This is a genomic window from Streptomyces sp. NPDC001204 (genome assembly GCF_053598035.1).
Window position 1 is genome coordinate 57,672 of sequence record NZ_JBSFJL010000004.1, and the last position, 56,563, is coordinate 114,234.

The 56,563-nt window shown below is 73.0% G+C and carries 49 protein-coding genes and 2 tRNA genes (1 of these 51 running past the window's edge); 28 read left to right on the plus strand and 23 right to left on the minus strand.

The window, feature by feature from the left end; genetic code table 11:
- Window positions 1-1,170: the 3' portion of an MFS transporter gene (locus ACWC91_RS07510; protein ID WP_225079847.1), read on the plus strand. 270 nt of this gene lie to the left of the window's left edge; the window shows 1,170 of its 1,440 coding nt (coding positions 271-1,440); its start codon lies off the left edge, out of view; its stop codon occupies window positions 1,168-1,170.
- 73 nt (window positions 1,171-1,243) lie between these two features.
- Here ACWC91_RS07510 and ACWC91_RS07515 read toward each other — a convergent pair whose 3' ends face one another.
- Window positions 1,244-2,206: a transketolase family protein gene (locus ACWC91_RS07515; RefSeq protein WP_450643744.1), complete on the minus strand. Its 963-nt coding sequence runs from the start codon at window positions 2,204-2,206 to the stop codon at window positions 1,244-1,246.
- Between the two features lie 94 nt (window positions 2,207-2,300).
- Complete coding sequence (locus tag ACWC91_RS07520) at window positions 2,301-3,008, minus strand: thiamine pyrophosphate-dependent enzyme (protein WP_225079849.1); 708 nt, start codon at window positions 3,006-3,008, stop codon at window positions 2,301-2,303.
- A 150-nt stretch (window positions 3,009-3,158) separates the two neighbouring features.
- Between ACWC91_RS07520 and ACWC91_RS07525 the strand changes: the two genes are divergently transcribed.
- Both ACWC91_RS07525 and ACWC91_RS07530 read left to right on the plus strand, forming a co-directional pair.
- Window positions 3,159-3,232 (plus strand) — tRNA-Pro (locus ACWC91_RS07525).
- 162 nt (window positions 3,233-3,394) lie between these two features.
- Window positions 3,395-5,311, plus strand: coding sequence for a pentapeptide repeat-containing protein (locus ACWC91_RS07530; RefSeq protein ID WP_450725836.1), 1,917 nt, complete (start codon window positions 3,395-3,397; stop codon window positions 5,309-5,311).
- Window positions 5,312-5,798: 487 nt separating this feature from the next.
- On the opposite strand, the gene ACWC91_RS07535 is transcribed toward ACWC91_RS07530, so the two are convergent.
- The 4 genes from ACWC91_RS07535 to ACWC91_RS07550 form a co-directional block, all read right to left on the minus strand.
- Entirely contained in the window at window positions 5,799-6,770 is a 972-nt protein-coding gene (locus ACWC91_RS07535) for an oligopeptide/dipeptide ABC transporter ATP-binding protein (protein WP_376504545.1), read from the minus strand.
- Entirely contained in the window at window positions 6,767-8,857 is a 2,091-nt protein-coding gene (locus ACWC91_RS07540) for a dipeptide/oligopeptide/nickel ABC transporter permease/ATP-binding protein (RefSeq protein ID WP_450643741.1), read from the minus strand. The genes ACWC91_RS07535 and ACWC91_RS07540 overlap by 4 nt, the downstream gene beginning before the upstream one ends.
- 1 nt (window position 8,858) lies before the next feature.
- Window positions 8,859-9,809 (minus strand): ABC transporter permease, encoded by a 951-nt coding sequence (locus ACWC91_RS07545; RefSeq protein WP_225079852.1) that lies wholly within the window; start codon window positions 9,807-9,809, stop codon window positions 8,859-8,861.
- Window positions 9,810-9,901: 92 nt separating this feature from the next.
- Window positions 9,902-11,476 (minus strand): ABC transporter substrate-binding protein, encoded by a 1,575-nt coding sequence (locus ACWC91_RS07550; RefSeq protein WP_450644947.1) that lies wholly within the window; start codon window positions 11,474-11,476, stop codon window positions 9,902-9,904.
- Between the two features lie 152 nt (window positions 11,477-11,628).
- Between ACWC91_RS07550 and ACWC91_RS07555 the strand changes: the two genes are divergently transcribed.
- The 5 genes from ACWC91_RS07555 to ACWC91_RS07575 all read left to right on the plus strand — a co-directional run bounded on the left by ACWC91_RS07555 (window position 11,629) and on the right by ACWC91_RS07575 (window position 16,731).
- Window positions 11,629-12,402 carry a FadR/GntR family transcriptional regulator gene (locus ACWC91_RS07555; protein WP_281157012.1) on the plus strand — a complete coding sequence of 258 codons (774 nt, stop codon included), beginning with the start codon at window positions 11,629-11,631 and terminating at the stop codon, window positions 12,400-12,402.
- Window positions 12,403-12,623: 221 nt separating this feature from the next.
- The gene (locus ACWC91_RS07560; protein ID WP_141356161.1) at window positions 12,624-13,583 is read left to right on the plus strand and encodes a dihydrodipicolinate synthase family protein; all 960 of its coding nucleotides are present in this window, start codon (window positions 12,624-12,626) and stop codon (window positions 13,581-13,583) included.
- The gene (locus ACWC91_RS07565; protein WP_450725838.1) at window positions 13,580-14,524 is read left to right on the plus strand and encodes an ROK family protein; all 945 of its coding nucleotides are present in this window, start codon (window positions 13,580-13,582) and stop codon (window positions 14,522-14,524) included. Before ACWC91_RS07560 ends, ACWC91_RS07565 begins: the two co-directional genes overlap by 4 nt.
- Window positions 14,521-15,204 carry an N-acetylmannosamine-6-phosphate 2-epimerase gene (locus ACWC91_RS07570; protein ID WP_225079856.1) on the plus strand — a complete coding sequence of 228 codons (684 nt, stop codon included), beginning with the start codon at window positions 14,521-14,523 and terminating at the stop codon, window positions 15,202-15,204. The genes ACWC91_RS07565 and ACWC91_RS07570 overlap by 4 nt, the downstream gene beginning before the upstream one ends.
- A 60-nt stretch (window positions 15,205-15,264) precedes the next feature.
- Window positions 15,265-16,731, plus strand: a complete 1,467-nt coding sequence (locus ACWC91_RS07575) for a sialate:H+ symport family MFS transporter (protein ID WP_376499959.1) — start codon at window positions 15,265-15,267, stop codon at window positions 16,729-16,731.
- Between the two features lie 58 nt (window positions 16,732-16,789).
- On the opposite strand, the gene ACWC91_RS07580 is transcribed toward ACWC91_RS07575, so the two are convergent.
- The 4 genes from ACWC91_RS07580 to ACWC91_RS07595 are packed head-to-tail and all read right to left on the minus strand — an operon-like array spanning window position 16,790 to window position 20,836.
- A complete protein-coding gene (locus tag ACWC91_RS07580; protein WP_172633172.1) occupies window positions 16,790-17,317 on the minus strand; it encodes an NUDIX hydrolase family protein in 528 nt (175 codons plus the stop codon).
- Between the two features lie 34 nt (window positions 17,318-17,351).
- The gene (locus ACWC91_RS07585; protein WP_450643945.1) at window positions 17,352-18,566 is read right to left on the minus strand and encodes an amidohydrolase family protein; all 1,215 of its coding nucleotides are present in this window, start codon (window positions 18,564-18,566) and stop codon (window positions 17,352-17,354) included.
- Window positions 18,566-19,969 carry a glutamine synthetase gene (locus ACWC91_RS07590; RefSeq protein ID WP_450643944.1) on the minus strand — a complete coding sequence of 468 codons (1,404 nt, stop codon included), beginning with the start codon at window positions 19,967-19,969 and terminating at the stop codon, window positions 18,566-18,568. Before ACWC91_RS07590 ends, ACWC91_RS07585 begins: the two co-directional genes overlap by 1 nt.
- 54 nt (window positions 19,970-20,023) lie before the next feature.
- Entirely contained in the window at window positions 20,024-20,836 is an 813-nt protein-coding gene (locus ACWC91_RS07595; protein ID WP_450643943.1) for an SAM-dependent methyltransferase, read from the minus strand.
- Between the two features lie 368 nt (window positions 20,837-21,204).
- Between ACWC91_RS07595 and ACWC91_RS07600 the strand changes: the two genes are divergently transcribed.
- Window positions 21,205-22,089 carry a Cof-type HAD-IIB family hydrolase gene (locus ACWC91_RS07600; RefSeq protein WP_281156960.1) on the plus strand — a complete coding sequence of 295 codons (885 nt, stop codon included), beginning with the start codon at window positions 21,205-21,207 and terminating at the stop codon, window positions 22,087-22,089.
- Between the two features lie 57 nt (window positions 22,090-22,146).
- Here ACWC91_RS07600 and ACWC91_RS07605 read toward each other — a convergent pair whose 3' ends face one another.
- The 4 genes from ACWC91_RS07605 to ACWC91_RS07620 all read right to left on the minus strand — a co-directional run bounded on the left by ACWC91_RS07605 (window position 22,147) and on the right by ACWC91_RS07620 (window position 25,201).
- Complete coding sequence (locus ACWC91_RS07605; protein ID WP_450643942.1) at window positions 22,147-22,908, minus strand: DUF3566 domain-containing protein; 762 nt, start codon at window positions 22,906-22,908, stop codon at window positions 22,147-22,149.
- A gap of 78 nt (window positions 22,909-22,986) precedes the next feature.
- Window positions 22,987-23,529, minus strand: coding sequence for a hypothetical protein (locus ACWC91_RS07610; RefSeq protein WP_281156958.1), 543 nt, complete (start codon window positions 23,527-23,529; stop codon window positions 22,987-22,989).
- 190 nt (window positions 23,530-23,719) lie between these two features.
- Entirely contained in the window at window positions 23,720-24,202 is a 483-nt protein-coding gene (locus tag ACWC91_RS07615; RefSeq protein WP_225080201.1) for a Dps family protein, read from the minus strand.
- Between the two features lie 192 nt (window positions 24,203-24,394).
- A complete protein-coding gene (locus ACWC91_RS07620) occupies window positions 24,395-25,201 on the minus strand; it encodes an alpha/beta hydrolase (RefSeq protein ID WP_450643941.1) in 807 nt (268 codons plus the stop codon).
- Between the two features lie 62 nt (window positions 25,202-25,263).
- Here ACWC91_RS07620 and ACWC91_RS07625 point away from each other — a divergent pair, with 62 nt between their 5' ends.
- Complete coding sequence (locus ACWC91_RS07625; RefSeq protein ID WP_450643940.1) at window positions 25,264-26,037, plus strand: sulfite exporter TauE/SafE family protein; 774 nt, start codon at window positions 25,264-25,266, stop codon at window positions 26,035-26,037.
- Window positions 26,038-26,097: 60 nt separating this feature from the next.
- On the opposite strand, the gene ACWC91_RS07630 is transcribed toward ACWC91_RS07625, so the two are convergent.
- Complete coding sequence (locus tag ACWC91_RS07630; RefSeq protein ID WP_225080204.1) at window positions 26,098-26,253, minus strand: hypothetical protein; 156 nt, start codon at window positions 26,251-26,253, stop codon at window positions 26,098-26,100.
- Between the two features lie 291 nt (window positions 26,254-26,544).
- Between ACWC91_RS07630 and ACWC91_RS07635 the strand changes: the two genes are divergently transcribed.
- Window positions 26,545-27,681: a serine/threonine-protein kinase gene (locus ACWC91_RS07635; RefSeq protein ID WP_225080205.1), complete on the plus strand. Its 1,137-nt coding sequence runs from the start codon at window positions 26,545-26,547 to the stop codon at window positions 27,679-27,681.
- Between the two features lie 97 nt (window positions 27,682-27,778).
- Complete coding sequence (locus ACWC91_RS07640) at window positions 27,779-28,249, plus strand: RpiB/LacA/LacB family sugar-phosphate isomerase (RefSeq protein ID WP_225080206.1); 471 nt, start codon at window positions 27,779-27,781, stop codon at window positions 28,247-28,249.
- A gap of 21 nt (window positions 28,250-28,270) precedes the next feature.
- Here ACWC91_RS07640 and ACWC91_RS07645 read toward each other — a convergent pair whose 3' ends face one another.
- Window positions 28,271-29,467 carry an MGDG synthase family glycosyltransferase gene (locus ACWC91_RS07645; RefSeq protein ID WP_450643939.1) on the minus strand — a complete coding sequence of 399 codons (1,197 nt, stop codon included), beginning with the start codon at window positions 29,465-29,467 and terminating at the stop codon, window positions 28,271-28,273.
- 170 nt (window positions 29,468-29,637) lie between these two features.
- Between ACWC91_RS07645 and ACWC91_RS07650 the strand changes: the two genes are divergently transcribed.
- From ACWC91_RS07650 to ACWC91_RS07665, 4 genes are all read left to right on the plus strand, one after another.
- A complete protein-coding gene (locus ACWC91_RS07650) occupies window positions 29,638-30,486 on the plus strand; it encodes an SDR family NAD(P)-dependent oxidoreductase (RefSeq protein WP_225080207.1) in 849 nt (282 codons plus the stop codon).
- Between the two features lie 8 nt (window positions 30,487-30,494).
- Complete coding sequence (locus ACWC91_RS07655; RefSeq protein ID WP_225080208.1) at window positions 30,495-31,514, plus strand: DMT family transporter; 1,020 nt, start codon at window positions 30,495-30,497, stop codon at window positions 31,512-31,514.
- A 46-nt stretch (window positions 31,515-31,560) separates the two neighbouring features.
- Complete coding sequence (locus ACWC91_RS07660) at window positions 31,561-32,334, plus strand: polysaccharide deacetylase family protein (protein ID WP_374114090.1); 774 nt, start codon at window positions 31,561-31,563, stop codon at window positions 32,332-32,334.
- 417 nt (window positions 32,335-32,751) lie between these two features.
- Entirely contained in the window at window positions 32,752-33,555 is an 804-nt protein-coding gene (locus ACWC91_RS07665; RefSeq protein WP_281156952.1) for a cobalt-precorrin-6A reductase, read from the plus strand.
- Here the strand turns inward: ACWC91_RS07665 and cobF are convergent.
- Both cobF and ACWC91_RS07675 read right to left on the minus strand, forming a co-directional pair.
- Window positions 33,497-34,285, minus strand: a complete 789-nt coding sequence (cobF, locus tag ACWC91_RS07670; protein ID WP_450644610.1) for a precorrin-6A synthase (deacetylating) — start codon at window positions 34,283-34,285, stop codon at window positions 33,497-33,499. The genes ACWC91_RS07665 and cobF overlap by 59 nt on opposite strands.
- Window positions 34,286-34,369: 84 nt before the next feature.
- Window positions 34,370-34,897, minus strand: coding sequence for a DUF309 domain-containing protein (locus tag ACWC91_RS07675; RefSeq protein WP_450644608.1), 528 nt, complete (start codon window positions 34,895-34,897; stop codon window positions 34,370-34,372).
- A 101-nt stretch (window positions 34,898-34,998) separates the two neighbouring features.
- Between ACWC91_RS07675 and ACWC91_RS07680 the strand changes: the two genes are divergently transcribed.
- The 6 genes from ACWC91_RS07680 to ACWC91_RS07705 all read left to right on the plus strand — a co-directional run bounded on the left by ACWC91_RS07680 (window position 34,999) and on the right by ACWC91_RS07705 (window position 44,394).
- Window positions 34,999-35,072: transfer RNA gene (locus tag ACWC91_RS07680), tRNA-Pro, on the plus strand.
- A gap of 405 nt (window positions 35,073-35,477) precedes the next feature.
- The gene (locus ACWC91_RS07685; RefSeq protein WP_450725841.1) at window positions 35,478-38,555 is read left to right on the plus strand and encodes an FAD-binding and (Fe-S)-binding domain-containing protein; all 3,078 of its coding nucleotides are present in this window, start codon (window positions 35,478-35,480) and stop codon (window positions 38,553-38,555) included.
- Between the two features lie 44 nt (window positions 38,556-38,599).
- On the plus strand, window positions 38,600-40,423 hold the full coding sequence (locus tag ACWC91_RS07690; RefSeq protein ID WP_450642318.1) for a thiamine pyrophosphate-requiring protein: 1,824 nt from the start codon (window positions 38,600-38,602) through the stop codon (window positions 40,421-40,423).
- Window positions 40,420-41,529, plus strand: coding sequence for an enolase C-terminal domain-like protein (locus tag ACWC91_RS07695; protein WP_450642317.1), 1,110 nt, complete (start codon window positions 40,420-40,422; stop codon window positions 41,527-41,529). Before ACWC91_RS07690 ends, ACWC91_RS07695 begins: the two co-directional genes overlap by 4 nt.
- Before the next feature lie 39 nt (window positions 41,530-41,568).
- Window positions 41,569-43,350: a glycoside hydrolase family 15 protein gene (locus ACWC91_RS07700; RefSeq protein WP_450642315.1), complete on the plus strand. Its 1,782-nt coding sequence runs from the start codon at window positions 41,569-41,571 to the stop codon at window positions 43,348-43,350.
- 3 nt (window positions 43,351-43,353) lie between these two features.
- The gene (locus ACWC91_RS07705) at window positions 43,354-44,394 is read left to right on the plus strand and encodes an SDR family oxidoreductase (protein ID WP_376499971.1); all 1,041 of its coding nucleotides are present in this window, start codon (window positions 43,354-43,356) and stop codon (window positions 44,392-44,394) included.
- 113 nt (window positions 44,395-44,507) lie between these two features.
- Here the strand turns inward: ACWC91_RS07705 and ACWC91_RS07710 are convergent, their stop codons facing one another.
- The 5 genes from ACWC91_RS07710 to iolC form a co-directional block, all read right to left on the minus strand.
- Complete coding sequence (locus ACWC91_RS07710; protein WP_450642313.1) at window positions 44,508-45,293, minus strand: GntR family transcriptional regulator; 786 nt, start codon at window positions 45,291-45,293, stop codon at window positions 44,508-44,510.
- A gap of 65 nt (window positions 45,294-45,358) precedes the next feature.
- Window positions 45,359-47,242, minus strand: a complete 1,884-nt coding sequence (iolD, locus tag ACWC91_RS07715) for a 3D-(3,5/4)-trihydroxycyclohexane-1,2-dione acylhydrolase (decyclizing) (RefSeq protein ID WP_450642311.1) — start codon at window positions 47,240-47,242, stop codon at window positions 45,359-45,361.
- Between the two features lie 7 nt (window positions 47,243-47,249).
- The gene (gene iolB / locus ACWC91_RS07720) at window positions 47,250-48,167 is read right to left on the minus strand and encodes a 5-deoxy-glucuronate isomerase (RefSeq protein ID WP_281156126.1); all 918 of its coding nucleotides are present in this window, start codon (window positions 48,165-48,167) and stop codon (window positions 47,250-47,252) included.
- 389 nt (window positions 48,168-48,556) lie between these two features.
- Window positions 48,557-49,435 carry a Cgl0159 family (beta/alpha)8-fold protein gene (locus ACWC91_RS07725; RefSeq protein ID WP_225080221.1) on the minus strand — a complete coding sequence of 293 codons (879 nt, stop codon included), beginning with the start codon at window positions 49,433-49,435 and terminating at the stop codon, window positions 48,557-48,559.
- 13 nt (window positions 49,436-49,448) lie between these two features.
- Window positions 49,449-50,420: a 5-dehydro-2-deoxygluconokinase gene (iolC, locus tag ACWC91_RS07730; RefSeq protein WP_281156125.1), complete on the minus strand. Its 972-nt coding sequence runs from the start codon at window positions 50,418-50,420 to the stop codon at window positions 49,449-49,451.
- Window positions 50,421-50,771: 351 nt separating this feature from the next.
- On the opposite strand from iolC, the gene ACWC91_RS07735 reads away from it, so the two are divergent.
- From ACWC91_RS07735 to ACWC91_RS07760, 6 genes are all read left to right on the plus strand, one after another.
- Window positions 50,772-51,791, plus strand: a complete 1,020-nt coding sequence (locus ACWC91_RS07735) for a sugar ABC transporter substrate-binding protein (protein WP_450642309.1) — start codon at window positions 50,772-50,774, stop codon at window positions 51,789-51,791.
- 5 nt (window positions 51,792-51,796) lie between these two features.
- Window positions 51,797-52,867 carry an ABC transporter permease gene (locus ACWC91_RS07740; RefSeq protein ID WP_172632779.1) on the plus strand — a complete coding sequence of 357 codons (1,071 nt, stop codon included), beginning with the start codon at window positions 51,797-51,799 and terminating at the stop codon, window positions 52,865-52,867.
- A 5-nt stretch (window positions 52,868-52,872) separates the two neighbouring features.
- Complete coding sequence (locus ACWC91_RS07745) at window positions 52,873-53,790, plus strand: ATP-binding cassette domain-containing protein (RefSeq protein ID WP_225080224.1); 918 nt, start codon at window positions 52,873-52,875, stop codon at window positions 53,788-53,790.
- A gap of 4 nt (window positions 53,791-53,794) precedes the next feature.
- Window positions 53,795-54,697: a sugar phosphate isomerase/epimerase family protein gene (locus tag ACWC91_RS07750; RefSeq protein ID WP_225080225.1), complete on the plus strand. Its 903-nt coding sequence runs from the start codon at window positions 53,795-53,797 to the stop codon at window positions 54,695-54,697.
- A gap of 21 nt (window positions 54,698-54,718) precedes the next feature.
- Window positions 54,719-55,738: a Gfo/Idh/MocA family protein gene (locus ACWC91_RS07755; protein WP_225080226.1), complete on the plus strand. Its 1,020-nt coding sequence runs from the start codon at window positions 54,719-54,721 to the stop codon at window positions 55,736-55,738.
- 112 nt (window positions 55,739-55,850) lie between these two features.
- The gene (locus tag ACWC91_RS07760) at window positions 55,851-56,456 is read left to right on the plus strand and encodes a GOLPH3/VPS74 family protein (protein WP_225080227.1); all 606 of its coding nucleotides are present in this window, start codon (window positions 55,851-55,853) and stop codon (window positions 56,454-56,456) included.
- Window positions 56,457-56,563 lie beyond the last annotated feature (107 nt).

The following is a 56,563-nucleotide window of genomic DNA, read 5'->3' on the forward strand; positions in this document are numbered from 1 at the left end:
GCGGTCGGCCTCGCCATGGCCTCGACGGCCGCCGCCTTCGCCGGGCTCGTGGTCTTCGGCGGGGTCATCGCCGACCGGTTCAGCACCCGCAAGCTGATGATCGGGGCCGACCTGGTGCGGCTCGGCACCCAGGCCCTGGCCGCCGTGCTGTTCTACTCCGGGCACGTGGTGCTCTGGGAGATCTGCGTGATCGGCCTCGTCAACGGCGTGGCGGGCGCCGTGTTCCAGCCCGGCGTGGCCAGTACGGTGCCCAGGCTCGCCTCCGACGTCCAGGCGGCCAACGGCGCCATACGGATCGCGGAGTCCGCGGCCCAGCTCGCGGGCCCCGCCGCCGCGGGCCTGCTCGTCGGCTTCGCCTCACCCGGCGGGGTGTTCGCGGCGCACGCCGCCACCTACGGGGTCAGCGCCCTGTGCCTGCTCCTGCTCCGGCTGCCCCCGCTCATCCGGACCGGCGCCCCGGCCCGCACCCCGGACGGCACCGCGACCGGTGCCTTCAGGGCGGATCTGGTCGAAGGATGGCGGGAGTTCAGGGCCAGAACGTGGCTCTGGGGCGTCATCGCGGTGTGGTGTCTCTACATGATCGCCGTCTGGGGCCCGACCGTCCCGCTGGTGGCCACCGAAGTGGTGCAGCAGCACGGCCCGCGCGCCTACGGCCTGATCAACTCCGCCCTCGGCGCCGGCACCGTCGTCGGCGGCTTCCTCGCCCTGCGGCTGCGTCCCCGCCGTATGCTGCGCGCCGGCGCGTTCGCCCTGTTCGCCTTCGTCGGCTTCCCGGCCACGGTCGGGGCCGGCTTCGGCGTGCCGGCCATGGCGGCGGGCGCCGCCGTCGCCGGGGCGGGCATGTCGTTCTGGGGCGTGATGTGGGCGACCAGCGTCCAGACCCAGGTCCCGTCCGACGTCCTCAACCGCATCCACGCCTACGACGTGGCGGGCTCCCTCGCCATGATGCCCGTGGGCCAGGCCCTGGCCGGCCCGGCCGCCACCGCCCTGGGCGCGGACCATGTGCTGCTGGTGTCCGCCGCGATGAGCCTCGTCGTACCGACGGTCCTGCTGGCGGTGCCCGCGATACGCGGCCTCATACGGGCCGACGCGCGCGGCACCCACCGCCCGCACGCGCAGGACGGGACCGCGGACGCGGCCCCCGGGCGGACACACCCCGAGCGGCACTGACGACGGCCACTCCGGTCCGGCCACCGCCGCACGGGCGCCTGAAGGCATCCGCACGGCCTCCACGCGGATGCCTTCAGGCGCCCGAGGTGTCCGCGGCGCCCGAGGTACCCAAGGTGCCCGAGGTGCCCGCCCCGGCCCGGGTCCCCAGGAACGCCGAGATCCGTTCCCGCAGCGACCGGGCGTCGAGCCCGTGCGCGGCGGTGTGCTCCTCCGCGGTGCCGTAGCGCCGCAGCTCGGCGCGGCCCACACCGAGCCCCAGGACGCGGTGCGGGACGTCGAGGAGCGCGTCGTTCGCCGCCGAGGTCGACGTGCCCGCGAGATACGGCTCGACCAGGACGACGTCCGTACCGGCCGCCCGAGTGGCCCTGCGCAGCGCGGCCGCGTCGAAGGGCCGTACGGTCGTCGCGTACAGCACGGTGACGTCCAGGCCCTCCGTCGCGGTGAGCACCGTGTCGAGCAGGGGCCCCACGGCTACCACCACACCCGAGCGGCCCTCGCGGACCGTCACGAAGTGCTCGCCGTCGACCGGGCGGCGGTGCGCGTTCGACTGCACGGACAGCCGTACGTAGACCTTGTCGTCGCCCGCGGCGACCGCGTGCCGCAGGAGTGTCTCGGCCTCGTCCGGGTGCCCGGGCACATGGACGGTCCAGCCGTCGAGGGTGTCGAGCAGCGCCACGTCGCCGGGTGCCATGTGGGTGTAGCCGCCCGCGGGCCAGTCGAAGGAGGCGGCGGCGCTGACCATCACCGCGCCCGCGCCCTGGTGCCCGAGATCCAGTTTGACCTGCTCGAAGGGGCGCTCGACGAGGAAGCTCGCGAAGGTGTGCAGCACCGGTCGCATACCGGTCAGCGCCAGCCCGGCGCCTGCTCCGACGAGGAGCTGCTCGCGGATGCCGACGTTGATCACCCGGTCGGGATGCCGGCGCCGCGCGTCGGCGAAGCCGTCCTTGCCGATCTCGGCGATGACGACCGCCACCCGCGGATCCTCGTCGAGCAGGCGCGAGACGGCCGGTGCGAGACGGTCACGCATGGTGTCCATGGAGGTCGAGCCCTTCTGTGTCGGAAAGCCGGGGGGAAGCCGGGGAAAGTCAGGGAAAACAGCGGAAGTCGGGGGTTTGCTCAGCGGTTCCGGATCAGGGGTTCTTCGGCTCCACCCGGGCCACCACCACGTGCGGGCGGCCCGGATGCGGCGCGGTGAACGCGGCGTACAGCGCCTCGTGGTCGCGGCCGTCGACGCTCGCCGTCGACCAGCCCGCCACCTCGAAACGGGCCGCGATGCCGCCGGGACGGGCATGGCCGGCGGAGGCGTTGTCGACGACGACGGTGTGCAGCTGTTCGAGTCCCGCGGGGCCGGCGAACGCGATGGCCTCGTGGTTGCTCCCCTCGTCCAGCTCGGCGTCCCCGGTCAGCACCCACACCCGGGGCCCGTTCAGTCCCTGGGCGCGCAGCCCCAGGGCCGTGCCGACGGCGATGGGCAGTCCGTGCCCGAGCGACCCGCTGCCGATCTCGACGCCCGGCACCAGCGTGCGGTCCGGATGGTGGCCGAGCGGGGAGTCGAAGGCGCCGAAGTCCGGCAGCCAGTCCACCGGCACGAAGCCCTTCGCGGCGAGCACCGCGTAGTACGCCATCGGGCCGTGCCCCTTCGACAGAAGGAACCGGTCCCGGTGCGGGTCGTCGCGCTGCTCCGGGCGGACCCTGAGCACCCGGTCGTAGAGCACCCAGAGCACGTCCAGCGTGGACGTGGCCGCCGGTCCGTGCTTCTCGTCGCCCGTCATGAGCCCCATCAGCCGGGGCAGGTCGGCGTAACCGTGGGCGCGTTCGGTCTCCTCGGTGATCGTCATGCCGACGATGGTGCGACCTCAACCAAACTTGAGGTCAAGTCCGGTCGTCCCGGCACCGCCCGGTTCAAAACCCGTGCGCGACCACCGACCTGAGTGCGGTATTGTTTTCCTGCACGTTCGGCCAGGGGAAACCCCAGGTCAGGCGGGCAACGGGACGTGGCGCAGCTTGGTAGCGCACTTGACTGGGGGTCAAGGGGTCGCAGGTTCAAATCCTGTCGTCCCGACAGTGATGTCGGAAGTTTCCGCAGGCAAGGGGCTCTCTTCGGAGGGCCCCTGTTTCGTGAGCGGGAGCAATGTGGGAGTCCACTTCCGTTCCACGTGGTCCATCGATCCCAACCGTGGTCATCGGTGTCAATCGACGTTGACCGTGTGATGCCGCACGCGCCTTGGAGACCAAGGCCGGCGGGGAACCTGGAACGCCGGTGTTCGGTGTGGACCGCTGCAACCGGCTGCCTGCTGCTCCGCGTCCCAGGGACATGACCGTCGTCCCTTACCGGGCTGCACCGGACACAGCTTCATGGCCGCACTGCGACGGTGCCTTACCAGGCGGTGCCGAGTGTCGTGGCCGCCGGGTCGAGCCGCACACCGCATGCCTGGCTCATCTGCCCGGAGATGAACGCTCTGCCTACCTCGCGGGCCTCCGGCCCGGCGCAGACCTCGACCACAGGGGCACCCGCTTCACCGAAGAACTGCTGAGCGAACTGCTCACCGCGCTCACGGAGCCCTCCACGCATAGGCCGCGAATCGGCCAGGCCCGTTTCGAGAGGGCAACCTTCTGCGGCGATGTACGGTTCGACCTGGTGGAGTTCGACGCCGACGCTGTGTTCGACGGGGCGAAGATCGCCGGGGATATTTCGTTCAACCAGGCAGAGATCAGCGGCCGTTCCCTCTTCCGCCAGGTGAAGATCGGTGGCAACGGCTCGTTCGATCGGATGAAGGTCCGCCGACGCGTTGTGTTCGAGAGGGCGGAGATCGACGGCAATGCCTGGTTCGATCGGATGAACGTGGGCGGCCGTGCCGTGTTCGACGGGGCGAAGATCGGGCGAGATGCATGCTTCACAGGAATGGAGATCGGCGGCTACTTCTCGTTTGACCAGGTCGGCCTCGGTGGTGATGCCAGATTCGACCGGGCCCATGTCAGCGGCAGCGCCTCGTTCCGTGGGCTGAGGGTCGGCGGTCAGGTGTCGTTTCCAGGAGCGGCGTTCGAGGGTGCTGCACTGATCGGGCCGATGGTGTGCGGTAGGACGCTGAATCTGTCCGAGGCGGTATTCGGGGGCGCAGTCACGATGGAGGCGGCAGCAGCCGCCGTGCGGTGCCGGCGCACGCGGTGGGCCTCTACCGCGGCGCTGCGACTGCGGTACGCGGCCGTGGACTTGAGCGATGCGGTTGTCGAATATCCGTTGAGCATCACCGCCCGGTCCCGGCCGTTCATCGTAGACGGTGAGGAGCTGGACGAATCCGGCCTCATGGATGCCGGCGTGCGGGTCATGTCGCTGCGGGGAGTGGATGCCGCGCACCTGGTACTCACCAGCGTGGACCTCACCGAATGCCTTTTCGCCGGAACCATCCATCTCGATCAGCTGCGGCTCGAGGGGAGATACACCTTGGCTGCCGCCCCGTCCGGTTTACGCCGACGCGGGATGCGGCCCGTGCGCTGGACGCCGCGCCGAACGCTGGCCGAAGAACACCACTGGCGTGCCGCCCGCGGCTGGGGCGCCGATGGTTGGACGCCCGCGCCACGTGGGGAAGAGGTGCAGGAACCGGCAGCACTGGCGCCGGTGTACCGACAACTGCGCAAGGCCTTCGAAGACGGTAAGCACGAACCGGGTGCCGCTGACTTCTATTACGGCGAGATGGAGATGCGCCGCCACGCCGACGACATCCCCTGGACCGAGCGGAGCCTGCTCACCGCGTACTGGGCGCTGTCCGGCTACGGGCTGCGAGCCTCGCGAGCCCTGGGCTGGCTCATGGTGGCCATGACCGCCACTGTGCTGGCGATGATGCTGTGGGGCTTGCCGCAGAACGATCCGAAGCCGAAGAGCACCGGCACGGTGGCCGACCGCCGTATCACGATGACCACCGACATACCCGGCCCGGTCAACCCGGACGGTCCGTATGACGAGCGTTTGACGACCGGGCGGTTCGAGAAGTCCCTGCGGGCGGTCGTCAACTTGGTGATCTTCCGTTCCTCCGATCAGAAGCTGACCACCGCCGGTACTTACACCGAGATGGCGTCTCGACTGGTCGAGCCGGCCCTCCTCGGACTCGCTGTACTGGCGATCCGCGGGCGGCTGAAACGGTAGTCGGAAACACTGTTTGCCGTGCCACTGCGGGACGGCTGCCGGTACGGCGCCCTGCTGTCTTCGAGCGCGTTGGGCGGCCCCTGTTGCAAGGTTTGCCCTGTTGGCGGCGCCGACCATCACCGACGGTTGAGCACGGATGGCCTGGCTGCGGCAGCCGACCTACGCCTGGGGAACCCGCACCCAGCCCCGGGCGGCGGGGGCTGTGCTGAGTACGAGTACTCATGTGCGCCGGGAGGGCGGCGCCCGCGAGGGCGGTGGGCCTGGGGTGTCACCCTCAGGGCCCCGGTCGGGCGGAACACCACCGGGCCGCAGGGGGAAGAGCGCTCAGACGGATTCCGCCCCTTCGGGCACAGCGCTCATCCAGCCCTCGTAGGGGACATCGCGAACGGGACGCCGACGGCGGAGCGTGAACCCGGCCTGCACACGGGCCCTCCCGTCCACCTCGGAAAGGAAAGGTGGAGGAGAGGGCCCGTACGCGAAGTCGTCCCTACGACCGGTCGTCCTCGGTCTGCGGATGGACGCAGTGCCACCGGTGGGACTCGCCGGGGCCGGACCCGGCCGCGGGGAAGGCGGTCACGCAGGCGTCGTCGGCCTTCCAGCAGCGGGTGCTGAAGGGGCAGCCGGGCGGCGGGTTGACCGCCGACGGCACCGGGCCGTGCAGCACGATGCGTTCGCTGCGCTCCATCAGGCTCGGGGTGGCCGACAGCAGGGCCTGGGTGTACGGGTGCGCGGGGGAGGCGGCGACGCGTCGCGCCGGACCCTCCTCCACGATCCGGCCGAGGTAGAGCACGGCGAGCCGGTCGGCGAGGTGCCGCACGGTCTGGATGTCGTGCGAGATGAACACCATGCCGAGGTTCAGCCGGTCCCGCAGGTCCACCAGCAGGTTCAGGACCTGCGCGCGCACCGACACGTCGAGTGCGCTGGTCGGCTCGTCGGCGACGATCAACTCCGGTTCCAGGGCGAGCGCGCGGGCGATGGCCACGCGCTGGCGCTGCCCGCCCGAGAGCTGTCCCGGCAGGGCCCGCAGGGTGTGCGCGGGCAGGCCGACCAGTTCCAGCAGCTCCTCGACCCGGGCGTCGCGTGCCTTGTCGTCGCCCCGCCGGTGCACGTCCAGCGGGTCGCGCAGGATCCGGCCCACCGGCAGCCGGGGGTTCAGGGCGGTCGACGGGTCCTGGAAGACGACGCCGACGGAGGAGCCGAACTCGTCGCGCCGCCGGGCACCGGGCATCGCCCACAGGTCCTCGCCGTGGAAGGTGACCGTGCCCTCGGTGGGCCGTTGCAGACCGGTGAGCACCCGGGCCAGGGTCGACTTGCCGCAGCCGGACTCGCCGACCAGGCCGACGATCTCCCCGCGCCCGACCTCCAGCGAGGCGTCGGTCAGGGCATGCACGTGGCTCCGGTCGAACAGGCCGCCGCCGCGGGCCTTGTGGCGTACGTGTACGTGGTCGAGCCGGATCATCGGTTGCTCTCCTGAAGCAGGGCGGCCGGCACGGGGTGGTGGCACGCGGTGCTGTGGTCGGGCCCGCCGCCGGGCAGGGGCGGGGTGGTGCGGCACAGATCGGTCGCCGCGGCGCAGCGCGAGGCGAACCGGCAGCCGTCCCCGAATCGTCGGGGCGCCGGGACGATGCCGGGGATCTGGTGCAGCCGCTCGGCGCCCGCCTCCAGCGACACCACCGAGCCGAGCAGCCCGCGGGTGTAGGGGTGGGCGGGCGCGGACAGCAGCGACCTGGTCTCGGCGACCTCCGCGACCTGGCCGGCGTACATCACCGCGATCCGGTGCGACAGATCGCCGACGAGCGCCAGGTCGTGGGAGACGAGGATCATCGCGAAGCCGAGCTCGTCGCGGAGCCGTTCGAGCAGCTCCACCACCTGGGCCTGGACCGTGACGTCGAGCGCGGTGGTCGGTTCGTCCGCGATCAGGAGGCGGGGGCTGCGGGAGAGCGCCATGGCGATCAGCACGCGCTGACGCTGTCCGCCGGAGAGTTCGTGCGGGTAGCTGCGCAGGGTCCGCCGCGGATCGAGGCCGACCAGTTCGAGGAGTTCGGCGGGGGTCTGCGTACCGCCGCGGCTGGTGAGCTGCTTCAGCTGCCGGCCGACGAGCACCGACGGGTTCAGCGAGGAGAGCGCGTCCTGGTAGACCATGGCGATCTCCGGGCCGTTGAGGGCCCGGCGCTGCCGGGGGCCGAGCTCCAGGAGGTTCCGGCCGCGGTACTCGACGCGCCCGCCGACCTCGGCGTTGCGGGCCAGCAGCCCCATGACGGCCAGGCTGGTGATGCTCTTGCCGCAGCCCGACTCGCCGACCAGGCCGAGGGTCTCGCCCTCGCGGACCGAGAAGGAGATGCCGTCCACGACCCGGGTGTCGCCGTAGCGGTCGGGGAAACGGATGGTCAGGTCCTTCACGGCCAGGAGTTCGGCCGCGTCGCCGGCGACCGGCGTGACGGCGGGCGGGCCGCTCAGCACGCGCGCCGACAGCCGGGCGAGCGCGGCGTCGACGTCCGCCGCGGCGACCGGATCGACCGGGGTGACGCCCGGCCGCGCACCGCCGTCGGACTGGGCGGCACCGGCGGGATCAACGGCACGGGCGGACTCGCCGGAACCGCCCGTCGTGGACGAGGCCGACCCGCTCACGGAGGACGTCGCCGACCCCGTCGCGGAAGACGCCCCGTACCGCGGATCCCCGTCGTCGGCGCGCGCGTCGGACGGTGCCGCCGCCGCGTCGGTGAGGCCCTCGGACAGGATGTTCAGGGCGAGCACGGTCGCCAGCAGCACCAGTCCGGGCAGCAGGGTGGCCCACCAGCCGCCCGACAGCAGGATCTGCCGGCCGTAGGACAGGACGTTGCCCCAGCTCGGGTCGGGGTCCTGCACACCGGCGCCGATGAAGGACAGGCTGGCCTCGAAGATGATGGCGTCGGCGACCAGCACCGTGGCGAACACCATGACGGGCGCGGCGCAGTTGACGGCCACGTGGCGGAGGACGATGTACGCGCGGCGGGCGCCGATCACCTTCTCGGCGGCCACGTAGTCCTCGCCGTACTGCGCCATGACGTTGGCGCGCACCACGCGGGCGAGCGAGGGCATGTAGACGAAGGCGATGCACAGGATGAGCACGGGCAGACTGGTGCCGAAGACGGTGACCAGCACGGCCGCCAGCGCGATCGGCGGGAAGGCCATGACGATGTCGAGCGTGCGCATCACCGACTCGTCGCCCAGTTTGCGCGAGGTGGCGGCGAGCGAGCCGAGGACCGCGCCCAGCACGAGGGCGGCGGCGGTCGAGCCCAGGCCGATGATCAGGGAGTACCGGGCGCCGTAGACCACACGGGCGAAGACGTCCCGGCCGACCCGGTCGGTGCCGAACCAGTGGGCGCCGCCGGGTGCCTGGACGGGGATGCCGGTGGCGAGCGGATCGGCGGCGATCAGCGGCGCGAACACGGCGGCGAGGATCACGATCCCCAGCACGCCCAGGGCGAGGCGCGAGGACAGGGGAAGCGCCCGGAACCGGATGCCGGGGCGGGACAGTCTCGCGACGAGACCGCTTCTGGGGAACATGTCACACCGTCCTGATACGCGGGTTGACCAGCAGGTACAGCAGGTCGACGACGACGTTGACGACCAGGAAGGCGACGGCGATGGTGAGCACGGTGCCCTGGACGAGGGCGACGTCGCCGCCGGTGACCCCCTCGAGGATCAGCTTGCCCATGCCGGGCAGGTCGAAGATCGTCTCGATCACGACCGCGCCGCTGAGCAGGTAGCCCACCCGTACGCCGAGCACGGTCAGCGGAGTGATGAGCGCGTTGCGGAGCACGCCCCGGACGACGACGTGGCGGGGCAGTCCGTTGCCGGTGGCGGTGCGTACGTAGTCGCGGTCCAGCTCGGCCACCATGGAGGTCCGCACCAGACGGGCCAGCGAGGCCGCCACGGGGACGGCGAGGGCGAAGGCCGGCAGGGTCATGGACCTCAGCCAGCCGCTGAAGGAGTCGGCCGGGTTGACGTAGCCGCCGGTGGGGAACACCGGGCTGTTCAGGGCGAACTGCTGGATGAGCAGCACCCCGAGCCAGAACGACGGGACCGCGACGCCCGCGATCGACAGCACACGGGTGAGCTGGTCGGGCCAGCGGTCCCGGAAGACCGCGCCGGTCACGCCGAGCGCGAGGGCGAGGACGATCGCGATCACCAGGCCCAGGGCGGTGAGCTGGATGGTGAGGGGCAGCGCGACGGAGATCCGGTCGAGCACCGGCTGGCTGGGCGGCACGGTGGAGCCGAGGTCGCCGCTCAGCAACTGGCCGAGGAAGCGGACGTAGCGCACCGGCAGTGGGTCGTTGAGGCCGTTGGCCTCGGCGAAGGCGGCACGGGCCGCGGCCGAGGCGCCGTCGCCCAGGGCGTTGTAGGCGGGGTCGACGGGCGAGAACTGAAGCACCACGAAGACGAGCAGCGTGATGCCGAGGACCATCACCGGCATGATCGCCAGTCGGCGCAGCGCGAGCCGGAGGAATGTGACCATCGTGGGTTCCTAGGGAAGGGGAGGGCACCGGGGCGCGGCAGCCGCCCGGCGGGGGGCCGGGCGGCTGCCGCGGCTCCGGGGTCAGACGCGGGTCAGGCGCGGCTGACGTCCAGGAGGGACAGGCCCGTGGTCGGCAGCGGCTCGAAGCCCTTCAGCGCCTTGTCGTTCCAGGCCGTGGGCAGCTTGCGGTGCAGGACGGGGTAGAGGGCGGCCTCGTCCGCGACCAGGTCGACGGCCTGGCTCCACAGGTCCTTGCGCGTGGCCTCGTCGGTGGCCTGGGCGGCCTTGTCCAGCAGGGAGTTGACCTTCTTGTACGCGGCGGTCCCGCCCCAGCCGTAGCGGCTCTCGGGCCACAGCCCGGAGTAGTACCAGCGCATCAGCAGGTCGACGTCGTTGCCGAAGACGGACGGGTCGCCGGGGGCGAGCAGGACCGTGTAGGAGCCGGCGTCCACCTTGGCGTACTGGGCGGAGGACTGGCCGATGCTCAGCGTGGTCTTCACGCCGATGGCGTCCCAGCTCTCCTTGACCAGCGGGGCCACGTCCTTGACCCAGCCGGTGTCGGTGGTGAGCAGGGTGACCTTGAGGTTCTTGACGCCGGCCTCGCCGAGCAGCTTCCTGGCCCTGGCCGCGTCGTGCCCGTAGACCGTGGCGGCCTGCTGGAAGTCGGGGTGGGTGGGCTGGAGGTAGCTGCGCGCGGCCGAGCCGTTGCCGGCCATGGCCGTGGTGATGAGCTTGTCGGTGTCCAGCGCGTAGTGGAGCGCCTGCCGCACCCGCTTGTCGTCGAAGGGCTTCTGCTTGCAGTTGAACATCAGGAAGAGCAGGCCGAAGGACTGCACGGACTCGACCTTCGCCTTCCTGGCGAGGCGGTCCACGTCCAGGTAGGGCACGTCCTCGATGGCCTGCACCCGGCCCGACTCCATGGCGCTGACCCGGGCGGCGGGGTCGGAGACCAGGCGCCAGACCATCTTCTTGGCCTTGGCCGGGTGGCTGCCGTTGTACTTGTCGTACGCCTCGAAGACGATCTTGTCCTCGCGGGTCGCCGAGACCATCCGGTAGGGGCCCGAACCCACGGGCAGGGCGTCGAAGCCCTTCTGGTCCGCCTCCACCAGCTTCTTCGGAACGATCTTGGCGACCGAGACGCGGCCGGGGAACAGCGCGAAGGGGTACTTCAGCTTGAACTCGACCGTCCTGGCGTCGACCGCCTCGACCGAGTCGAGGAACGGCAGGAACTGCGCCATCAGGGAGGCGTTCTTCTCGTCGAGGATCCGCTCGAAGCTGTGGACGACGTCCTCGGAGGTGACGTCGGAGCCGTCGTGGAAGGTGGCGCCCTCGCGCAGGGTGGCGCGGTAGGTGGTGGCGTTCACCTTGACGGGCAGCGCGGTGGCCAGACCGGGCCGGGCCTGGAGCGTGGCCGGGTCCAGATCGACCAGGCCCTCGAAGACGTGCAGGTTGGCCGCGATCGGGGTGGCGCCCGAGGCGATCATCGGGTCGAAGCCGGTCGAGAGCGGGTAGGAGATACCCGTCTCGATGGTGTCCGTGCCTCCTCCGCTGCTCGCGCCGGTGTCCGAGCCGGTCGAGGCCGGGCCGCTGCACGCGGAGATCGAGGCGGTCAGGGCCGAGGCGGCCCCGAGGGCGCTCGCGTAGCGCAGGAATCTGCGACGATCCATGCCGACGGGCGTCTTGTACGACACGTGGGGTCCCTCCTGGGGCGGCACAAAGCCAGGAAACGGTAGAGGAATTGGGGCCGCGCCATCAGACGTCTGATGTCCGACCTTGATAGGCTGTGAAGGTAGCTTCGTTGAGCAGAAGGGGTCAAGAGGTGAATTCGTCGCGTCCGCAAGAGGTCCGGGCGGCGGTCAGGCCGTCACTGCGTCAGGAGGTCTCGGAGGCGATCAAGAGCTACATCCTCGACAATCACCTCAAGCCGGGAGACCCGCTGCCGTCGGAGGCGGAGCTGTGCGCCGCCCTCGGTGCCAGCCGGTCCAGCGTCCGTGAGGCCGTGAAGACCCTCGCGGTGCTGGACATCGTCGAGGTGCGGCGCGGTCACGGCACCTATGTCGGCCGGCTGAGCCTGTCCGCGCTGGTGGAGGGTCTGGCCTTCCGCGGTCTGCTCAGCCCCAAGGACGACTTCCGGATCCTGTCCGAGCTGATCGAGGTGCGCGAGCTGATCGAACGCGGCATGGCCGCACGCATCATGGCGACGCTCGGGCTTGAGGATCTCGACGCTCTCGACGCCCTCGTCGACGAGATGGACCGCCGCGGCGCCCACGACGACCGCGGCTTCGCGGAATGCGACCGGGCCTTCCACGAGCGGCTGATGAAACCGCTCCAGAACGAGCTGGTCAGCCAGCTCTCGCTGGCCTTCTGGGACGTCTACGCCATCGTCGCGCCGCAGCTGGAGGGCATCTCCGAGGAGGCCGAGGCGGGAACCATCGCCGACCACCGCGCCATCGTGCGGGCGGCCAGGCAGGGGGACGCCGAGGGGTTCGTGCACGCCCTGTCCGGCCACTACGCGCCGGTGCGCAGGCGGCTGACGGAGGCTCAGGCGCAGGCGGGCCGGGGTGCGGTGGGCGAGGTGGAGCGCACCGCCTGACCGGTCACCGGAGCGGTCCGGCCCGCGACGGCGGGCCCCGGACGTCGTTCCCCTCGCGGGAACTTGCCGCCCGGGTCGGAATCGAGAGTGTGAGCCATCCCCCTCTTGACCGACCCGGGCGGCTGCGACTTATTGTTCAGACGTCAGACATCTGACGTCACCCTCGCGGAGCAGCCGGCCGCGATCAGCAGTTCCGTCTCCCAGCCCATGGAGTAGCCCCCATGCCTCTGACCGCACCCCTGCGCGGAGTCGTCCCGCCCGTGTGCACCCCGCTCGACGCCCACGGCGAGGTCGACACGGCCTCCCTGGCCCGGCTGGTCGAGCACCTGCTCGGCGGCGGTGTCCACGGGCTCTTCGCCCTCGGCTCGACCAGCGAGGTCGCCTACCTCACCGACGAGCAGCGCGGCACTGCCCTGGAGACGGTGGTCAACGCGGTCGACGGACGGGTACCGGTCCTCGCGGGCGTCATCGACACCACCACCCCCCGCGTCCTCGACCACGCCCGTGAGGCGGCCCAGCTCGGCGCGGACGCACTGGTGGTCACCGCGCCCTTCTACACCCGCACCCACCCCCGGGAGATCGCCGCCCACTTCCGCCGGATCCGCCAGACGGTGGACCTGCCGCTGTTCGCCTACGACCTGCCGGTCTCCGTGCACAGCAAGCTGTCGACCGCCCTGATCCTCGAACTGGCCGCCGACGGCACCCTGGCCGGCCTCAAGGACAGCAGCGGCGACGAGGGCTCCCTGCGCCGCCTGCTCGTCGCACTCGGCGGACGCCAGGGCCGCGCCGAGGGACCCGCGCCCGCCTTCTCCGTCCTCACCGGCTCCGAACTGACCGTCGACGCGGCGCTGCTGGCCGGCGCCGACGGCGTCGTCCCCGGCCTGGGCAACGTCGACCCCGCCGGCTACGTCCGGCTCTACGAGGCCGCACGGACGGGTGACTGGACGCTGGCCGTCAAGGAGCAGGAGCGGCTCGCCGGCCTGTTCGCCATGGTCGACGCGGGCCCCGAGGCCGAGATGGGCCGCAGCTCCTCCGCGCTGGGCGCGTTCAAGGCGGCCCTGCGCCTGCTGGGCGTCATCGACTGCGGCGACACCGCCTTCCCGCAGATCCAGCTGGGCGCCGCACCCGTCGCCGAGGTCGACGCGCGGCTGCGCGCCGCCGGGCTCACCCCGGTCCGATGACGCGGCCCCCGGCCCCCGGCACCGCTCCCGTCATCGGACTCGACCTCGGCGGCACCAAGATCGCGGCCGCCCTGGTCGGCCCGGACGGCACGGTGCTGCGCCGGCACACCCGCCCGACACCGGCGCGGGCGGGCGCGCGGGCCGTGCTCGACGCGCTCGCCGCCGCGGCCCGCGAGGTGGACGACGGCGCCCGGGCGATCGGAGTCGCCGCCGCCGGTGTCGTGGACCCGCGCACCGGCACCGTCACCAGCGCCACCGACTCCATCACCGGATGGGCCGGCACCGCGCTGGCCGCGGGCCTGGCCGACCGTACGGGGCTGCCGGTCGCCTGCGACAACGACGTACGCGCCGCGGCCACCACCGAGCTCGCCGAGGCCGGCGACCCGTCCGCCTCCCTCGTCTACGTCGCCGTGGGCACCGGAGTCGGCGGCGCCGTCGCGGTGGACGGCCGGATGCTGCACGGCAGCGCCGGCATCGCGGGCCACCTGGGCCATGTGCCGAGCCCCGAGGCCACCGGCCTGCCCTGCACCTGCGGCGGCAACGGCCACCTCGAGGCGATCGCCTCGGGACCCGCGATCACCGCGCTGTACGAGCGCCTGAGCGGCCGGGCCGCCGACCGCCTCCAGACCGTGGCGGAACGCGCGGCCGCGGGCGACGCCACCGCACGACAGGCGATCACCACCGGGGCGCGGGCCACGGGAAGCGCCGTCGGCGGCCTGGCCAACGCTCTCGGCCCGGACCGCGTCGTGATCGGCGGCGGCGTACCACGGATCGGCGACCTGTACTGGTCCGCGCTGACCGACGCCTTCCGCGCCGAGCTGATGGCCCCCCTGCGCCATCTGCGCCCGGTGCCGCCGCGCCTCGGATCCGACGCGGCCGTACTGGGGGCGGCCCTGCTCACCCGCACCCCGTCCCCGCACTCCCCGGAAGGACCCCGATGACCACGACCCCCTCGCCCGTAACCGCCGTCGCCGGCCGCCTGATCGTCTCCTGCCAGGCTCCCGAGGGCGACCCGATGCGCGACACCGCGACCCTGGTCAGGCTGGCGCGCTCCGCCGAGGCCGGCGGCGCCGCGGCCGTCCGCGTCAACGGTCCCGAGGTGGTGGCCGCCGTCGCCGCCGCCGTCGCCCTGCCCGTGATCGGGCTGTGGAAGGACGGCGACACCGGCGTCTACATCACCCCGACCGTGCGCCACGCCCTCGCCGTCGCCGAGGCCGGCGCCCACGTGGTCGCCGCGGACGCCACGGCGCGCCCGCGCCCGGACGGCGGCTCCTTCGCCGACCTCGTGACCGCGGTGCACTCCGCGGGCGCCCTGGTCATGGCGGACGTCGCCACGCTGGAGGAAGGCGTTCTCGCCGCCCGGCAGGGCGCCGACTTCGTCTCCACCACCCTGTCGGGATACGCGCCCGGCTCCCCGCGCCAGTCCGGCCCCGACCTGGAACTGGTCGCCGCCCTCGCCCGCGCGACCGGCATCCCGGTCGTCGCCGAGGGACGGATCGGCACCCCCGAGGAGGCGGCCGAGGCGCTCGCCCGGGGCGCCCACAGCGTGGTCGTCGGCACCGCCATCACCGCCCCGACCGCCCTCACCCACCGCTTCGCGACGCACCTCACACGTCGATAGAGGCGCCTTTACCTTCCGACGGTGCTCGGCGACGAGTCCGTCCGGCATCCTGGAGCAACCGTGCACCACACCGAGCCGTCCAAGCCGCCCTGGTTCCACCAGGTGGGCCGCAGTCAGTGGAAGTCGTTCTTCGCCGCCTGGATCGGCTATGTCCTCGACGGCTTCGACTTCGTCCTGATCACCCTGGTCCTCACCGAGATCAGCGCCGACTTCCACCTCGACACCGTCCAGGCGGCGAGCCTGGTCTCCGCCGCGTTCATCACGCGGTGGCTCGGCGGCGCGCTCCTCGGCGCCCTCGGTGACCGCTTCGGGCGGAAGCTGTCGATGGTGGTCAGCATCCTGCTGTACTCGCTGGGCACCTTCGCCTGCGGATTCGCCTGGGACTACACCAGTCTGTTCGTCGCCCGGCTCGCCATCGGCATGGGCATGGCCGGCGAATACTCGTCCAGCGCCACCTACGTCATGGAGAGCTGGCCGGTGCACATGCGCAACCGGGCCAGCGGCTTCCTGATCTCCGGCTACTCCGTGGGCACGGTGCTGGCCGCCCAGGTCTACAAGTGGGTCGTGCCGGCGCTCGGCTGGCGCTGGATGTTCTACCTCGGCCTGATCCCCGTCCTGGTCGCGCTGTGGATGCGCCGCGCGCTGCCCGAGGCCGCCGACTGGAAGGCCTCGGTCGCCGAGCGGGAGCAGCGGCCCAACCCCTTCCGCCCGCTGTTCACCACCCGGGCCAGGGCCACCGTCAACGTGGTGCTCGCGGTGGCCGCCACCGTCTCGCTCTTCGCCGTCTTCACCCCGCTCGGCGACGGTCTCGTACCGGTGCTGTCGGTGCTCGCCGGAGCCTGCCTGATCGCCTTCGCCGTGCAGCTGGGCGGCCGTCGCGGCTGGCTGCTGTACGTGTCGATGATCGTCACGATCTTCTTCGCGTTCCTGTACTCCTGGCCCATCCAGGCGCTGCTGCCCACCTATCTGAAGACCGACCTGGGCTACGACGCCGGCCAGGTCACCGACGCGCTCTACTACGCGGGCTTCGGCACGATGGCCGGCTGCTGGCTGGCCGGGTTCATGGGCGACTGGATCGGCACCAGGAAGGCGTACGCCTTCACGCTGCTGGCCTCACTGGCCTTCGTCTTCCCGGTCTTCGCGGTACGCGACAGCCTGCCGCTGCTCGGCGTGCTGCTGTTCGTGCTCCAGGCCACCAGCTTCGGCATCTCCGGCCTGCTGCCCCGGTACATCGGCGGCCACTTCCCGACCCACACCCGGGCCGCCGCGCTGGGCTTCACCTACAACGTGGGCGCCCTGGGCGGCGCCGTGGCCCCCGTCCTCGGCGCCCGCCTCGCCTCCGGCATGGACCTGGGCCACGCGCTGGCCGTCCTCACCTTCGCCGGGACGATGATCGTCGTGGTCCTCGTCGGCTTCGACGTGCCGGGACGGCTGGGCCGGCTCCTCGACCCGGACGGGCCAGCCGACCACCTCGTGACGGAGGACGACCGCGGCCCGGCCCCGGCGGCCCGTGCGACCGCCGGATAGCCGGCCATGCCGGGGAGGGCGCCGCCGGTGATGCCGGAGGCGCCCTTCGCGTCACCCGTCAGTACGCGTGACCCACGTGGGCCAGCGCCTGCTTGAGCAGCACCCCGTGCCCGCCCGGCATCTCGCTCTGCAGCGCGGCGGAGGCCGCCTCCTGCGGGCTGAACCACACCAGGTCCAGCGCGTCCTGCCGGGGACGACAGTCGCCGGCGACCGGCACGATGTAGGCCAGCGACACGGCGTGCTGACGCGGGTCGTGGTACGGCGTGATACCGGCCGTCGGGAAGTACTCGGCGACGGTGAACGGCTGGAGGGACGCCGGCACCCGGGGCAGCGCCACCGGCCCGAGGTCCTTCTCCAGATGGCGCAGCAGGGCGTCCCGCACGCGCTCGTGGTGCAGCACCCGGCCGGAGACCAGGGTCCGGCTGACCGTTCCGTCCGGTCCGATGCGCAGCAGCAGGCCGATGCTGGTCACTTCGCCGCTGTCGTCGACGCGCACCGGTACCGCCTCGACGTACAGGATCGGCATGCGGGCGCGTGCCGACTCCAGCTCGTCCGTGGTCAGCCAACCGGGCGTGGTTTCGGTCATGTCAGACATCGCTTGATCATACTTTCAGTGGTGCTCAATGGGGGAGTTCGGTAGTAGGGAGATCGGTGGGGTCAGCGGGGTCGTCGAGGCCGGTGGGGCTGGTCAGTCCGTAGACCCGCCGGGCGTTGTCCCGCCCCGCCCAGCGGGCGATCCGCAGCGCGTCCGCCGGGCTCAACTCGTCGGCGTCCACCCGCTCCCGCAGCAGCCCGGCCAGGCCCTGCCGGAAGGCCACGGCGCCCAGGTGGTGGAACTCGGCCAGGCCGTAGGCGTCGGAGCTGTACAGCAGCTTGCGGAACGGAGTGATCTCCAGGGCCTCGGCCAGGACCGCCCGGGCCCGGGCGGGACCCACGTGGTGCAGTGCCAGACCGACGTCGAGGTACACCCCCTCGAACACGGCGGCCAGATAGGCGGCCTGGCGCTGGTAGGGCCAGCAGTGCAGCAGCAGGACCGGGATTGTGCCGGCGGTCAGGTGCAGCCAGTCGGTCAGAAGGGCGGGGTCCGCGCGGTGCAGGCGGATGTCGCTGTCGCCGAACCCGGTGTGCAGCTGGAGGGGCAGACCGAGGTCGACGGCCGTCCACAGCAGATGCCGTACGAGCACCGGGTCGTCGAGACGGCCGCCCGCGCGGGCGAGCAGGCCGGCCGCCGCCCGCGCGACCTCCTCCCGAGAGGGGCGTGCCGGGTCCAGGTCGAATCCGGTGCGGTAGGCGGCCACCGACTTCACCGCGACCACGCCCGGCCGCCGCACGGCGTCCTGCGCGGCCGCACGGAAGGCGGCGCCGTACTCGCCGGGCTCGACGCCCCCGGCCGCCAGGGCCTCCGCGACGCGCTCCAGCCGTACGACCTCGTACGCCACCGCGCCGCCGCCCGCGGCGCCGGCCAGCTCCCGCGGAGTGGTGCCGGGCTCGGGGGCGAAACCGGTGTCGACGCAGAAGACGGTCGTGCCGCAGGCGCCGAGGAAGCGCCGGTTGACCTCCGCCGCGCCCAACTCGGCCCGGCGGGACAGGTACACCTCGGCGGACGCGTGGCGCGGCAGGTCCAGGACCGGCGCGCAGTGCCGGCGCACCGCCACACCGACCGGGCTGTCGAACGGCGAGATGCCGCTGCCGGGCCACACCTCGCCCTCGGTGAGCAGGGACTCGAAACCGGTCCGGTCCAGGTCGGCGGTGGCTACCCCGTGGCAGTGGTGGTCCACGAGCGGCAGCGCCGCCAGCGCCTCGTGGACCGCTCCGGCCCCGGCCGACGCGCACATCAGTAGATCCAGCGGTACGCCGCCGCGACCTGCTCGTCGTCCAGTCCCTCGACGGCCGCGATCTCGCCCTGCCGCACGGCGGTGACCGCGTCGGCGAGCACCGTTCCGAGAGCGGTGCGCAGCAGGTCGTCCCCGCGGAACGCGGCGACCGCCTCCGCCAGCGAGACCGGCAGGCGCCGTACGCCCCGCGCCGCCGCCTCCGCCTCGCCGAACCGGGCCGGGTCCCCGGTGATCTCCTCGGGCAGGGACGCGGACGACGTCATCCCGTCCAGCCCGGCGGCGATCAGGCAGCCCAGCGCCAGGTACGGGTTGGCCGCGAGGTCGACCGGTTTGACCTCCAGGTTGGCCGCCCGCGCGCCCTGCCCGCGGGTCCCGGTGACCACGCGCAGCGCGGCCTCGCGGGTCTCCCGGCCCCAGGCGGTGAACACGCCGGCCCACTGGGAGGGCTTGAGCCTGAGATAGCTGGACGGGCTCGGCGCGGTCACCGCCGTCAGCGCGGGCAGGTGGGCGAGGAGACCGGCCGTGAAGGACTCGGCCTCGGCCGTCATGCCGTGGCGGCCGTCGCCCCCGGAATGCAGGTTGGTCCCGTCGCGCCAGGCCGAGAGGTGGACATGGCCGCCGTTGCCCACGCCCCGCGCGAGGACGGCCGGCGCGAAGGAGACCTTCAGCCCGTGCCGCCGGGCCACGGCCCGTACGGTCTGCCGCACCAGCACGCTGCGGTCGGCCGCCGCCACCGGGTCCAGCGCGCCGACGGACACCTCGAACTGCCCGGCCGCGTACTCGGGGTGGAACTGCTCCACGTCCACGCCCTGCGCCGCGAGGGCCGCCAGCAGATCGGCGGCGCAGTCGCTCAGCTCCACCTGCCGGACGGCCCCGTACGCCGGACCCGACACCGCGGGCTCGAACTCGCCGCCGGGCGCGTCTCCCCGGCCCACGGCCCACTCGACCTCCACGGCCGCCTCGAAGGTGAGGCCGTGGTGCCGCTCGGCGTCGGCGGTGATCCGGCGCAGGAACGTACGGCTGCACCCGGGGTGGCGCTCACCCTCCTGCGTGATCCGGTCGACCGGGGCCCAGGCCCAGCCGGGCTGCCCGGACAGGACCACCAGGTGGTCGAGGTCGGGGTAGAGCCGCAGATCGCCGTCGGGGGAGCCGAGGACGTCGGTGGTGACGATCGAGTCGTGCGCCAGGAAGGTGTCGAACACCGGGGACATGCCCGCTCCCCAGGCCGCCGCCGAGGGGAGCTTGGCCGTCGGCACCGTCTTGACCCGGGCGATCCCCGCGGTGTCGACGTAGGCCAGCACGACTCCGTGCACGCCCCGCCCCGCGAGTTCGCCGCTGAGCGCGGTGGCCCGCTCGATGTCACCGGGACGCCCGCCGGGGACGGGGTCGGCAAGGGTGGTCATGGTCCTCCTCGACGGGCTCGGCTCGGGCGAACCGGCGGCCGGGTACCGCCCGAGTCAGGGTTTCACGGCGACCGCGCCGAACTGCGGTACCGCGGCGGGGGAGTCGCCGTCCGGGCGCCACCGCGAGCACGGCACCAGGCCCGGCTCGACCAGGTCCAGGCCGTCGAGGAAGGCGGCCACCTCGGCACGGGAGCGGGCGGTGATCGGCGGTGTGGCGTTGGCGTTCCAGAACTCCATCGCCGGGACGTTGCCCCCGCCGCCGAGGCCGGCGTCGTAGGTGGGGTGCGTCAGCACCAGGAAACTGCCCGAGGGGACCGCGGCCATGACCCGGCCGACGATGTCACGCGCCTCGTCGGTGTCCAGGACGAAGTTCAGGATGCCCAGCATCATCACCGCGACGGGCCGGCCGAAGTCGAGCGTCGCGGAGGCACGCTCGACGATGGCCTCCGGGGCGTGCACATCGGCCTCGATGTAGGCGGTGGCGCCCTCGGGGGTGCTGGTCAGCAGCGAGCGGGCGTGCGCGAGGACGACCGGGTCGTTGTCGACGTACACGATCCGCGCGTCCGGGGCGATCCGCTGGGCCAGGTCGTGGGTGTTGTCGACCGTCGGCAGCCCGGTGCCGACGTCGAGGAACTGGCGCACCCCGCGCTCGGCGGTCAGGTGGCGGACCGCCCGTCCGAGGAACTCGCGGTCGGCGCGGGCCACGTCCCGGATCACCGGGAACATCCCGGCGACGTGCTCGCCGACCTGCCGGTCGACCTCGTAGTTGTCCTCGCCGCCGACCCAGTAGTTCCACACGCGCGCGTTGTGCGCCACCGTGGTGTTCAGCCCCGGCGACCCGTCCGGCGGGGTGTGGCTCTCGCTCACGTCTGCACTCCTGGTTCGTCGCGTGCCGTCTCGTGACTGCCGTGGCCGTGGTCGCGCCCTGCCCGCGGCCGACGCCGCCATTGTGCCGCCCGGTGATCACCGTGTCCGGGAATCGGCCGAACCCGGCCGGCCGGGACGACCGCCGGCCCCGGGCCCCGGGCGGCCCCGGACCTGGTCGGGAAAAACCCCTGCGAGGCGCCCCGCTAGGCTGTCTGGGCCGTGGCTCCAGCGCGGCGGCGCGGCCCGGCCGACCCGGCTGACGACGTCCCGGAGCCGGTACGGCGTCGACCACCGCCCCCGCGCACGGCAACGGAGCCGGCGCCCCACGATCCCGGACGCGTCCGCCGCGCCCGCCACGGAAAACGGACATGCCCAGCACACCCTCGCCCCTGCTCACCACCCCCGAACCCGCCCCGGAAGCCGCCACCGGCCCCGCCGGCATACGGCTGATCGTCACCGACATGGACGGCACGCTCCTGGACGACGCCAAGCGGCTCCCGGCCGGACTGTGGCCGACCCTGGCCGAGCTGCGCCGCCGCGGCGTGCTGTTCAGTCCCGCGAGCGGCCGCCAGTACGCCACGCTGGCCGAGCAGTTCGCCGGCCACGACGAGGGCATGGTGTTCATCGCGGAGAACGGCACCTACGTCGTCCGGGACGGCGTGGAGCTGAGCTCCGACCCCCTGGACCCGGCCGTCGCGGCCCGCCTCGTCGGAGCCGTACGGGAACTCGTCGCCCAGGGCGTGGACGTGGGCGCCGTGGTCTGCGGCAAGCGGTCCGCCTACGTGGAGCGGACCGACGAGGCCTTCCTGGCCGAGGTCCGCAAGTACTACGTACGGCACCGGATCGTGCCGGACGCGGCGGCCGTCGACGACGACGTCATCAAGGTGGCCCTGTTCGACTTCGGGTCGGCCGAACGGACCACCGCCCCGGCGCTGGCGCCGTTCGCCGCCACCCACCAGGTCGTCGTCTCGGGAGAGCACTGGGTCGACGTGATGAACCGCACCGCCGACAAGGGCGCCGCGCTGCGCCGGCTCCAGCGGGATCTGGGGATCACGCCTGCCCAGACCCTGGTGTTCGGCGACTACCTCAACGACCTGGAGATGCTGGACGCCGCCGACTGGTCGTTCGCCATGGCCAACGCCCACCCCGAGGTCATCGGCCGGGCCCGCCACCTGGCCCCCTCCAACAACGACAACGGCGTACTGCGCACCATCGCGCGCCTGCTGCACCTGCCGCCCGGCCTCGGCGGCTGACCGTCGCGTGCCCGGAGCGGGGGAGCCCCGGTTGTCGCCGGCGGGGAGCACGGATCGTCAGCCGGGAGTGGTCTCCTCGACCCGGGTGTCCGGGTCGTCCCGGTCCCTGCGGTCGCGGTCGTCCTGGCCGTGACCGTGGCCGTCGTCCGGGCCGGGCCGGCCGTCCTCGTCCTGCCGAGTGTCGGACCGGCTGTCCTGCCTTGTGTCCTGGCGGCTGTCCTGCCGAGCGGTCCGCCAGTCGCCGGCCCGGCCGCGCAGCCGCCGCCACGCGTCGCCGCAGCGGTCGGCGAACTCGGCGTAGCGCGCTCCGCAGCCGGGCGGCGGGAATCCCAGACGGTCCTGGAGACGGTGGAACGCACGGCCGACGTCCGGCAGCAGCTCGGGCCGGCCTTCGCGGACCATCGCCGGGTCGTCGGCCAGCGTCAGATGGACACCCCCGGCGTACTGCGAGGACATGTTGTAGAGGAACGCGCCCAGGGTCGCCAGGGCCGTACCCAGGACGACCTCCAGGGTGACGACACCGGCGGCGATGACGAGCGTCCAGCCGAAGGAGGGCCAGGCTTCGGGGTCCATCGCGGTGAGCATGGCCCAGACGAGCAGCATGGTGACGAGCACGCAGGCACCGAGTCCCAGCAGCACCAGGCAGCTCATCGACATCACCGACCAGGGATCGGCCCGCGATACGCGCATGCGTATCGCGGACGGCCCCGGTCCCGCCGCCTGGGTGCGCACGGGCGGGTCCGGGACCCCGCACTGCTGCGGGGCGGGGTCCTGCCCCGAGGCCTCGGTGCCGCGCTCCTGGCGCTCGGCTGGGCTCATGCCTTGCTCCTCACGGTGGGTGCGACCGCCCGCGCGGCGTGCGTGACGGCGACCGGGCCGTGGTGGGCGGTGCGGGAATCAGGCGGTGGCGCCGCCGTGGCGTGCGGCCGCGGCGACGATGTGGTGCCGGGTGACACGGCCGATCTCGTGCCAGAACGGCTTCGCCGTCAGGTAGGCGCCGAGCACGGAGATGACTCCGAGGGAGACGTCGACGCTGATCCGGCCCTGCTTGGCCCAGTAGACGTCCCGGAGATCCAGCAGGAGTGCGAACTCGTCGCAGATGAGGGCGGTGCCGCAGCCGTACGCGGCCGCCACGGCGGGGTGCCCGACCGCGCGTTCGTCACCGCGTACGGCGATCAGGCCCACGCCGGCGAGGGTGGCGATGCCGAAGTTGTAGTGGTGCAGGTGCTCGCCACCCGCGGAGATGTTGCCCCAGGGCAGCCAGCCGCCCCGGATGCCGTGCGTGATGACGCGGACGGTGCCGAAGGTGACCCCGAAGGAGATCCACGTGATCAGCAACGACCGTCGCAGCGGGGTCAGATGCCGGTCCGCCGTCTCGTGCCACCTGCTGACGAGCAGCGGCCGGTCCCGGTCGCGGCGGCGTGCTTCGGTGAGTCTCATTGGCTGACCGGCCTCCCACGCCGAACCGGCACCCGTGGACGGAGTTGGGGCCGTCCCGGACACCGCCGTTGGTGTGCGTTCTCGACGTTAGGCGCGGCGCTCCCGTCCCGCATGCCCGCCGCCGCGGGACGGGGCCGCTCGGGTGACGGCGGTACGCACGCCGGCCCGCATGCCCGCCGCCGCGCGGTGCTCAGCCGTGCTCGCTCACGTTCTCGGCGGCGAACATCCAGCGCTGCTTCTCCAGTTCGGCCGTGATCGTGATCAGCAGGTCCTGGGAGACCGGGTCGGGCTTCTCCGTCGCGTCGATGCGCTCGCGCAGCCGCCTGATGGCCGCCTCCAGGGACTCGACCATGACCTCGACGACCTCCGTGTCGCGCACCCAGCCGTCCTTGGGGCCGGGCAGCGTGAAGGCCGAGGCGATCGTCTCCGGACGTCCGTCCGGCGGCAGGCCCAGCGCCGCGGCGCGCTCCGCGACCGTGTCGGCGAACTCGCGGGCCGCCGCCACCACTTCGTCGAGCTGGAGGTGGATGGACCGGAACCGCGGTCCCACGATGTTCCAGTGCGCCTGCTTCCCGATCAGGGAGAGCCCGAGAAGGTCCACGAGAGTGCTCTGCAGTGCGTCCCCGGTGACCTGAAGGGCCGCTTCGGGGATCGTGCTCTTCACGACAGTCATACGGTGGTTCTCCTTGGGGAGTCGTCTCTGGGAGTCGTCTCTGGCGGTACGGAGCGGTGCGATGCGTTCGGCCTCGCCGGTCCCACGCGCACCGCGCAACCACTCCATGGGGGCGCGAGTGCCCTCGTCGAAAGGGGGCAAACAACCGCCCCGCCCAGGTCGGACGCTCTTTTCCGGCCGGGAGACGGGTGCTCAGCGCGCGAGCACGCGGTCCAGGAAGTCCGTCATGCCGGCGAACACCTCCGCCCGGTTCGTCTCCAGGAACACCTCGTGCCGGGCGCCCGGGTAGATCCGCTCGGTCAGCGCGCCGCCCAGCCGCTCGATCCCGGCCCGGCTCCCGCCGAGCGGGACCAGCCGGTCGTCGTCGCCGTGCAGCCACAGCACGGGCAGCTCCCCTACGTCGCCGCCCTCGGCGACGGCCTTCAAGGTCCGCGCGAACGCCTCGACCGTCGGCCGCTTCATCGGGCCGTGCCAGACGAGCGGGTCCGCCGCGTACGCCGCACCGACCGCCGGGTCCCGGGACAGCGCGGCCGGGCTGACCGGCGTGTCGGGGATCTCGTCCAGGGCCAGCAGCCGGCCCGGCAGCTCCCAGTCACCGATGACCGGCCCGGACAGCACGAGCGCGGCGAGTTCCGCGCCGTGGCGCTGGGCGTAGCGGGCGGAGATCAGCCCGCCCATGGAGTGGCCGATCAGCACGAGCGGGAGACCGGGGTGCGCGGCACGGGCGAGATCCGCCACGGCGTGCACGTCGGTGACGACCTCCTCGAAGTCCTCGACCACCACGCGTTCGCCCGCCGACTTCCCGTGGCCCACGAGGTCGGGGCCGTACACGGCCGCTCCGTGCGCGCCCAGTGCGCGGGCCGGCTCCTCGTAGCGGCCGGAGTGCTCGCCGTACCCGTGCACCACGAGGGCGACGTACCGCGGTCGCGAACGCGGCCACTCGCGGACGGCGAGTGCGCCCCGGACGCCGGTCAGCACGTGCTCGCGGACGTCGGCCATGGCTCCTCCAGGTGAGACGGTCCTTACGCCCCCGGTTGTCAGGACATAGCATCGGTCACCGCATGAACACGATGACGCTCTGGAACATATCGGGGTGGGGATTCGCCGCGCTCGCCTTCGCGGCCCTGCTCGTCGGCTTCTCGAAGACCGCCGTCAGCGGGGCCAACACGGTCAGCCTCGCCGTCTTCGCGGCCGTCCTGCCCGCCCGCGCCTCCACCGGGGTGCTGCTGCCGGTCCTGATCGCCGGCGACGTACTCGCCGTCCTCACCTACCGGCGGCACGCGCACTGGCCCACGCTGTGGCGGCTGTTCCCGGCGGTCGCGGCGGGGGTGGTCGTCGGCACCCTGTTCCTGATGTGGGCCGACGACGGCATCGTACGGACGTCGATCGGGGCGATCCTGCTGCTGATGGCGGGGGTGACGGTGTGGCGGCGCCGCAACGCCGACCGGGGGGAGGAGCCGGACTCGGTCACCACCCGTCCGGGCCGTCTCAAGGCCCGCTTCTACGGCGTCCTCGGCGGCTTCACCACCATGGTCGCCAACGCCGGTGGCCCGGTGATGTCGCTGTACCTGCTGTCGGCGGGCTTCCGCAAGCTCGGCTTCCTCGGTACGTCGGCCTTCTTCTTCCTCATCGTCAACGTCTCCAAGGTGCCCTTCAGCGCCGGCCTCGGACTGATCGACGGCCGCTCGCTCCTCCTGGACGCCGTGCTGGTGGTCTTCGTCGTGCCCGGTGCGCTGCTCGGCAAGTGGGCGGTGCACCGCATCAACCAGCGGCTGTTCGAGCAGCTGGTGATCGCGGCCACCGTCGTGGGCGGCTTGCAGCTGCTGCTGCGCTAGCCGGTCATCCGGTCGGGAGGTGTCCGGTCGGGAGGCCGCCCGGGGCGGGAGGCCGTCCGGTCAGGAGGCCGCGCGGGCCAGCGCCGCGCGGAGGCGGTCGTAGCGCTCCACGTCCGCCATGTCGTCGGTGCGCCGCGGCCGTCCCGTGAGGAGGCCCCAGACGCTCGTCATGAACACCGCCGCCAGGGGGATGAGCAGCCATGTAAGAGGGGTCACTGTTCGTCCTCTCCTTCCCGAGTGGATCAGGCGGGTAGGGCGACGATGACATACGTGATCAGCTCTACATATTTGTGTGACGGGCGACTCCGTGCTTTTCACTCGGAGGGCCCCGGTCCGAAACCCGGAAGGTTTCTTGTCCGGACAATCCGCCCGGGAGGGCCGGGCATGGGTCGGGAGCACCCTGAGTGATCGTTAAGATGAGCCGCGGTTGCCGCGATCCGTATGCGCTGCCCGGCTGCTGCCGCGCCCGCTGCGGAGAGCGGTCGTGAGGGCGGGACTTCGGGGATCTTGAGGGCGGGGCTACGGGTGCTGGTGGCGGGGCGGTACCGGCTGCAGACGGTCATCGGGCGCGGCGGAATGGGCGAGGTCTGGCGAGGCCTCGACGAGGTGCTCGGCAGACCGATCGCGGTCAAACTGCTGCTGAACGACGGGTCGGACGCTTCCGCCGAGGCCCGGTTCAGACTGGAGGCGCAGACCTCGGCCCGGCTGAACCACCCGCACGTGGTCGGGACGCTCGACTTCGGCGCCTGGGAGGACCGCTGCTTCCTCGTCATGGAACTCATCGAGGGCGACAGCCTGGCCGGTGAACTGACCGCCGGCGGCCCGCTCTCGCCGGAACGCCTGGCCCAGGTGGCCCAGCACTCCGCCGAGGGCCTCGCCGCGGCGCACGCCCAGGGCATCGTGCACCGGGACGTCAAACCCGGCAACCTGCTCAGCGACCACCAGGGCACCGTCCGCATCGCCGACTTCGGCATAGCCCGCTTCGTCGACGACCCCTCCGGCGCGCTCACCACCACCGGGCAGATCGTCGGCACCGGTCTCTACCTGGCGCCCGAACGGGCCATCGGCACCCCGGCGAGCGCGGCCTCCGACATGTACTCACTGGGCTGCGTGCTCTACCACCTGTCCGTCGGCTCCCCGCCCTTCGAGGCGTCGACCGCGACCGCGCTGCTCTACCAGCACGTCGACTCCCCGCCCGTACCGCCGCACCAGCGTGGCGCGACGCTGCCGCCCGCCTTCGAGGCGTACCTGCTGAGCATGCTGGCCAAACAGCCCGAGGAACGGCCCACGGCCCGGCAGGCAGCGGACTGGTTCGCGGGCGGCGCGTGGCGGGGCGTTCCCGAACCGCTTCCCCCGGAGCAGTGGGACGGGGGCGGGGGACGCGGGCAGCACCGCGGTCCGAGCCAGCGGGGCACGGCTCCCGCGCACCGCCGCGCAGCCGCCGCTCCCGCCCCCGCTCGCGCCGGGGTCGCGTCGGGGGCCGCAGGCATGGACTCCGGCTGGAACACCAGCGTGCACCGGGTGCCCCCGCGCCGACCCGGAGTGCGCTCCTCGCTGCGCCGCCACTCCCGTGCCGCCGCCGTCGTGGGCGGCGCCGTCCTCTTCGTCTCCGCGCTGCTCCTCGGGATGGCCTGGTTCTCCTAGACACGCCCGCGGGTGGGCGAGCCGGCGCGCTCGGCCGCCGGCCGGAGCGTGCGGGCGCCCTTGGAGTCCGGACGGCGCGCTGAGTAGTCTCCGGCACATGCGGATCTCCGTCTCCTCGGACATGGCCGAACCCGTCGCCCGCTCGCTCGTCGCCCTGCTGCGCGAGCACGGTCACGAGGTGGTGACCCACGGTGCGCTGCGCCCCGGGGACGACCCCCGGTGGGCGGCGTGCTCGGCCGCCGCGGCCCGTGACGTCGCCGAGGGACGGGCCGACCAGGCCGTCGTGTGCTGCTGGACCGGCACGGGCGCCTCCATCGCCGCGAACAAGGTGCCCGGCGTACGGGCCGCTCTGTGCACCGACGCCTACACGGCGGACGGAGCACGCCGCTGGAACGACGCCAACGTACTCGCGCTCGGCCTGCGGCTGACCTCCGAACCGCTGCTCAAGGAGATCCTCGACGCCTGGTTCGCCGCCGCGCCGAGCGAGGACACCGAGGACCGTGAGAACGTCGCCCGCGTAGGACGCCTGGACCTCCGGCGGGACGAGACCCGGGGCGACCGGCCCTGAGAAGCCCCCGGAGGGGCAGAGCTAGGAAGGGCGGCTCGCCCCCGCGGCCCGTACGACCAGGTCGAGCGGGTCCTGCCGGAAGAGGGCGCGCCCGGCCGCGATCCGCTCCTCACGCGGTGCGCCCGGCACCGTGAGACGGGCCAGGGCGCGCAGCAGGGCATCCGGGTCGGGTGCGTGGTCGCAGACGCCGAGGGCCGCCATACGGCGCAGCCCCTCCGCGCCGTGTCCGGGCAGCGGGCGGTGACCGACGACGGGCAGGCCCGCGGCGAGCGCCTGAACCGCGGTCTGCCCGGCCGCGTTGTCCACCAGGGCGGCACACGCGTGCAGCAGCTCCGGCATGTCCGTCACCCAACCGGGGGTGAGGACACCCGGCGTCGCGGACAGGGTGCGGCGCAGCCGTTCGTTGCGTCCGCAGAGCACGACCGGCAGGAAACCGTGCGCGGCGAGCAGCCGGGCGGTGTCGGCCAGCCGGCTGCCGGCTCCCCAGGCGCCCGCGGAGACCAGCACCGCGGGCCGCCCGCCGCCGTGCCGCTCCAGCCGGCGCCGCCACACGGCCGTCCCCGGTCCCGCGGCGAAGAACTCCGGTGCCACGACCGGACCGGTCACCTCCGCCGCTCGGCCGGTGCCCCGCCGGACCTCCCGAGCGGTCTCGTCCGTGAGGCAGACATGCAGGTCGTTGCCCGGATGCAGCCACTGCCGGTGCGCCGCGAAGTCGACGACGACCACCGCGCTGGGCACCCGCAGCGCGCCGCGCGCCCGGAGGTGGCCGGTGAGCTGGGCGGCCAGATGGAAGACCGGCACGACGACATCGGGCCGCCACTCACCCACCAGGCCCAGCAGGCGCCCACCGGCCAGCCGCGCCAGCGGGGTGCCGCTCGGGCGTGGCCGGGGTCCGGGCGCGAGGAACAGATCGTAGATACCGGCGTAGACCCAGGGGGCCCGACGCACGACGGTCCGGTAGAAGCCGCGCAGGCCGCTTCCCAGACCGCCTGGCAGCAGGGCCAGCACGTCCACGACACGGGCCTCCTTGCCGGCGGCGCGGGCGCGGCGGACCAGTTCGGCGGCCACCGTGTCGTGGCCCGACCCCATGCTCGCGGTCACCACCAGCAGCCGCTCCGCTTCCGGCGGGGACGCCGGGCTCGGCCGGGCGGGCGTGTGGCGCGTACCGGGCTCGCGGGCGGCGGGCAGCGGTGGCGGCACGGACGATTCGGACGACACTGGAAGTGAGTAACCCTCACCCACCGCAGTCAAACGAACGGGCACACCCTTGCGCCCGTCCCACGTTTCGGGCACAGCCTCCGGGATACTTCACCAGCCCGGAGGCCGTCCCGTACCGCCGGGGCCGCACCGGCGGCCCTCGGTCCGTCCGATCCTCGAGGTGCGTCCCGATGTCCCACGCCCCCTCCCGCGTACGGTCCGGCTCCGGCACGCCGGTCGAGGCACCGGTGGCGCCGAGCGCCGCGCCCGGCCGGACCGGCGGTGCCGCGGCGCCGGGCGGGGGCGCGCTGGTGACCGGGGCCTCGTCCGGGATCGGCGCGGCCGTGGCACGGCGGCTCGCCGCGGAGGGCGGCTGGCGCCTGGTGCTCAACGGGCGCGACCGCGCACGGCTGGAGGAGGTCGCCCGGGGCACCTCGGCCGTGGCCTTCCCGGCGGACCTGTCCGGCCAGGGCGCCGAGCGGCGACTGGCGGAGTTCGCGCTCGACAGCGTCGGCCGCGTCGACCTGCTGGTGGCGGGCGCGGGCATCGGGTGGGCCGGGCCGTTCAGCACCATGCCCCAGCCCGCCATCGACGAGCTGTTCGAGGTCAACGTGCTGGCGACGCTGCGCCTGGTACGGCTGCTGCTGCCCCAGATGATCAGGCAGGGCACCGGCCGCGTGGTCATCATCGGCTCCCTGGCGGGCACGGTCGGTGTCCGCGACGAGGCCGTCTACTCCGCCGCCAAGGCCGCGCTGGGCGCCTTCGCCGACGCCGTGCGCTACGAATTGCGCGGCACGGGGGTCGGCATCAGCCACGTGGTGCCTGGGGTGGTCGACACGCCGTTCTTCGACCGCCGAGGAGTGCCCTACCGGCGCTCCCGGCCCCGGCCCGTCCCGGCGAGCCGGGTCGCCGACGCGGTGTGGGAGGCGGTGTCGCGGGGCCGGGACGAGGTGTACGTCCCCGGCTGGACCCGGCTGCCGGGCCGGGTGCGCGGCGCCGCGCCCGCCCTGTACCGCCGCCTCGCCGCACGGTTCGGGTGACGCACGGGGTGAACGTGCTCACCGTCGTCCTCGCACTGTTCGCCGCCTGCGCCAACGCCGCGGCCTCGGTACTGATGCGGCGCGCGGCAACGGAGACGCCGGAGGGCGGGGGAGGGGGCGACCGGCGCACCGGCGGTACGGCGGCCGGGCCACCGGACAGGCGCGGGGAGGGCGGCGGCCCGGACCCCCGTGCGGCGAAGGGCGGAAACGGGCCGGTCGGCGCGCGTACGCCGCACGCCGTCAAGGTCAGGCGGCGGCGGTTCTGGCTGGCCGGGGCGGCCATGCTGGCCGTGTCCGCGGTGTTGCAGGCCGCGGCGCTGGCCGTCGGAAGCCTGTCACTCGTCCAGCCCCTGCTGGCGACCGAACTTCTGTTCACGCTGGCGATGGGCAGCATCGTCTTCCGCCGGCGGCCGGCCCGGATCACCTGGCTGTCCTTCCTCGCCCTGGCCGCCGGACTGGCCGTCTTCCTCGGCGCCGCCTCGCCGTCCGCCGGACGCGCCACGGCCGAGGCGGCGCGCTGGATCCCCGTCGGCGTCGCCCTGGCGTGCCTGGTGCTCCTGCTGATCGGCGTGGCTCGGCTGGTCAAGGGCCCGGCCCGCGCTGCCGTGCTCGGTCTGGCCTCGGCCGTGCTGTTCGCGGCGACGGCCGCCCTCCTCAAGGAGGTGACCGGCCTCTATCCGCAGGGCCTGGCCGTGCTGGCGTCCAACTGGACGCCGTACGCCACGGCGATCACCGGACTGGCCGCCTTCGGACTGCTCCAGTGCGCCTTCCGGGCGGGCACGCTCGTCGCCTCCCAGCCGGCCCTCACCCTCGGCGACGCCCTGACGAGCATGGCGCTGGGATGGGCGCTGTTCGGGGAACACATCGCCCTGGGCGTACGCATGGTGCCCGAGGCGATCGGTATCGGTCTGCTCGCGGCCGGGACGGTCGGTCTGTCCCGTTCCCCCGCCGTGTCGGGCAAGTGGGACGCGGAATCGGCGGTCGGCGCGGCCTCCGGTCCGGGAAGGGCGCAGGCGGAGCACCCGTGAGGCCATGAGCACGAGGAGGAGTCGGCAGGTGGAGGGCAGAGCATCGATGAGGAGGAGCCGGCAGGTGGCAGGACCAGGCAGCCGTCCCGCGCGCACCGCGCTGGCGGCCCTCACGCCGGTGGCCGCCGTCGCGGCCGCCCACATCGTCCCGGCGGCCACCTGGCTGCCCCGCTTCCGGGCTCTGTGCTTCCCCGGCCTCGCCGGGACCGGCCGCCCCGACCACGTCGCACTGACCTTCGACGACGGCCCGGACCCGGCCTCCACGCCGCGATTCCTGGACGAGCTGGACCGGCTGCACGTACGCGCCACGTTCTTCGTCCTGGGCGAGAGAGCGGCCCGCTTCCCCGGCCTCACCCGGCACATCGCGGACCGGGGACACGAGCTCGCCGTGCACGGCTGGACCCACAGCCGCCCCTGGCTGCCGGCTCCGGCCCGGGACGTCCGGGAGACGGCGCGGGCGGCCCGCGCCGTGCACGACACCACGGGCCTGCGGCCGCGGTGGTACCGCCCGCCCTACGGCATTCTCACCGCGGGCCGCTGGGCCGCCGCCCGGCGCGCGGGTCTGCGCCCCGTGCTGTGGACCGCCTGGGGCCGCGACTGGACGGCGGACGCGACCCCCGCCTCCGTCCGCACGACCGTCACCGCGGACCTGCGCGGCGGCGGCACGATCCTCCTGCACGACACCGACCACGCCTCCGCCCCCGACTCCTGGCAGGCAACCCTCGGCGCCCTGCCCGGCCTTCTCCGCGTCTGCCACGACGCCGGCTGGTCGGTGGGCCCCCTGTCCGAACACGGCCTGCACCTAGGCGGGCGGCGTTGAGCCCGTCCATCCGTTTCCGGGGTCCCACGCCGCCCCGCCTCAGCCTCTGGGCGCCTCGCCGCCCCGCCTCAGCCTCTGGGCGCCTCGCGCCTGCTGCTCTGCGGCCGGGCGCGCGCGCCTGACGCGCGATGGACCACGGGACTTGAGGGCAGGCCACGGCGCCGAGGACGGCCCGGCCGATGGCCGTGCGGGCACGCTCTCCTCCGCGGCGCGCCGCGCAGCGCCGGTACGCGATGCCGGGCGCGGCGCGATACCGAACCGCGGCAATCGAGGGTCCGCATCGGGGGCGATGCCACGCGCCGCACCGTATGCGGCTACGCACCGCACGCGGAGAGCCCCGTCACCCGGCAGGACCTCGTGCCCTCGTCGCCGCACCCTGGTGCCGCCCCCCGTCCGTCACCCCCTACGCTCGATGCCATGTCCTCGCACATCCTGGTTCTCGGTGGTACCGCCGAGGCCCGTGAACTGGCCACGGTGCTTGCGGCGCGAGACGGGGTGCGGGTGACGAGTTCGCTGGCGGGGCGGGTGACGCGGCCGGGGGCGCTCGACGGGGATGTGCGGGTCGGAGGGTTCGGGGGGGCGGAGGGGCTGGCCTCCTGGCTGCGCGAGCACCGCGTGGACGCCGTCGTCGACGCCACCCACCCCTTCGCCGAGGCGATCACGCGGAACGCGGCGCGGGCCGCGGCGGCGACCGGCGTACCCGTGGTGGTCCTGCGCCGGCCCGGATGGCGGCCGGGCCCAGGGGACCGCTGGCACCCGGTCGCCTCCCTGCACGCCGCGGCGGAGCTGCTGCCGCGGCTCGGGCGCCGGGCGTTCCTGACCACGGGACGGCTGGGCCTCGCCGCCTTCGCCCACCTGGCCGAGACGCGCTTCGTCGTACGCTCGGTCGAGCCGCCCGAGCCGCCGATGCCCCCGGACACACGGGTGGTGCTCGCCCGCGGACCGTTCACCGTGGCCGGCGAGACAGAGCTGCTCAGGGAGCACCGCATCGACGTACTGGTGACCAAGGACAGCGGGGGAGCGGCCACCGCGGCCAAACTCTCGGCCGCGCGGGAACTCGGGCTGCCGGTCGTCGTCGTACGCCGTCCGCCGCTGCCGCCGGAGCTGACCGCCGTACCGGATGTCGCGGCCGTGCTGGAACGCCTCGGCCGGGCCGCCCGGCCTACTCCGCCTTCTCCGGCCGGCCCTCGGGCCTGCGGCGCAGCAGATACGTGTCCATGATCCACCCCTTGCGCTCGCGGGCCTCGGCCCGCAGTCGCTCGATGCGTGGCGAGGCCTCGGCGATCGGGCCGGAGACGAGGATCTCGTCCGGGGTGCCTATGTAGGCGCCCCAGTAGATGTCGATGTCCTGGTCGGCGCAGTGCCGGAAGGCCTGGTGGGCGTCGAGCATCACGACCACGTCGTCCACGCCCTCCGGGAACCCCTCGGCCAGCCGCCGCCCAGTGGTGATCTGCACGGGCCGGGCGACCCGGTTGAGCCCCGTACGGTGCCGGGCCACCAGGGCCGAGACGCTGCTGATGCCGGGCACCACGTCGTACGCGAAGTCCACCGTGCCCCGCGCCAGCACCTCCTGGAGGATGCCGAGCGTGCTGTCGTACAGCGCCGGATCGCCCCACACCAGGAACGCGCCGGTCTCGTCCCCGCCCAATTCCCGGGTGATCAGCCGCTCGTAGATGTCCGCGCGTGCGCTGCGCCAGTCGCCGACGGCGGGGGAGTAGGCGGAACCGCCCGCCGTCCGGTCCCGCTCCGGGTCACGCGCCTCCACCACGCGGTACGTCCCCTCCGGTATGTGCGTGCGAAGCATGTCCCGGCGCAGCTGCACGAGGTCCGACTTCGCCTCGCCCTTGTCGAGGACGAAGAACACGTCCGTCTCGCGCAGCGCCCTGACCGCCTGGAGGGTGAGCTGGTCGGGGTCGCCTGTGCCGATGCCGATCACATGAATCTTTCGCACGCCCCGAGTCTGCCGTACGGCACTGACAACGCGTCCACCGGCGTCGCACCGACCGCTACGGGCACCGCTCACGCCGCCGGCGGGCTACGCCCGGCCGCCGCGCAGCCGAGGCGCCCGCTCCGCCGCGTCCACGGCGCCCGCCGCCCCGCTGCCCACGGCGTCCGCCAGCTCCCGCGCCCACGCCACCACCCCGGACACGTCCATGCCGTACGGAGTCCGCTCCCCGGTGTCCGCCACCCACTCCTCCACCGCGCCCGCCCCGCGCCGCAGCAGCCGGGCGCCGCCGGTGACGTTGCCGCGGGCCGCGTGCGTGAGCCCCACCGCGAGCTGGGCCAGCCCCCGCCACAGGGCGCGCTCCGCCGGCGGCCCCGACTTCCAGGCGTCCTCGAAGACCTCGTGCGCGTGGAACGGCTTGCCCGCGTCCAGCAGCGCCTGAGCCTCGGCGACCGTCGCAGGCGGGGTGCGCACCACGCCCTCGGGCTGCCTCGGTACACCGTCGGCGCCGTACGGCAGAGGCCGCCCGAGCCCGTCCCGGGGCCGCGCGTTGCGCGCCCGCCCCTCACTGTCCCGGTCCCGCGCGCCCGCCGGCCTGTCGGAGGAAGTGCCGCTCATACGCCGATTGTCCCCGACCCCGTGCCCCTTTTCGGCGCGGCCCCCGAGGTGGGGTAAAGTGACGTTCGCGCGATCACGTGGTTCACCGCACGAACGCGCAGCGGGACGTGGCGCAGCTTGGTAGCGCACTTGACTGGGGGTCAAGGGGTCGCAGGTTCAAATCCTGTCGTCCCGACTCGAAAGAGTCGCAGATCAGGGCCGGTTTTCGGAGACATCCGAGAACCGGCCCTTGGTCATTCTTGGGACCGGCTGGTGACCAGTGTCCTTGCCCGGCCTGAGCGGTGATGGCCGTCGGGCTCGGGAGGGCCGTCCCGGCCGGCCCGGCGGCAGCCCCGGGCCTCCTCTCTTGGGGACCTCACCCGACGCCGACCCATAGGACCGGCGCCGCCGAGGTCTGTCCCGGACTGCCGTGCCGCCCGCACCGCACCGCCGCTTCGGCGCCGTCGGCGAGCGCCCGAAAAGCCGCCCTTGCACACTGCGAGGGTGGGTACTCGCGGTGGATGACGGCGGCAGGGCCGCCGTTCGCACGGCCCAGGACGTCCTGCACGCTCCAGGAAGGCGGTTGCCCCCGATGCCCCGGATGAGTGGCACATCCCCCCTCGACGCCTCCTCGGTGGACGTGGCCGGCCTGGAGGCGGCGCTGCGCGAGGCCGTGGACGGGGAGGTACGGTTCGACGCCGGGAGCCGAGGCGCGTACGTCACGGACGGCTCCAACTACCGGCAGGTGCCGATCGGCGTCGTCGTCCCGCGCACCGTGGAGGCCGGCGCAGAGACCGTGCGGGTGTGCGCCCGGTTCGGCGCGCCGGTGCTGTCCCGCGGTGGCGGCACCAGCCTGGCGGGACAGACGACGAACACCGCCGTGGTGATCGACTGGACCAAGTACTGCCACGCCCTGATATCCGTCGCCCCCGACGCGCGCACCTGCGTGGTCGAACCGGGCATCGTCCTGGACGATCTCAACCAGCGGCTGTCCGGCCACGGCCTGCAGTTCGGGCCGAAGCCCTCCACCCACAGCCACTGCGCGCTGGGCGGCATGATCGGCAACAACTCGTGCGGCGCGTCCGCACAGGCGTACGGCAAGACCGTCGACAACGTACGCCGGCTGGAAGTCCTCACTTACGACGGGCTGCGCATGTGGGTGGGCCCGACAACAGAGGCCGAGCGGGCGCGGATAGCGGCCGAGGGCGGCCGGAAGGCGGAGATCCACGCCGGCCTGGACCGCATCGTCACCGAGTACCTGGCGGACATCCGGCGCGGTTTTCCGAAGATCCCCCGCCGGGTCTCCGGCTACAACCTCGACTCGCTGCTGCCGGAGAACGGCTTCGACGTCGCCCGTGCCCTGGTCGGCAGCGAGGGCACCCTGGTGACCGTACTGCGCGCCGAACTCGAACTGGTGCCCGTGCCGGCGTACCAGTCCATCCTGGTGCTCGGCTACGAGGACATCTGCCGGGCCGGCGACGATGTCTCCCACGTGCTTGAGTACTGCTCGCCCAGCCAGATGGAGGCGCTGGACGGGCGGATGGCGCAGCTGATGCGCGAGGAGGGCGCCTACCTGGACTCCCTCAATGTCCTCCCCGAGGGCGACAGCTGGCTGCTGGTGCAGTTCAGCGGTGACAGCCAGGACGACGTCGACGAGCAGGCGAACGCCCTGCTGCGGGCCATCGGCCGCAGCGAGAAGGACCCGAACGTGGCCTTCTCCGACAACCCCGAGCGCGAGCAGAAGATGCTCAAGGCCCGTGAGGCCGGGCTCGGCGTGACCGCGCGGCCCCCGGACGACCGGGAGACCTGGGAGGGCTGGGAGGACTCCGCCGTCCCGCCGGACCGGCTCGGCGACTACCTGCGGGACCTGAGGAAGCTGTTCGAGGAGTTCGATTACGACCATCCCTCGCTGTACGGGCACTTCGGGCAGGGCTGCGTGCACACCCGTATCCCGTTCGGGCTGAAGACCGCCGAGGGCGTCGCCGACTACCGCCGCTTCGTCGAGCGGGCCGCCGACCTGGTGGCCTCCTACGGCGGCTCGCTGTCCGGTGAGCACGGCGACGGCCAGTCCCGGGGCGAGCTGCTGACCCGGATGTTCGGCGAACGCCTGGTGACCGCCTTTGGCGAGGTGAAGGCGCTGTTCGACCCGGACAACCGGATGAACCCGGGCAAGGTCGTCGACCCCCACCCGGTCGACGGACAGCTCCGCCTCGGCCCCGCCTGGCGGCCGGCCACGCCAAAGACGCACTTCGGCTACCCGGCGGACGAGCACTCCTTCACCCGCGCGGTGATGCGCTGCGTCGGCATCGGCAACTGCCGTACCCACGAGGGCGGCGTGATGTGCCCCTCGTACCGGGCCACCAGGGAGGAGGAGCACTCCACCCGGGGCCGCGCCCGGCTGCTGTTCGAGATGCTCGACGGGCACGCGGACTCCACGATCACCGACGGCTGGCGCTCCACCGAGGTCCACGACGCCCTCGACCTGTGCCTGGCCTGCAAGGGCTGCAAGTCGGACTGCCCGGTGGGCGTCGACATGGCCACCTACAAGGCGGAGTTCCTCTCCCACCACTACGAGGGACGGCTGCGCCCGGCCGCCCACTACTCCATGGGCTGGCTGCCGCTGTGGGCCCGGCTCTCCCGTATCGCCCCGGCCCTGGTCAACGCGCTGCTGCACGCGCCCGGCCTGGCGCGCGCGGGCAAGCGGCTGGCCGGCGTGGCCGAGGAGCGGTCGGCCCCGGTGTTCGCCCCGCAGTCCTTCCTGCAGTGGTGGCAGGCACGCGACGAGGAAGAACCCGACCCGGCCGACCCGCGGACCGTCGTGCTGTGGCCCGACACCTTCAGCACCTACTTCCACCCGTCCGTCGCGATCTCGGCCGTACGGGTGCTCCAGGACGCGGGCTTCCGGGTCGCCGTACCCACCGAACCCGTGTGCTGCGGTCTGACCTGGATCTCCACCGGCCAGCTGACCGCCGCCGAGAAGGTTCTGCGGCGCACCCTGGACGTGCTGCGGCCCTACCTGGAGGCCGGCACCCCGATCATCGGCCTGGAACCCTCCTGCACCGCGGTGTTCCGGGCCGACGCGCCCGAGCTGATGCCCGCCGACCAGGACGTCAAGCGCCTGGCCGGGCAGGTCCGCACCTTCGCCGAACAGCTCGTGCACCACGCGCCCGAGGGCTGGCAGCCGCCGAAGCTCACCCGGCAGGCGACCGTGCAGACCCACTGCCACCAGCACGCGATCATGAAGTTCGAAGCCGACCGGGAACTGATGCGCCGCGCCCACCTCGACGCCGATGTCCTGGACGAGGGCTGCTGCGGCCTGGCCGGCAACTTCGGCTTCGAACGCGGCCACCACGAGATCTCCATGGCCGTCGCGGAACAGGGCGTCCTGCCCGCCGTCCGCAAGACCGCCCCCGGCAGCCTGGTCCTCGCCGACGGCTTCAGCTGTCGCACCCAGATCGAACAGGGTGACACCGGCCGCCGCGCCCTGCACCTCGCCGAGGTGCTTGCCCTCGGGCTCAAGGGGAACCTGCCCAGCCGCCGGCCCGAACGCCTGGCCGAGAGGCCCTCCGAGCCCTCCCGCGCGGCCCGTTGGCTGGCGACCACCGGCGCCGCGGCCCTCACGGCCACGGCCGCGACCGCCGCCGGCCGGCCGGTCCTGCGGCACCTGCGCCGTCCGTGACCACGTCCCGACGAAAGCGACCACCCCCGGAAAGGTCTTCGAACATGTCGATGAAGGTCTCCGACCACGTCCTCGAGCGCCTGCGCGACTGGGGCGTGGAGTACGTCTTCGCCTACCCCGGCGACGGCATCAACGGCCTGCTCGCGGCCTGGGGCCGCGCCGACGACAACCCCCGCTTCATCCAGGCCCGCCACGAGGAGATGGCCGCCTTCGAGGCCGTCGGATACGCCAAGTTCTCCGGCAGGGTCGGCGTCTGCGCCGCCACCTCCGGGCCCGGCGCCATCCACCTCCTCAACGGCCTGTACGACGCCAAGCTGGACCACGTGCCGGTCGTCGCGATCGTCGGGCAGACCAACCGCAGCGCCATGGGCGGCTCCTACCAGCAGGAGGTCGACCTGCTCAGTCTCTACAAGGACGTCGCCTCCGACTTCGTCGAGATGGTCACCGTCCCCGAACAGCTGCCCAACGTGATCGACCGGGCGATGCGCACCGCCTTGGCCCGCCGCTCGGTGACGGCCGTCATCATCCCCGCCGACGTACAGGAACTCGACTACTCGCCGCCCGAGCACGCCTTCAAGATGGTCCCCTCCAGTCTCGGCATGCCGCACTACGCGCCGGTGCCCGCCGACGACGACCTCGCCCACGCCGCCGAGGTACTCAACGCCGGGGAGAAGGCCGCCATCCTCATAGGACAGGGCGCCCGAGGGGCCCGGCAGGAGGTCATGGCGATCGCCGACCGGCTCGGCGCCGGCGTCGCCAAGGCCCTGCTGGGCAAGGACGCTCTGGACGACGACCTGCCGTATGTCACCGGCTCCATCGGCCTGCTGGGCACCCGGCCGTCGTACGAGCTGATGATGGGCTGCGACACCCTCCTCGTCATCGGCTCCTCCTTCCCCTACACGCAGTTCATGCCCGAGTTCGGTCAGGCGCGGGCCGTGCAGATCGACATCGACCCGCACATGGTCGGCATGCGCTACCCGTTCGAGGTGAACCTCGTGGGCGACGCCCGCGAGACCCTGACCCGGCTGCTGCCGCTGCTCAAGGCGGACAAGGAAAACAGCTGGCGCAAGAAGGTCGAGCAGGACACAGCCCGCTGGTGGGAGGTCATGCAGCGGCGCGCCGCCGTCGACGCCGACCCGATCAACCCCGAGTACGTCGCCCACGCCCTGAACGACCTGCTGCCCGGCGACGTCATCCTCGCCTCGGACTCCGGCTCCGCCGCCAACTGGTACGCGCGCCACCTGAGGCTGCGCGGCGCCATGCGCGGCTCCCTGTCCGGCACGCTGGCCACCATGGGGCCCGGAGTGCCGTACGTCATCGGCGCCAAGTTCGCGCACGACGACCGTCCGGCGATCGCGCTGGTCGGCGACGGCGCGATGCAGATGAACGGCATGGCCGAACTCATCACCGTCGCCAAGTACTGGCGCGAGTGGAGCGACCCGCGCCTGATCGTGGCCGTCCTGAACAACCAGGACCTCAACCAGGTCACCTGGGAGATGCGCGCCATGGCCGGTGCCCCGCAGTTCCTGCCCTCCCAGTCGATCCCGGACGTCGCCTACGCCGACTTCGCCCGCCTGATCGGCCTGAACGGCATGCGCATCGAGAAGCCCGGCGACGTGCAGGGTGCCTGGGAGGCCGCGCTCGCCTCCGACAAGCCCTGTGTGCTCGACTTCGTCACCGACCCGGCCGTGCCGCCCATCCCCCCGCACGCAAGCCTCGACCAGATCGAGGCCGCGGCGGCCTCCGTCCTCAAGGGCGACACCGACCGTGCCGCCATGGTCCGCCAGGGTCTCAAGGCCAAGGTGCAGGAGTTCCTGCCGGGCGGCAGGCACCGCGAGGACCGGCCCGGCGCGGAGGACGGCAAGTGAGCGACACCCCCGTCGTGGAGCAGGTGGACACCTCCGTGTTCACCGTCCCCACCGACGCTCCCGAAGCGGACGGCACCCTCAGCTGGGACAGCACCACGCTGATCCTGGCCGCCGTGCGCTGCGGGGGCGTCACCGGCCTCGGGTACACCTACGCACCCGCCGCCACCGCCCGCGTCGTCGACGACCTGCTCGCCGGTGTCGTCACCGGCTCACCGGCGCTGGACGTGCCGCGCATGAACGAGGCCATGCACCGCGCGGCGCGCAACGCGGGCCTGCCCGGGGTGGTCACCCAGGCGATCGCCGCCGTCGACATCGCCCTGTGGGACCTCAAGGCCCGGCTGCTCGACCTGCCACTGGTGCGGCTGCTCGGTGCCGCCTGCGAGGAGGTGCCCGTCTACGGCAGCGGCGGCTTCACCACGTACGACGACGAGCGGCAGGAGCGGCAGCTGCGCGGCTGGGTCGAGGACGAGGGCATACCCCGCGTCAAGATCAAGATCGCGGAGTCGTGGGGGCGGCGCGAGGACCGCGACCGGCGGCGCGTCGCCCGGGCCCGCGCCGTCATCGGGGAATGCGCGCACCTGTACGTCGACGCCAACGGCGGCTACGACGCCAAGCAGGCCGTCCGCGTCGGCCGGGCGCTCGCCGACGAGGGGGTGACCTGGTTCGAGGAGCCGGTCTCCTCCGACCACCTCACCACCCTCGGCCTGATCCGCGACCAGCTCACCCTGGACGTCGCCGCCGGCGAGTACGGCTACACCCTGCCGTACTTCGAGCACATGCTGGCCGCCGGCGCGGTCGACTGCCTGCAGGCCGACGTCACCCGGTGCGGCGGCATCACCGTCTGGCTGCGCGTCGCCGCCCTCGCCCAGGCCCGAGGCATCGGCATCTCCGGCCACTGCGCCCCACACGCCCACGCGCATGCCGCCGCCGCGGTGCCCAACCTGCGGCACCTGGAGTGGTTCCACGACCACGTACGCATCGAGCGCCTGCTGTTCGACGGCGTCCTGGACCCCGGCGGCGGCAGCATCACGCCGGGTGCCGACGGCGCGCCCGGGCTGGGACTGACCCTCGACACCGAGCGCGCACAGACCTACCGCGTGGCCTGACGGCGGGAGGCAGGAGGCGGGAGGCAGGAGGCAACAGGCATGAGCACCATCGGTCCCTTCCCGCCGCACGCGCTGCACGACTACGCGCTGCTGGCCGACGGGGAGCGCGGCGCCCTGATCGGTCCGGACGGCGCCGTCAACTGGCTGTGCGCCCCCACCTGGCACGACGACGCCGTCTTCGCCTCCCTCATCGGCGGCCGGGGCGTCTACGCGATCACCCCGCGCGGCCGCTGGGTCCCCGGCGGCTACTACGAGGAGGGCACCCTGATCTGGCGCAGTCGCTGGATCACCACCGACGGCGTCATCGAGTGCCGCGAGACCCTCGCCTTCCCTGGCGAAGCCGGCCGCCTGGTCCTGCTACGCCAGTTGACCGCCGTCGACGGCACCGCCCACCTGCGCGTGGTCCTGGACCCGTGCGCCGACTACGGCCGCGCCCCACGGACCTCCCCGCACCGCGGCGACGACGGCGTATGGCATCTCAACACCGGCCGTCACCGCCTGCGCTGGCAGGGCGCCGCATCGGCCACCGCCGGCGCCGAGGGCCTGACCGCTGACCTCGTACTGGGGCCCGGCGAGCGCCGCGACCTGGTCCTGGAGTGCTCCGACTCCCCGCTGCCGCACACGCTTCCCCGGGCCGAGAGGGCGTGGGCTGCCACCGAACAGGCCTGGCGGCAGGGCGTGCCCTCGCTGGAGCAGACCATCGCCCCGCGCGACGCCCGACGCGCCCACGCCACCCTGCGCGGGCTGACCACCCACGGCGGCGGCATGGTCGCCGCGGCCACCACGAGCCTGCCCGAACGCGCCGAGGCCGGCCGCAACTACGACTACCGGTACGTCTGGATCCGCGACCAGAGTTACGCGGGTCAGGCGGCGGCCGCCGTCAACGCACCCGAACTCCTGGACGCCGCAGTGCGTTTCGTCAGCGAACGACTGCTCGCCGACGGCCCTCACCTGGCCCCCGCCTACACCGTGCACGGCACGCCCGTCCCCGATCAGCGTGAACTCGACCTGCCCGGCTACCCCGGCGGCTTCAGCCGGATCGGCAACCACGTGGAGAAGCAGTTCCAGCTGGACTGCTTCGGCGAGGCACTGCTGCTGTTCGCCGCCGCCGAACGCCAAGGCCGGCTGGACGCCGGTGCCTGGAAGGCCGCCGAACTCGCGGTAGGGGCGATCGGCGAGCGGTGGCGGGAACCCGACGCCGGCATCTGGGAGCTGGACCCCCGCCCGTGGACGCACAGCCGGCTCAGCTGCATCGCCGGACTGCGCGCCCTGGCGGACGCCGCACCCCACCGTCCGATCGCCTCCACCTGTGCCCGCCTCGCCGACACCCTGCTCGCCGTGGTCTCGGCCACCAGTGTGCATCCCGACGGGTACTGGCAGCGCACGCCGGAGGAGCCCGCCGTCGACGCGGCCCTGCTGCTGCCCGCCCTGCGCGGCGCCCTGCCCGCCGACGACCCGCGTACCCGCGCCACCCTCGCCGCCTGCCGCGAACAACTGACCCAGGACCACTTCGTCTACCGTTTCCGCCACGACGACCGGCCCCTTCACGAGGCCGAGGGCGCGTTCCTGCTGTGCGGGTTCTTCATGGCGCTGGCCGAGCACGAGCAGGGCCACCAAGTCCAGGCGCACCGCTGGTTCGAACGCAACCGCGGCGCCTGCGGCGCGTCGGGACTGTACGCGGAGGAGTTCGACATCGCCCAGCGCCAGCTGCGCGGCAACCTCCCGCAGGCGTTCGTCCACGCCCTGCTGCTTCAGACCGCCGCCCGTCTGGCCGAGGACCCCGACCAGGACGGCGCGCGCCGCCGAGCAAGGAGGAGCTGACCCATGCCCCAGACCGTCGTCATCACCGGCGCCAGCGCCGGCATCGGCCGGGCCACCGCCCGCCTGTACGGCAAGCGTGGCGCCAACGTCGTTCTGATCGCCCGTGGCCAGGCCGGCCTGGAGGCCGCAGCCAAGGAGATCGAGGAGCTCGGCGGAAAGCCGCTGGTGCAGACCGCGGACACCGCCGACGCCCAGCAGGTCGAAACGGCCGCCACGACCGCCGAGCAGACCTTCGGCCCCATCGACGTATGGATCAACTGCGCGTTCACCAGCGTCTTCGCGCCCTTCGACGAGATCACCGCCGAGGAGTACGAGCGGGTGACCAAGGTGACCTACCTCGGCTTCGTCAACGGCACCCGCAGCGCGCTGAAGCGGATGCTGCCGCGCGACCGGGGCACCATCGTGCAGGTCGGCTCGGCACTGGGGGAGCGGGCCATCCCGCTGCAGTCGGCGTACTGCGGAGCCAAGCACGCCATCAACGGCTTCACCTCCTCCCTGCGCACCGAGCTGCTGCACCGCGGCAGCAACGTGCAGGTGACGATCGCCCAGATGCCCGCCGTCAACACCCCGCAGTTCTCCTGGGTACGGTCCCGGCTGCCCAAGCACCCGCAGCCCGTCCCGCCGATCTACCAGCCGGAGGTCGCCGCCCGGGGCGTGGTGCACGCCGCCGAGCACCCCGGCCGCAAGCAGTACTACATCGGCGCCACCACCCCGGCGACCGTCTGGGCCAACCGTCTGGCCCCGGCCCTGCTCGACCGCTACCTGGCCCGCACCGGCTTCGACTCCCAGCAGACCGACCAAAGGCCCCCGAGCGGCCGGAGCAACCTCTACGAGCCCGTCGACCGGGTGGAGGGCAGCGACCACGGCGCCCACGGCATCTTCGACAACCGCGCGCACAGCCGGTCCCTCGAGGCCGCCCTGGCCCGCCACCCCGCGCTCGTCGCCTCCGGCATAGCCCTCGGCGCCGCAGCAGCGGGCGCGGTCGTACGCCGCGGCCTCACGAGGGGCGGTAAAACGTTCGGCACTGCCGGTCTTCGACGGTAACGAAGAGTGACGACCATCGTTGGCGTGGTGCCGGTGATCAGGACCGTGCGCTGATCGTTTCCGAGTCGGTGGCGAATGCCGCGGCTGTGGAGGAGCGGAAAGTCCGGCTCCCCTCACGACCTCACCAGCAGCTGGAAGTCGAAGGTGTACCGGGACGCGCGGTACACGTGGGTGCCGTGCTCGACCGCGCGGCCCGTGTCGTCGTAGGCCGTGCGCTGCATGGTGAGCAGGGCGGCGCCCTCCCGCTCGTCGAGCAGGGGGGCCTCCTCGGCGGTGGCCGCGCGGGCGCCGATGGTCTGGCGGGCGCTGTGCAGGGTGATGCCCGCCGAGCGCATCACGCGGTACAGGCCCGTCGACTCCAGCCGGGCGGTGTCCGGTTCGAGCAGGGCCGCCGGCAGGTGGTTGCACAGGAACGCCACCGGCCGGCCGTGCGTGAACCGCAGCCTTTCCAGCACCGTGACCTCGGTGCCCTCCGCGAGGCCGAGCGCGGCGGCCACGTCGGCGGTCGCGGGCAGCCGCTCGTTGCGCAGCACCCTGGTGGTCGGTCCCTGCCCGGCCGCCTCCAGGTCGTCGTACAGACTGCTCAGCTCCAGGGGGCGACGGACCCTGCTGTGCACCACCTGGGTGCCCACCCCGCGCCGCCGCACCAGCAGGCCCTTGTCGACCAGGGACTGGATGGCCTGGCGGACCGTGGGGCGGGACAGGCCCAGGCGCGCGGACAGGTCGATCTCGTTGCCCAGGAGGTTCCCCGGGGTGAGGAGCCCGCGTTCGATCGCGGCCTCCAGCTGCTGGGCGAACTGGTGGTACAGCGGCACCGGACTGCCCCGGTCCAGCGCGAAGTCCAGGGAATCGAGCGCGCAGACGGCCCCGGGACGGGACCGGTCACCGGTCGTCGCCATGGCGGCACCCCCTTCGGGTCGGGTCGGGTGGGACACGGGCCGGAGCGGCCCCGGCCGGGGCGCGTTCACAGATGGCGGCGGCGGGCGGCCACCTCGCGGTCGTAGCGCGCGCGGGCCCGGACGGCGGGCTCACGGGAGGACACCTCGGCCACCGGCACGTCCCACCAGGCCTCGGCCGGGGGAGCGGCCGGGGCGGGACGCTCGACGTCGGTCTCGACGTACACGCACGTCGGCCGGTCGGAGGCGCGGGCCGCGCCGAACGCCCGGCGCAGCTCGCCTACCGTCTTGGCGCGCAGCACCTCCATGCCGAGGCTGGCGGCGTTGGCGGCGAGGTCCACGGGGAGGGGCGCGCCGGTGAAGGAGCCGTCGGCGGCGCGGTAGCGGTAGGCGGTGCCGTGGCGCTCGGCGCCCACCGACTCCGACAGGCCGCCGATGGAGGCGTACCCGTGGTTCTGGACCAGCACCACGTTGACGGGCAGGCCCTCCTGGACGGCGGTGACGATCTCCGTCGGCATCATCAGGTAGGTGCCGTCGCCGACCAGCGCCCACACCGGCGTGTCCGGCGCGGCCTGCTGCACGCCGATCGCGGCCGGGATCTCGTAGCCCATGCAGGAGTAGCCGTACTCCAGGTGGTACTGGCGCGGGGAGCGGGTCCGCCACAGTTTGTGCAGGTCACCGGGGAGTGAGCCGGCCGCGTTGATCACCACGTCGTCGTCGCCCACGACCGCGTCCAGTGCGCCCAGCACCTGGCTCTGGGTCGGTACGGCGCTGTCGTCGTCGGCGCGGAACGCCGCCTCGACCACCCGCTCCCAGCGCTCCTTGCCGGTGCGGTACCCGGCCTCGTACCCGGCGTCCACACGGTGCCCGGCCAGTGCCTCCCTGAGCGCCGTGAGGCCGGTCCGCGCGTCGCAGACGAGGGTGGTGGCCGCCAGCTTGTGGGCGTCGAACGCGGTGACGTTGAGGTTGACGAAACGGACCTCCGGGTTCTGGAAGAGCGTGCCGGAGGCCGTGGTGAAGTCGGTGTAGCGGGTGCCGACGCCGATGACCAGGTCCGCGCTGCGGGCCAGGTCGTCACTGACGGCCGTGCCGGTGTGGCCGATGCCGCCGAGGTCGGCCGGGTGGTCGTGCCGCAGCGAGCCCTTGCCCGCCTGGGTGGAGGCGACCGGGATGCCGGTGGCGTCGGCGAGCGCCTTCAGCGCGTCCTCGGCCCCGCTGTGGTGGACGCCGCCACCGGCGACGACCAGCGGACGCCGGGCGGCCCGCACGGCCCGTACCGCGTCGGCGAGTTCGGCCGGGTCCGGAGCGGGACGCCGTACCCGCCACACCCGCTCGGCGAAGAACTCCTCGGGCCAGTCGAAGGCCTCCGCCTGCACGTCCTGCGGCAGCGCGAGGGTGACCGCCCCGGTCTCGGCCGGGTCGGTGAGCACCCGCATGGCGTTCAGGGCGGAGGGGATCAGGGCCTCGGGACGGGTGATCCGGTCGAACCAGCGGGACACCGGGCGCAGGGTGTCGTTGACGGACACGTCCGCCTCGACGGGGTGCTCCAGTTGCTGGAGCAGCGGGTCGGCGGCGTGCGAGGCGAAGTAGTCGCCGGGGAGCAGGAGCACCGGGAGGCGGTTGATCGTGGCCAGGGCCGCGCCCGTGACGAGGTTGGTGGCGCCCGGTCCGATGGACGTCGTGACCGCCTGCGTGGACAGCCGGCCTTGCTGCCGGGCGTACCCGACCGCCGCGTGCACCATGGCCTGCTCGTTGCGGCCCTGGTGGTACGGCATGACGTCCTCGCCCGCCTCCATCAGCGCCTGTCCGAGACCGGCCACGTTGCCATGGCCGAAGATGCCCCAGGTGCCGGCGATCAGCCGGTGCCGTACGCCGTCCCGTTCGGTGTACTGGGCGGCGAGGAACCGCACCAGCGCCTGGGCGGCGGTGAGGCGGATCGTGGAGTGGCTCATCGTGACCTCACGGGGAAGGGGCGGTGTACAGGGGGAGGCGGGGGTCGACGGGCTGCTCGGGCCAGGTGTCGCGGATCCACGCGTGGTCGGGGTGGTCGCAGATCAGCCAGGCGCGCTCGGCGTCCGGTCCGGCCATGACGTTGAGGTAGTACATGTGGTGGCCGGGCACGGCCATCGACGGCCCGTGCCAGCCGTTGGGGATCAGGACCACGTCACCGCCGCGCACCTCGGCCAGCACGTCCGTCTCCCGGCCGGGACCGGACGGGGAGACCCGCTGGTAGCCGAGGCCGGGGGTCCCGTCGTGGGCGGCGAACTCGAAGTAGTAGATCTCCTCCAGGACCGACTCCTCGCCCGGCCGGTGCTCGTCGTGCTTGTGCGGCGGGAAGGAGGACCAGTTGCCGCCCGGGGTGATCACCTCCACGGCGATCAGCTTGTCGCACTCGAAACCCTGTCCGTCAGCGCCTCCGGCGGGGGCGGCCGCGCCGAAGTTGTTGACCTGGCGGGAGCAGTTCCCTGTGCCGCGCAGCTCCACCGGTACGCCGGACGCCGGACCGTAACGGGCGGGCAGGCGCCGGGCGCAGCGGGCGCCGGTGAGCGCGAACCGTCCGCCGCCGGTGGACGAGACGGTCGCGCGGGCGTCGCGGGGCACGTACGCGAAGTCGCTCACACCGCTGAACACGCTCTCGCGGCCGGCCAGTTGGAACGTGTCACTGCCGAAGTCGTCGTCGGCGGCGACCGTGCAGCCGCCGCTGAGCGGCAGCACGATCCACTCGCTGTCGCCGGTGGCGAAGGTGTGCGAGCCGCCGGGCGGCAGTTCCAGGACGCGCAGGCCGGCGTGGCCCCAGCCGGCGGACTCCGGGCTCACGTCCACGACGTAGGGGCCGCCGAGGGCCTTTCCGGCGGGGAGGTGGTACGGGCTGGTCACGAAATGCCTCCTTGTCGCGGCGGGACAACTGCGAATCACGGCGCATCACGGCTGGAGCACGGGCGTCACGGCCGGAGCGTGGGCGGGGCCGGGGGCGGACCCGGTCCGGAGCGCGGGCGGGGGCCGGGGCGGGCCCGGGGCAGAGCGTGGGCGGGGCCGGAGCAAGGCCCGGACCGGAGCATGGGCGAGGCCGGGGCAAGGCCCGGACCGGAGCATGGGCGAGGCCGCGGCGGGCCCGGAGCAGAGCGTGGGCGGGGCCGGGGCAAGGCCCGGACCGGAGCGTGGGCGAGGCCGCGGCGGGCCCGGGGCAGAGCGTGGGCGGGGGCCGGGGCGGGCCCGGGGCAGAGCGTGGGCGGGGCCGGGGCAAGGCCCGGACCGGAAGGGCCCGGTCACAGCAGGCTCACGGCCGTGTCGACCGCGCTCTCCACACTGCCCGCGGCCGGGTACAGCAGTGACCGGCCGACGACCATGCCCTGCACGGTGGGGAGTCTGAGGGCCTTGCTCCAGCGCTCGTAGGCGCCCTCCTGGTCGTCGCCGATCTCGCCGCCGAGCAGCACGGCCGGCAGCGTGGAGGTCCGCAGGACCTCGGCCATGTCGTCCGGGTTCTCGGTGACGGGCAGTTTCAGCCAGGTGTAGGCGGAGGTGCCGCCCAGGCCCGACGCTATGGCGATGGAGCGGGTGACGGCCTCGGCGGACAGGTCGTTGGCGACCCTGCCGCCGGCGCGGCGCGCGATGAACGGCTCGACGAAGACCGGCAGGCGCAGCTCCGCCATCTCGTCGACGGCCCGCGCGGTGGACTCCATCGTGGTGAGTGAGCCCGGGTCGTCGTAGTCGATGCGCAGCAGCAGCTTGCCCGCGTCGAAGCGGAGCCGGGCGATGTCGCGGGCGCGGTGCCCGGTGAAGCGGTCGTCCATCTCGAAGGCGGCGCCGGACAGGCCGCCGCGGTTCATCGAGCCCATGACGACCTTGCCGTCGAGCACCCCGAGGAGCAGCAGGTCCTCCAGGACGTCGGCGGTGGCGAGCACCCCGTCGACGCCGGGCCGCGACAGCGCGACGCAGAGACGTTCGAGCAGGTCGGCCCGGTTGGCCATGGCGAGTCTGCGGTCGCCGACCCCGAGCGCGCCGCGCGCGGGATGGTCGGCGGCCACGATCATCAGCCGGCCGCTGTCGCCGATCAGCGGGCGGCGCACCCGGCGCGCGGCCGCCTCCGCGACGGCCTCGGGGTGCCGGGCACGGACCGCGGTCAGGTCGGGGATGCTGAGGCTCAAGACGAGGCTCCGTTCAGGCAGTGGCTCGCGCGAGGAGGCCGTCGACCTCCGCACGGGTGGGCATCGCGGAGGAGCAGGCGAGGCGGGAGGCGACGAGGGCGCCGGCCGCGTTGGCGTACCGCATGGCCGTCGTCAGGTCCCAGCCGGACAGCAGGCCGTGGCAGAGCGAGCCGCCGAACGCGTCGCCCGCGCCGAGGCCGTTGACGACCTCGACGGGCACCGGGGGGACCTCGGCCCGGGTGCCGTCCCGGTGCACCGCGAGGACGCCCTTGGGGCCCTGTTTGACGACGGCCAGTTCCACACCGGCCGCCAGCAGCGCCTCGGCGCAGGCCTCGGGTTCGCGCACGCCGGTGGCGATCTCGCACTCGTCGACGTTGCCGACCGCCACGGTGGCGTGCCGCAGCGCCTCGGCGTAGTACGGGCGGGCCCGGGCGGGATCCGGCCAGAACATCGGGCGCCAGTCGAGGTCGAAGACGGTGGTGCCCGCCTTGTCGCGCGCGGCCAGGGCGGCGAGTGTGGCGGAGCGGCTCGGCTCCTCGCTCAGGCCGGTGCCGGTGATCCAGAAGATCCGGGCCGCGCGGATGGCGGAGAGGTCCAGCTCGTCGGTGTGGATCTCCAGGTCCGGGGCCTTGGGCCGGCGGTAGAAGTACAGGGGGAAGTCGTCCGGCGGGAAGATCTCGCAGAAGGTCACCGGGGTCGGGTACGCGGCGACCGGCGTGACCCAGCGGTCGTCGACGCCGAAGTCCTTCAGCGCCTCGTGCAGATACGTGCCGAACGGGTCGTCGCCGGTGCGGGTGATCACCGCGGTGGAGCGGCCGAGCCGGGCCGCGGCGACGGCCACGTTGGCCGCGGAACCGCCGAGGAACTTGCCGAAGGTCTCCACGCGGGCCAGGGGTACGCCGGACTGCAGGGGGTAGAGATCGACTCCGATGCGTCCCATGGTGATCAGGTCGAAGGACTGGGCGGACTCAGCGGGCTCTGCCATGCGCGACGCTCCTCGGGCTGGGCTGGGGTGCGGATCCCAGGGGGCCCCGCGACGGTGGGGACACGGATCCCGGGGCCTGCCGCCTCCCAGATGTAGGACGCGGACGGCCACGCTGTCAAGAGTTTGTACTTACATTCGGACTAGCTCGTGAACGGATGTCTTAACAAAGTATTGACAGCAGGCGCGCCAGGGGATTGGATCCGGTCCCAACGCACCAGCCGCGCAAGCGGCACGCGGCCCCGGATCCGTCCTTGCCGGCCCTGGGTCCCGGACCTCCCGATGCCCTACCCTCCCCCGAGTTTCCCGAGTTCTCCCCGAGCTTTCCCCGAACCACAGTGAGGTGCAGGAAAGATGGACCGCTCTTCTCGCCGCTCCCGCGGAGTCGCCCCCCTCGTGGCCGTGACCGCGGCGGCGGCCCTGGCCCTCGCCGGCTGTTCCAGCGGCTCGGGCGGAAAGAAGGCCGAGGAGGGCGGGGACGGCGGCGGCACCGCGGGCAAGGCCGGCACGCCCCGGATGACGGTCGCGCTGGTCACCCATCAGGCGCCCGGCGACACCTTCTGGGACATCGTCCGCAAGGGCGCCGAGGCGGCCGCCGCCAAGGACAACATCAAGCTGGTCTACTCCGCCGACCCCAACGCCGGCACCCAGGCCAACCTCGTCCAGAACGCCATCGACCAGAAGGTCGACGGCATCGCCGTCACCCTCGCCAAGCCGGACGCGATGCGGAGCGTGCTGGCCAAGGCCGAGCAGGCCGGCATACCCGTGGTCGGACTCAACTCCGGCCTGAACGACTGGAAGAAGCTCAACCTGCTGGAGTTCTTCGGGCAGGACGAGTCGGTGGCGGGCGAGGCGTTCGGCAAGAAGCTGAACGAGGTCGGCGCCAAGAAGGCCGTCTGCGTGATCCACGAGCAGGGCAACGTCGGCCTGACCCAGCGCTGCGACGGCGTGAAGAAGACCTTCCAGGGCTCGATCGAGAACCTCTACGTCAACGGCGCGGACATGCCGTCGGTGAAGTCGACCATCACCGCCAAGCTCAAGCAGGACGGCTCCGTCGACCACGTCGTCACCCTCGGCGCCCCCGTCGCGATGACCGCGGTGCAGTCGGTCGGCGACGCGGGCAGCAAGGCCCAGGTCGCCACCTTCGACCTCAACAAGGAGCTGGCCGGCGCCGTCAAGAAGGGCGACATCAAGTTCGCCGTCGACCAGCAGCCCTACCTCCAGGGCTACCTGGCCGTGGACGGTCTGTGGCTGTACAAGAACAACGGCAACTACAGCGGCGGCGGTGAGCAGCCGGTGCTCACCGGACCGGCCTTCGTCGACAAGTCCAACGTCGAGAAGATCGCGGGGTTCGCCGCGAAGGGCACCCGGTGAGCGACATGTCCCAGCAGGCCGCACCGGCGGTGAGCACACCGCCGGCTCCCGGCTCCCAGCAGACCGACGGCCGAACCGTACGGCGCCCGCTGGCGCTCAGGCTGCTGGCCCGCCCGGAGGTCGGGGTCTTCCTCGGCGCCGTCGCCGTGCTCGTGTTCTTCCTCGCCGTCGCGCCCTCGGTCCGCCAGGGCGGCTCCATGGCGACGGTCCTCTACCAGTCGTCGACCATCGGGATCATGGCACTGCCGGTGGCGCTGCTGATGATCGGCGGCGAGTTCGACCTCTCCGCCGGTGTCGCGGTGATCACCTCGGCGCTCACCGCGAGCATGCTCAGCTACCAGCTCACGATGAACGTGTGGGCGGGTGTGATCGTCGCCCTGGCGGTGTCGCTGGGGGTCGGCGCCTTCAACGGCTGGATGCTGGTGAAGACCGGCCTGCCGAGCTTCCTGGTCACCCTGGGCACCTTCCTGATCCTCCAGGGCGTCAACCTCGCGGTCACCAAACTGGTCACCGGCAACGTCGCCACCGACGACATCAGCGACATGGACGGCTTCGAGCAGGCGAAGGCCGTCTTCGCCTCGTCCTTCGACGTCGGCGGTGTCGAGGTGAAGATCACTGTGGTGTGGTGGCTGGTCTTCGCCGCACTGGCCACCTGGGTCCTGCTGCGCACCAAGTACGGCAACTGGATCTTCGCGGTCGGCGGCAACAAGGACAGCGCCCGCGCGGTCGGCGTGCCCGTCACCTTCACCAAGATCACACTGTTCATGCTGGTCGGCTTCGGCGCCTGGTTCGCGGGCATGCACCAGCTGTTCTCGTTCAACACCGTGCAGTCCGGCGAGGGCGTCGGTCAGGAGCTCATCTACATCGCCGCCGCCGTGATCGGCGGCTGCCTGCTCACCGGCGGCTACGGCTCCGCCATCGGCCCCGTCTTCGGCGCCTTCATGTTCGGCATGGTGAACCAGGGCATCGTCTACGCGGGCTGGAACCCCGACTGGTTCAAGGCCTTCCTCGGCGTGATGCTGCTCGGCGCCGTCCTCATCAATCTGTGGGTCCGGCGCACGGCGACCCGGAGGTGACCGACATGACGACCGACAAGGCGGCGGCCCACGGAGCCGTCCTCCCCGACACCCCGCCCGCGCACGACGGGCCCGTCGTCGAGCTGCGCGGCGCCGGCAAGTCCTACGGCAACATCCGCGCCCTGCACGGCGTCGACCTCGCCGTCCACCCGGGGCACGTGACCTGCGTGCTCGGCGACAACGGCGCCGGCAAGTCCACCCTCATCAAGATCATCTCGGGGCTGCACCGGCACACCGAGGGCGAGTTCCTCGTCGACGGCGAACCGGTGCGCTTCTCCAGCCCGCGCGACGCCCTCGCCAAGGGCATCGCCACCGTCTACCAGGACCTCGCGACCGTCCCGCTCATGCCGGTGTGGCGGAACTTCTTCCTCGGCTCGGAGATGACCAAGGGCCCCTGGCCCGTCCGCCGCCTCGACATCGCCCGGATGAAGCGGACCGCGGACGAGGAACTGCGCAACATGGGCATCGTCCTGGACGACCTGGAACAGCCCATCGGCACCCTCTCCGGCGGCCAGCGCCAGTGCGTCGCCATCGCCCGCGCCGTCCACTTCGGCGCCCGCGTCCTCATCCTCGACGAGCCCACCGCCGCCCTCGGCGTCAAGCAGTCCGGTGTGGTCCTCAAGTACATCGCCGCCGCCCGCGACCGCGGCCTCGGCGTCATCTTCATCACCCACAACCCCCACCACGCCTACATGGTCGGCGACCACTTCAGCGTGCTGCGCCTCGGCACCCTCGAACTCAGCGCCGGCCGCAGCGACGTCGGCTTGGAGGAGCTGACCCACCACATGGCCGGCGGCACCGAACTCGCCGCCCTCAAGCACGAGTTGTCGCAGGTCCGCGGTGTCGACACCGAGGAGCTCCCGGAGGCGGAGGACCTCGCCGCGCCCACCGCGCCCGCACCGGCACCCACCGAAGGGAACTGATGACATGGCCCCCGTGCTGGACCGCATCCGGGTCGGCTCCGCCCCCGACTCCTGGGGTGTCTGGTTCCCCGACGACCCCGCGCAGGTGCCCTGGGAACGCTTCCTCGACGAGGTGGCCGAGGCCGGCTACTCCTGGATCGAACTCGGCCCCTACGGCTATCTGCCGACCGACCCGGCCCGCCTCACCGACGAGGTGGCCAAGCGGAACCTCAAGGTCTCGGCGGGGACCGTCTTCACCGGCCTGCACCGCGGCCCGTCGGTGTGGGAGTCCACCTGGGAACACGTCAGCCAGGTCGCCGAACTGACCCGGGCCATGGGCGCGCGCCACCTCGTCGTCATCCCCTCCTTCTGGCGCGACGACAAGACCGCGGAGATCCTGGAGCAGCCGGAGCTGACCGGCGAGCAGTGGGCGCACCTGACCCAGGGCATGGAACGGCTCGGCCACCAGGTCAGGGAGACGTACGGCCTCGACATCGTCGTCCACCCCCACGCCGACACCCACATCGACACCGAGGCCCACGTGGAGCGCTTCCTCGACTCCACCGACTCCGGTCTCGTCAACCTCTGCCTGGACACCGGGCACTACGCCTACTGCGGCGGCGACAGCGTCAAGCTGATCGAGACGTACGGCGAACGCATCGGCTACCTGCACCTCAAGCAGGTCGACCCGGAGATCCTCGCCGAGGTGGTGGCGCACGAGGTCCCCTTCGGGCCGGCGGTCCAGCGGGGCGTCATGTGCGAGCCGCCGGCCGGAGTACCGGCGCTGGAACCGGTCCTGACGGCCGCACAGGGACTCGGCGTGGACCTCTTCGCGATCGTCGAGCAGGACATGTACCCGTGCGAACCGGACAAGCCGCTGCCCATCGCGGTGCGCACACGCAGGTTCCTGAAGTCCTGCGGTGCCTGACCCCGCCGAGGAAGGACGACGATGGCCCGGTCATCGACGCTGAACGTCGCCGTCATCGGTGTGGGCCGGATGGGCGCCGACCATGTGCGAAGGATCCAGGAGGTCGTCAGCGGGGCCCGGGTCAGCGCCGTCGTGGACGCCGACGCGGAACGCGCCTCGGCCGTCGCGGCCCGCGCCGGCGGCTGCGCCGCGTACACCGACCCGGCCGCCGCGCTGGCCGCGGCCGACGTCGACGCGGTGCTCGTGGCCTCCTCGAGCCCGGCCCACGAGGCGGCACTGCTCGCCGCGCTCGCCCACGACCTGCCCGTCCTGTGCGAGAAACCCCTCACCCCGGACCCGGCCTCCGCCCTGCGCGTGCTCGAAGCCGAGCAGCGGCTCGGCCGGCGGCGCATCCAGGTGGGCTTCATGCGGCGCTACGACCCGGAATACCTCCGGCTCGAACAGCTCCTGCGGACCGGCCGGCTGGGCCGCCCGCTGCTGCTGCACCACCGCCACCGCAACGTGGCCTCCCCGCCCGGCTGGGCCGGCGAGCTGCTCATCAGCGACTCGCTCGTGCACGAGATGGACGTGACCCGCTGGCTGCTCGGCCAGGAGATCACTGCGGTGACGGTCCTGCGCCCCACCCCGTCCCGCGACGCCCCCGACGGCATCCAGGACCCGCAGTTCGTCGTCTTCGAGACGGACGGCGGCGTCATCGCCGACGCGGAGATCTTCGTCAACTGCGGCTTCGGCTACCAGGTCCAGGCCGAGGCCGTCTGCGAGCGCGGCACGGCCCGCGTCGGCGACGGCCACGCCATGGTCACCCAGACGGCGGGCCGCTGGGGCGGCACCATCGCCCAGGACTACCTCGAACGCTTCGAAGACGCCTACGACCGCGAGCTGCGCGCCTGGATCGACTCCGTCCGCCACGGCACGGCCACGGGTCCCACCGCCTGGGACGGCTACGCCGCGGCCGCGGTCAGCGCGGCGGGCGTCCGGTCCCTGACCGAGGGCGGCCGGGTGGAGGTGGAGCTGCCGGAACGCCCGGCACTGTACGGATGACACCCGCCGCGCGCCTCGCCCGCCGCGCTACAGTCGGGGCGTACGCGAAGAACCGAACGCCGCGTCCGGCCGCCGGTGCGCAGTGGCGGGCAACTCCTCGACGGGGAGCGTGATGAGCACAGCGCGTGACCTGATGATCGTCGCCCTGGACCTGGAACCCGGCCGGTCGCTGGAGCGCGGGGACCTCTCCCTGGCGCTGGCCGGCGCCGAGGCGTACGACCTGCTGCGGGCCGAGGTGCTGGAGCTGGTCGCCGACCGGATCGTGCCGCGGCCCCTGCCGGAGCTCGACGACCGGCTGCTGGACGAGGCCGCCTCCTCGCTGGTGCGCCAGGTGCCGTACGAAACCCTGGAGGACTGGCTCTGGCGGCGCGGGCGCGGCCTGGCCCGGGCCTATCTGACCGCACTGGAACAGGAGGGCCAGGTCACCTGGGAACGCAGCCGCTGGCTGCCCTTCCGGGGCGGCCGCTCGGTCCTCAGCGACACCGAGGCGCGGCGCCGCGCGGGCTACCGCTGGGCGGCCGACGAACCGGTGCTGCTCACCCTCGCCGCGGCCGTCGGGATCCGCGAAGAGATGGCCGCGGCCGAGTCGGGCGTCACCGACGACGCGGTCCTCACCGTCCTCGCGGTCGTCCATGACGCGGTGATGGAACTGGAGGCCGTCCGCCAGCGCCGGGCCATCGAGGACGCGGCCTTCGCCAACGTATGGCGGGGCGCGTAGCCGTCGCCGACAGGCGGTGCCGCGGGGGCGCTCCTAAGCTGAAGTGCGGCGCGGGTCATCGCCCGCGCGATTCCGTCGGTGTGCGCCGACGGAATCGCGCGGCGGTC

Excerpts from the sequence above, each read along its gene's own strand:
- ACWC91_RS07515 (WP_450643744.1), bottom strand. The coding sequence starts at position 2,206 with ATGGACACCATGCGTGACCGTCTCGCACCGGCCGTCTCGCGCCTGCTC.
- ACWC91_RS07520 (WP_225079849.1), bottom strand. The coding sequence starts at position 3,008 with ATGACGATCACCGAGGAGACCGAACGCGCCCACGGTTACGCCGACCTG.
- ACWC91_RS07535 (WP_376504545.1), bottom strand. The coding sequence starts at position 6,770 with ATGATCCGGCTCGACCACGTACACGTACGCCACAAGGCCCGCGGCGGC.
- ACWC91_RS07540 (WP_450643741.1), bottom strand. The coding sequence starts at position 8,857 with ATGTTCCCCAGAAGCGGTCTCGTCGCGAGACTGTCCCGCCCCGGCATC.
- ACWC91_RS07545 (WP_225079852.1), bottom strand. The coding sequence starts at position 9,809 with ATGGTCACATTCCTCCGGCTCGCGCTGCGCCGACTGGCGATCATGCCG.
- ACWC91_RS07550 (WP_450644947.1), bottom strand. The coding sequence starts at position 11,476 with ATGGATCGTCGCAGATTCCTGCGCTACGCGAGCGCCCTCGGGGCCGCC.
- ACWC91_RS07560 (WP_141356161.1), top strand. The coding sequence starts at position 12,624 with ATGCCTCTGACCGCACCCCTGCGCGGAGTCGTCCCGCCCGTGTGCACC.
- ACWC91_RS07565 (WP_450725838.1), top strand. The coding sequence starts at position 13,580 with ATGACGCGGCCCCCGGCCCCCGGCACCGCTCCCGTCATCGGACTCGAC.
- ACWC91_RS07570 (WP_225079856.1), top strand. The coding sequence starts at position 14,521 with ATGACCACGACCCCCTCGCCCGTAACCGCCGTCGCCGGCCGCCTGATC.
- ACWC91_RS07580 (WP_172633172.1), bottom strand. The coding sequence starts at position 17,317 with ATGACCGAAACCACGCCCGGTTGGCTGACCACGGACGAGCTGGAGTCG.
- ACWC91_RS07585 (WP_450643945.1), bottom strand. The coding sequence starts at position 18,566 with ATGTGCGCGTCGGCCGGGGCCGGAGCGGTCCACGAGGCGCTGGCGGCG.
- ACWC91_RS07590 (WP_450643944.1), bottom strand. The coding sequence starts at position 19,969 with ATGACCACCCTTGCCGACCCCGTCCCCGGCGGGCGTCCCGGTGACATC.
- ACWC91_RS07600 (WP_281156960.1), top strand. The coding sequence starts at position 21,205 with ATGCCCAGCACACCCTCGCCCCTGCTCACCACCCCCGAACCCGCCCCG.
- ACWC91_RS07605 (WP_450643942.1), bottom strand. The coding sequence starts at position 22,908 with ATGAGCCCAGCCGAGCGCCAGGAGCGCGGCACCGAGGCCTCGGGGCAG.
- ACWC91_RS07610 (WP_281156958.1), bottom strand. The coding sequence starts at position 23,529 with ATGAGACTCACCGAAGCACGCCGCCGCGACCGGGACCGGCCGCTGCTC.
- ACWC91_RS07615 (WP_225080201.1), bottom strand. The coding sequence starts at position 24,202 with ATGACTGTCGTGAAGAGCACGATCCCCGAAGCGGCCCTTCAGGTCACC.
- ACWC91_RS07620 (WP_450643941.1), bottom strand. The coding sequence starts at position 25,201 with ATGGCCGACGTCCGCGAGCACGTGCTGACCGGCGTCCGGGGCGCACTC.
- ACWC91_RS07625 (WP_450643940.1), top strand. The coding sequence starts at position 25,264 with ATGAACACGATGACGCTCTGGAACATATCGGGGTGGGGATTCGCCGCG.
- ACWC91_RS07640 (WP_225080206.1), top strand. The coding sequence starts at position 27,779 with ATGCGGATCTCCGTCTCCTCGGACATGGCCGAACCCGTCGCCCGCTCG.
- ACWC91_RS07650 (WP_225080207.1), top strand. The coding sequence starts at position 29,638 with ATGTCCCACGCCCCCTCCCGCGTACGGTCCGGCTCCGGCACGCCGGTC.
- ACWC91_RS07660 (WP_374114090.1), top strand. The coding sequence starts at position 31,561 with ATGAGGAGGAGCCGGCAGGTGGCAGGACCAGGCAGCCGTCCCGCGCGC.
- ACWC91_RS07665 (WP_281156952.1), top strand. The coding sequence starts at position 32,752 with ATGTCCTCGCACATCCTGGTTCTCGGTGGTACCGCCGAGGCCCGTGAA.
- ACWC91_RS07675 (WP_450644608.1), bottom strand. The coding sequence starts at position 34,897 with ATGAGCGGCACTTCCTCCGACAGGCCGGCGGGCGCGCGGGACCGGGAC.
- ACWC91_RS07685 (WP_450725841.1), top strand. The coding sequence starts at position 35,478 with ATGAGTGGCACATCCCCCCTCGACGCCTCCTCGGTGGACGTGGCCGGC.
- ACWC91_RS07690 (WP_450642318.1), top strand. The coding sequence starts at position 38,600 with ATGTCGATGAAGGTCTCCGACCACGTCCTCGAGCGCCTGCGCGACTGG.
- ACWC91_RS07700 (WP_450642315.1), top strand. The coding sequence starts at position 41,569 with ATGAGCACCATCGGTCCCTTCCCGCCGCACGCGCTGCACGACTACGCG.
- ACWC91_RS07705 (WP_376499971.1), top strand. The coding sequence starts at position 43,354 with ATGCCCCAGACCGTCGTCATCACCGGCGCCAGCGCCGGCATCGGCCGG.
- ACWC91_RS07710 (WP_450642313.1), bottom strand. The coding sequence starts at position 45,293 with ATGGCGACGACCGGTGACCGGTCCCGTCCCGGGGCCGTCTGCGCGCTC.
- iolD (WP_450642311.1), bottom strand. The coding sequence starts at position 47,242 with ATGAGCCACTCCACGATCCGCCTCACCGCCGCCCAGGCGCTGGTGCGG.
- iolC (WP_281156125.1), bottom strand. The coding sequence starts at position 50,420 with ATGGCAGAGCCCGCTGAGTCCGCCCAGTCCTTCGACCTGATCACCATG.
- ACWC91_RS07735 (WP_450642309.1), top strand. The coding sequence starts at position 50,772 with ATGGACCGCTCTTCTCGCCGCTCCCGCGGAGTCGCCCCCCTCGTGGCC.
- ACWC91_RS07740 (WP_172632779.1), top strand. The coding sequence starts at position 51,797 with ATGTCCCAGCAGGCCGCACCGGCGGTGAGCACACCGCCGGCTCCCGGC.
- ACWC91_RS07745 (WP_225080224.1), top strand. The coding sequence starts at position 52,873 with ATGACGACCGACAAGGCGGCGGCCCACGGAGCCGTCCTCCCCGACACC.
- ACWC91_RS07750 (WP_225080225.1), top strand. The coding sequence starts at position 53,795 with ATGGCCCCCGTGCTGGACCGCATCCGGGTCGGCTCCGCCCCCGACTCC.
- ACWC91_RS07755 (WP_225080226.1), top strand. The coding sequence starts at position 54,719 with ATGGCCCGGTCATCGACGCTGAACGTCGCCGTCATCGGTGTGGGCCGG.
- ACWC91_RS07760 (WP_225080227.1), top strand. The coding sequence starts at position 55,851 with ATGAGCACAGCGCGTGACCTGATGATCGTCGCCCTGGACCTGGAACCC.